Origin of the sequence: Naasia sp. SYSU D00057, assembly GCF_017916505.1 — a bacterium.
Classification (GTDB): domain Bacteria; phylum Actinomycetota; class Actinomycetes; order Actinomycetales; family Microbacteriaceae; genus Naasia.
The window spans coordinates 56,104-112,587 of sequence record NZ_JAFMSZ010000002.1; the positions used below are offsets into that span (position 1 = coordinate 56,104).

The following is a 56,484-nucleotide window of genomic DNA, read 5'->3' on the forward strand; positions in this document are numbered from 1 at the left end:
AGGTGGCGATGCCGGAGATCGGGTGCGGATTGTCGAAGCGGCGATCGCCCATCCGACGTCAGGATGAACCCGTCCGACGAAGGAGGACCCCATGAAGTTCCTGATGCTCGTCCAGAGCGACGCCGAGGCCGAGCCCTACACGCCCGAGGCCGACGACGCCCCCGACTGGGCGGCGGAGGCGGACGCCTCAGGCGCTCGCCTCGACGGCGACCGCCTGCGCCCCGCGGAGGAGGCGAAGGGGGTGCGGGTGCGCGGCGGCCGGCTGCTCGTCACGGACGGTCCGTTCGCCGAGACGAAGGAGGCGATCGTCGGCTACGACGTGCTGCAGTGCGCCGACCTCGACGAGGCGATCGAGCTGGCGTCCCGCCACCCGATGGCCCGCTTCGGCCGCCTCGAGCTGCGAGCCGTCTGGCCGTTCGAGGACTGACGTCCGCGGCTGCATCCGCTGAGCGCGCCCTGAAACGCCGAGCGCACCCCGTGCCCGAGGTGCGCTCGGTGCTGCGGGGTGCGCTCGGTGGAGGAGAGGCGGCTACGCGTTCTGCTTCTTGAGGCGGGAGGCCGCCCGGGCGCGCAACGTCTGGTCCAGCTCCACCTTGCGGATGCGGATCGCGGTCGGCGTGACCTCGACGCACTCGTCCTCGCCGGCGAACTCGAGGCTCTCCTCGAGCGAGAGGCGGCGGGGCGGGGTGAGGCGCTCCAGCTCGTCGGCCGTGGAGGAGCGGATGTTGTTGAGCTGCTTCTCCTTGGTGATGTTCACGTCCATGTCCTCGGAGCGCGAGTTCTCGCCGATGACCATGCCCTCGTAGACCTCCTCGCCGGGGCCGACGAAGAAGGTGCCGCGGGACTGCAGCGTGATCAGCGCGTTGGTCGTGACGACGCCCGCGCGGTCGGAGACGAGGGAGCCGCTGTTGCGGACCGTGATGGCGCCGGCCCAGGGCTCGTAGCCGGAGAAGATGGCGTTCGCGATGCCGGTGCCGCGCGTGACGGTGAGGAAGTCGGTGCGGAAGCCGATGAGGCCGCGCGACGGCACGAGGAACTCCATGCGGACCCAGCCGGTGCCGTGGTTCGACATCGACTCCATGCGGCCTCGGCGGCCGGCGAGGAGCTGGGTGATCGCGCCGAGGTGCTCCTCGGGGGCGTCGATCGTCAGGTGCTCGTAGGGCTCGTGCGTCTTGCCGTCGATGACGCGGGTGACGACCTGCGGCTTGCCGACGGTGAGCTCGTAGCCCTCGCGGCGCATCTGCTCGACGAGGATCGCGAGCGCGAGCTCGCCGCGGCCCTGCACCTCCCACGCGTCCGGTCGTCCGACGTCGACGACGCGGATGGACACGTTGCCGATGAGCTCCCGGTCGAGGCGGTCCTTGACCATGCGGGAGGTGACCTTGCCGCCCTTCACCTTGCCGACGAGCGGCGAGGTGTTGGTGCCGATGAGCATCGAGATCGCGGGCTCGTCGACGGTGATCGCGGGCAGCGGGCGGACGTCCTCGGGGTCGGCGAGGGTCTCGCCGATCGTGATGTCCTCGATTCCCGCGACGGCGACGATGTCACCGGCGGACGCCGAGTCGGCCGGGAAGCGGTCGAGCGCCTTCGTGACCAGCAGCTCGGTGATGCGGACGTTCTGGGTGGAGCCGTCGTGGCGGACCCAGGCGACCGTCTGGCCCTTCTTCACCTCGCCCTGGAAGATGCGCAGCAGCGCGATGCGGCCGAGGAACGGCGACGCGTCGAGGTTGGTAACGTGAGCCTGGAACGGGTGCTCCGGGTCGTAGGTCGGTGCCGGGATGTGGGTGAGGATCGCCTCGAACAGCGGCTCGAGGTCCGCGTTGTCGGGCAGCTCGCCGTTCGCGGGCTCGTTGCGGCTCGCGGCGCCGGCGCGGCCGGAGGCGTAGACCACGGGCACGTCGAGGATCGCGTCGAGGTCGAGGTCGGGGACCTCGTCCGACAGGTCGCTCGCCAGACCGAGGAGCAGGTCGTGGCTCTCCTCGACGACCTCGGGGATGCGCGCGTCGGGGCGGTCCGTCTTGTTGACGACGAGGATGACGGGCAGCTTCGAGGCGAGCGCCTTGCGGAGCACGAACCGGGTCTGCGGCAGCGGGCCCTCGCTCGCGTCGACGAGCAGGACGACACCGTCCACCATCGAGAGACCGCGCTCGACCTCCCCGCCGAAGTCGGCGTGGCCGGGGGTGTCGATCACGTTGATGGTGATCGGGGTGCCGTTCGCGTGGGCGCCGGCATACGAGATCGCGGTGTTCTTCGCGAGGATCGTGATGCCCTTCTCACGCTCGAGCTCGTTCGAGTCCATCGCGCGGTCCTCGAGGTGGGCGTGCTCGGCGAACGAGTTGGTCTGGCGGAGCATGGCGTCGACGAGCGTCGTCTTGCCGTGGTCGACGTGGGCGACGATCGCGACATTGCGCAGGTCGGAGCGCGCGGCTGAAGCCATGGGAAACATCCTTGGGAAGAGGGGCCGTCGTCGGCCGAAGCAGGCTGAAGGGCGCGTGGCGCCCCAGCGATCCTCCAGTCTAACGCCGCGGGGGGTGTCGGCATTCCCCTTCAGCAGGAACGGAGGGGGTTCGGCAGGCGGGATGGATCGGGTTCGGCGGGCACTTCGGGTCTCAGAGGGGGGCTGGCGAGGTTCAGCAGGAACGACCGTCAACTTCAGCAGGAACGGACGGCGTCGGGGGTGGTGCTAGCAAGGTTCAGCAGGAACGGAGAGCGTTCAGGAGGCAGAACTGGTCCTGGTGTGCCTGCTGAAGTGGTTCCGTGCCTGCTGAGGAGGGGGGCCGTTCCTGCTGAAGGAGTCTGTTCCTACGGAGGGACTCCGTTCCTGCTGAGGCGGACGACCACTCCTGCCGGGATCCCGTGCCTGCTGAGCCACCAGAAGCTCACTTCAGCAGGCACCGCGGGGCTTCAGCAGGCAGAACTCGGCCTGTTCTGCCTGCTGAGGCGGTTCCGTTCCTGCTGATGGAACGCCGGTTCCTGCCGAGACAAGACCGTTCCTGCTGAGGGACAAAGGGCGTTCCTGCTGAGGGACAAAGGGCGTTCCTGCTGAGGGACAGAGGGCGTTCCTGCTGAGGGACAGAGGGACAGGGAAAGGGGCGGACCCGAACGGGCCCGCCCCTTCCTCCCGATGCCGTCAGGCGGCGACGGGGACGGCGGCGGAGCGCTCCGCCTCGGCGGTCTCCTGCTCGACGGGGCGGCGGCGCACCCAGCGCTTCAGGGCGACCACCAGCAGGGCCGAGACCACGGCGCCGACGATGACCCAGAGGGCGAAGAGGGCGAAGTTGCCGATCGCGAAGAAGACGAACACCCCTCCGTGCGGGGCCTGCGAGGTGACGCCCGTGCCCATGATCAGCGCGCCGGTGAGGGCGGAGCCGACGATGCCGGCGGGAAGCACGCGCAGGGGGTCTGCGGCCGCGAACGGGATGGCGCCCTCCGAGATGAAGGCCGCGCCGAGCAGCCACGCCGCCTTGCCGTTCTCGTGCTCGACCGCGCTGAAGCTCCTGCGGTCGATCACCGTCGCGAGGGCCATGGCGATCGGCGGCACCATGCCCGCCGCCATCACGGCGGCCATGATCTGCCACGGCGCCTGGTTCTCGAGACTGCCGGCGCCGAGGCCCGCCACCGCGAAGGCGTAAGCGACCTTGTTGACCGGACCGCCCAGGTCGAAGGCCATCATCGTGCCGAGGATCAGGCCGAGCACGACCGCGCCGGCGCCGGTCAGCGAGTTGAGCCAGTCGCTGAGCCCGGTCATGAGGGCGGCGATCGGGCCGCCGAGGAACATGAGCATCAGGCCGGACGCGACGATCGAGGCCCCGAGCGGGATGATCACCACCGGCATGAGGCCGCGGAGCCAGCGCGGGACCGCCGGCCGGCCGATGAGCCACGCAGCCCAGCCGGCGAGCAGACCGCCGACGAGGCCGCCGAGGAAGCCGGCATCCATCAGAGCGGCGACGGCACCGGCGACGAAGCCGGGGGCGATGCCGGGCCGGTCGGCGATCGCGTAGGCGATGTACCCGGCGAGCGCGGCGACCAGGAAGCCCATCGAGGTCTGGCCGATCACCAGCGCGACCGAGCCGAGGTAGGTGCCGAGGCCGCCCTCGGGCAGATTCCAGAGCGAGTTGTTGATGACGACGTCAGAGGCGACATCGGTGACCTGGTAACCGCCGAGCAGGAAGCCGAGGGCGATGAGGAGCCCACCGCCCGCGACGAACGGGATCATGTAGCTCACGCCGGTCAGCAGCCACCGCTTGAGCTTCAGACCGAAGTGCTCGTTCGCCTCCTCGGCCGTCGCGGCGGGGGCGTCGGCGGCCGGCACGCGGCGCGCATTCGGGTCCTTCGCGGCGGCGAGCGCCTCGGCGACCATGTCGTCCGGGTGGTCGACCCCGCGCTTCACGGGCGCCTGCACGACCGGCTTGCCGGCGAAGCGCCCGCGGTCGCGCACGTCGACGTCGACCGCGAAGATGACGGCGTCGGCGCGCGAGATGACGTCGGCGGGCAGCGGCGTCGCACCCGCGGAGCCCTGCGTCTCCACCCGCAGCTCGGCGCCGGCTCGTTTCGCGGCCGCGACCAGGGCGTCGGCGGCCATGTAGGTGTGCGCGATGCCGGTCGGGCAGGCGGTGACCGCCACGAGGAGCGGCGCATCGGACGACGGCGCGGGCGCCGCGGCGGGCGCGGCGGCCGGGGACGGCGCAGCCTCCGCGCCCTCCTCCTCGTCGCTCAGCGCCCTGCCGACGAGGGCGACGATGTCGTCCGGCGTGGCGGCGGCGCGCAGCTCCTCGAGGAACTCGGGGAGCATGAGCGACCGCGCGAGCTTCGCGAGCAGCTGAAGGTGCTCGGAGTGGGCCCCCTCGGGAGCGGCGATCATGAAGACGAGGTCGGCGGGCCCGTCGAACGAGCCGAAGTCGACCGGGGGCTTCAGGCGCGCCATCGCGAGGGACGCCTGGGTCACGGCGGACGAGCGGCAGTGCGGGATGGCGATGCCGCCGGGCACGCCGGTGTCGCCCTTGCTCTCACGCTCCCAGGCGTCGGCGAAGAGGGAGTCGGCCTCGGTGGCGCGGCCGGCGGCGACGACGCGCTCGGCGAGTGCGCGGATCACGTCCCGTCGCTCGGTGCCGAGGTCGGCGTCGAGGAGGACGAGATCACGGGTGATCAGATCGGTCATGGCGGTGTTCCTTTCAGATCCCGGCGACGGTGCGCGGGAGGGTGACGGCGGTGACGGGGATGAGGGGAAGGAGTTCGTGGACGTCGGAGGGGTCGGGCATCTCGCTGCCCGATCGGGCGGCGGCCGCCGCGCCGTGGGCGACCGCACGGCGCAGCCGCTCCTCGGGCTGTGCGCCGCGGACGTCGGCGAGGAGGTAGCCGGCGAGGGAGGAGTCGCCGGCGCCGACGGTGCTGCGGGGGCGGATGGCGGGCGCCGGGGCGTGCCAGACGCCGCCGGGGGTGACGAGCACGGCGCCGTGAGCGCCGAGCGTGCAGAGCACGGCGCCGACGCCGGAGGTGACGAGCCGCCGCGCGAGGTCCGCGACGAGCCGGGGCTCCTCCTCGAGGTCCCGCGGGTCCTCGCGCGCTCCGGTGAGCTCGACGAGCTCCTCCGCGTTGGGCTTGATCAGGTCGACGGCGGACGCGGCGAGGGTGGCGCCCAGGGCGGGCCCCGACGTGTCGAGCGCGACCTGCACGCCCGCGTCGCGCACCGCCCGAGCGATGGCGGCGTAGGCGTCGTCCGGCACACCGGGCGGCAGTGAGCCGCAGAGCGCGACCCAGCCCCCGCGGTGCCGGGCGGAGGCGACGACCGCCTCGGCCAGGCGCTCCCACTCGTCGGCGCTGAGCGTCGGTCCGGGCTCGTTGATCTTGGTGGTGGTGCCGTCCGGCTCGGTCACCGTGATGTTGGAGCGGAGCTCGCCCGCGATCGGCACCGACTTCACGGTGATGCCCTGCTGCGCGAGTGCGGTGACCACGGGCTCGTCGGGGCGGCCGGGCAGGACGGCGAGAGTGCTGCCGGCGAAGCGGTGCAGGGCGATGCTCACGTTCACGCCCTTGCCGGCGGGACTCGCCGTGGACGAGATCGCGCGGAGCACGGCTCCACGCTCGAGCGGGCCGACGAGCCCCACCGTCCGGTCCATGGACGGGTTGGCGGTGAGGGTGACGATCATGCGACGACCACCTCGACCTCGGCGTCCGCGAGGGCGCGGGCGAGCGGCGCGGGCGGGGCGGCGTCGGTGACGAGCACGTCGATGTCGGCCAGGCCCGCGAACAGGACGAGGGCCTCCTCGTCGAACTTGGTGGCGTCGGCGAGCAGGATGACGCGGCGGGCGGCGCGGACGATGGCGGTCTTGACCGCGGCCTCGCCCTCGTCCGGCGTGGTGAGGCCGGCGGCGGAGATCCCGTTCGTGCCGAGGACCGCGACGTCCGGTCGGAGCCGGGAGATCTGCTCGACCGTGCCGGGGCCGACGGCGGCGTCCGTCACGCGGCGGACGCGCCCGCCGAGCAGGTGCAGCTCCACGGCAGGCGCGTGCAGGAGGAGGGTCGCGGCCGTGACCGAGTGGGTGATCACGGAGAGGACGTCGTCGGTCCGCTCCCCCCGCCAGTCGGCGAGGAGCTCGGCGAGGACGCCCGTGCTGGTGCCCGCGTCGAGCAGGACCGCGGAACGGCCGTCGGAGGGGATGTAGCGGAAGGCGGCCTGCGCGATGCGCTGCTTCGCCTGCCGGGCGAGGTCGGTGCGCTGGGCGACCGCCGCCTCCACGGCGCTGGTGCGGTTGGGGGCCACTGCTCCCCCGTGCACGCGGCGGAGGAGACCCGCGCGCTCGAGGAGGTCCAGGTCGCGCCTGATGGTCTCCGTCGTGACGTCGAACCGCTCGGCCAGATCGGTGACTCCTGCTCGGCCCTGGGCCGTGATCACCGCGGAGATCGCGGCCTGTCGCTCTGGTGCGTACATCCTGTCGCCTTCGACTAGGGGGAAAGTTGGCCAACTATACGCAGACAAACCAACACGAAACAACAGAATCCCACGCCCCACTTCTGCGCTGGACGATCGGAGAGGCGCCCCCGTTCCGCTCGGATCACCCCGGCAGCATCGCCGCGGGCTCAGCAGCATCGCCACGGGCTCAGCAGGAACGTCGCGGGCTCAGCAGGCACGTCAAGGGCTCAGCAGGCAGAAGGGGCCGGCCGATGCCTGCCGTGGCCTCGCCGCGCCTGCCGTGGCCTCGCCGCGCCTGCTGAGGCCTCGCCGCGCCTGCTGAACCACGAGCTGTCGATCCTCCGAGCACGAGAAAAGGCCCCGGTCCGGCGGGAGAATCCGCCGGGCCGGGGCCCGAATTCAGCAGTGCGTCAGATGCCCAGCTTGATGCCCGCGCCCGGGATCGCGTCGAGGAGGTCGCGGGTGTACTGCTCCCGCGGTGAGTCGAACACCTCGTCCGTCGTCGCGGCCTCCACGATCCTGCCCTTCTGCATGACCGCGACGTTGTCGGCGATCACGCGCACGACCGCGAGGTCGTGCGTGATGAAGAGGTAGGTGAGCCCGAGCTCACCCTGCAGGTCGGCGAGGAGCCGGAGGATCTGCGCCTGCACGAGCACGTCGAGCGCCGACACCGCCTCGTCGAGCACGACGACGTCCGGCTTCAGCGAGAGGGCGCGCGCGATGGCGACGCGCTGGCGCTGGCCGCCCGACAGCTCGTTCGGGTACCGGCCTGCGATGACGCGCGGCAGGGACACCTGATCGAGCAGCTCGAACACGCGCTCGCGGCGGCTCGTCCGGTCGCCCACGCCGTGCACCTTGAGGGGTTCGGCGATCGTGTTGCCGATGTTGTTGAGCGGGTTGAGCGTGCCGTACGGGTCCTGGAACACGGGCTGCATGGTGCGCCGGAGCGACAGCAGCTGGCGTCCGCGCAGCGAGGCGATGTCGCGCCCCTGCACGCTGATCCGCCCGCTCGTCGGGTCCTCGAGGCGCAGCAGCAGCTTCGCGACCGTCGACTTGCCCGAGCCGGACTCGCCGACGAGGGCCGTCGTGGTGCCCTTCGCGATCGAGAAGGACACGTCGCCGACGGCCTTGAACTCGACCTGCTTGAAGCCGCCCGACCGGATCTTGAACACCTTGGTGAGGTTCTCGACCACGATGCTCGGCTCGCGGCGCACCTGGCCGTCGAGACCGGGCGTCACAGCCTCGACCCGCTCCTCGGCCGCCGCGATCAGGTCGACCGACGCGGCCGAGCCCGTCTCCGCGTGGGAGATGGAGCCGAGGTGCTGCCCGCTGGCCTGGATACGACGCGAGGCGAGGCTCGGTGCGGCGGCGATGAGCCGCTGCGTGTAGGGGTGCAGCGGGTTCTGCAGGATCTCGAGCGAGGGTCCCGCCTCGACGATCTTGCCCTTGTACATGACGATCAGCTTCGACGCTCGCTCCGCGGCGAGGCCGAGGTCGTGGGTGATGAAGAGCACCGCGGTGCCCGACTGCTCGGTCAGCGACTCGAGGTGGTCGAGGATGCGGCGCTGGACCGTCACGTCGAGGGCCGAGGTCGGCTCGTCGGCGATCAGCAGGCGAGGATCCGCCGCGAGGCCGATGCCGATGAGCACGCGCTGGCGCATGCCGCCGGAGAACTGATGCGGGAACTGGTGCAGCCGCTGCTCGGCGTCCGCGAGGCCCGCCTGCTTGAGGACCTCGATCGCCTTGGCGCGCACAGCGCGCTTGCCGGTCGCGAGCCCGTTGGCCTTGACCGTCTCCTCCACCTGGAAGCCGACGCTCCACACCGGGTTGAGGTTCGACATCGGGTCCTGCGGGACGAAGCCGATGAGCTTGCCGCGCACGTCCTCGAGCTCCCGGCGGGAGGCCTTGGCGAGGTCGCGGCCCTCGAAGAGGACCTGACCGCCCGTGATCTGGCCGCTGCCGGGGAGGAGGTTGATGATCGCGGCGGCAGTCGTCGACTTGCCTGAGCCCGACTCGCCGACGATCGCGACGGTCTCGCCGCGCTCGACGGTGAAGCTGACCCCGTTGAGGGCCTTCACCAGGCCGCCCTGGGTGCGGAAGCCGACTTCGAGATCGCGGACCTCGAGGAGCGGCGCGGCACCCGCGGACGTGTACTCGGTGGTGCTCATCGGAGAGCCCTCGCCTTCGGGTCGAGCGCGTCGCGCAGCGCCTCACCGAGCAGGATGAAGCTCAGCACGGTGGTCGTCAGCGCGATGGACGGGATGATCAGCGTCTGCGGATCGGTCCGCAGGTCGCGCTGGGCCTGGCTGATGTCGTTGCCCCACGACATGACGCTGCCGGGAAGGCCGACGCCGAGGAATGACAGGGTCGCCTCCGCCGTGATGGCCGCGCCGAGCGACAGGGTCGTGACGACGATGACGGGCGCGATCGAGTTCGGCAGCACGTGCCGGAACAGGATCCCGAGCTTCGACAGGCCGGTGGCGGTGGCCGCGGCGACGAAGTCGGAGTTCTTGACCCTCAGCACCTCGGAGCGGAGCACGCGGGCCGTGGTCGGCCATGCGAACACCCCGATCGCGAGCGCGATGACGAGGACGTTCCGGTGCGCCGAGAACACGGACATGATCACGACGGCCGCGAGGATGTAGGGGATCGAGAAGAAGATGTCGCCCGCGCGCATCAGCACGGTGTCCACCCAGCCGCCGAAGAAGCCGGCGAGGGCGCCGAAGACGATGCCCGTGATCGTGGTCAGCGCGATCACGATGAAGCCCACCGACAGCGACGTCGAGGCGCCGTGCACGACGCGCGAGTAGATGTCGCAGCCCTGCTTCGTGTAGCCCCACGGGTGGCCGGCGGACGGGCCGGCGTTGCTGTTCGACAGCTCGCAGCCGCTGTCGGGCGGCGTCGAGGTGAACAGGCCCGGGAACATCGCCACGAAGACGATGAACAGGATGAGCGCTCCGGAGATCCAGAAGATGGGGCGGCGGCGCAGGTCGCGCCAGGCGTCCCGCCACAGGTTGCTGGGCTTCTCGTCGAGCTTGACGGCGTCGACGTCGGCGACCGGCGTCTCGTCGACGTCGGCGACGAAGTGGTTCGCCGAGCGGGTGGGCCGCACGGCGGCCGGCGTCTCACTTGACATAGCGGATCCTCGGGTCGAGAAGTGCGTAGATGAGGTCGACGATGATGTTGACGACCAGGTAGAGCAGCACCATCACCGTGACGAACGACACGACCGTCGGCCGCTCCCCGCGGATGATCGCCTGGTAGAGCGTGTTGCCGACGCCGGGCACGTTGAAGATTCCCTCGGTGACGGTCGCGCCGACGATGAGCAGGCCGAAGTCGGCGCCGAACTGCGTCGTCACCGGGATGAGCGAGTTGCGCAGGATGTGCACCGGCACGATGCGGCGGCGCGAGAGGCCCTTGCTGTAGGCGGTGCGCACGAAGTCGGCGCCCGCCGTCTCGATGACGGACGACCGGGTGAGCCGGATGGCCGTCGCGATGACGAACAGCGCGAGCACGATGGCGGGCAGGATCAGCTTCGGCAGCGAGGCGTCGGCGCCCACCGTCGGGCTGAACCAGCCGAGCTGGACCGCGAAGAAGAACTGCGCGATGAAGCACAGCACGAAGATCGGCACGGAGATGAGCAGCAGACTGACGACGAGCGCGCTCGCGTCGAAGATGCCGCCCTTGCGCAGGCCGCTCCAGAGACCGACCGTCAGCGCGACGACCATCTCGATGACGATCGCGATGAACGCGAGCCGGAGCGTGACGGGGAACGTGCGGCCGAGGATCTCGTTGACCGACTGGCCCGAGAACGAGATGCCGAAGTCGCCCTGGAAGATGTTGCCGAGGTAGTTCAGGTACTGGATGAAGAACGGCTCGTTGAGGTGGTACTGCTCCTCGAGCCGCTCCAGCAGTGCGGGGTTCGGAGCCTTGTCGCCGAAGAGGGCGAGCAGCGGGTTCCCCGGCATCGCGAAGACCATGAAGTAGATGAGGAACGTCGTGCCGAGGAGCACGGGGATGGCCTGCAGCAGGCGGCGGACGATGTAGTACGCCATGGGTCAGGCCCGGATTTCGCCGGTGAGCATGGGGGGAAACATTACCTTCTGAAAACTGATCGTCTGGTCAGAAGGATGGGGCGGCAGCTTGCGCTGCCGCCCCATCTCTGTTGGGAGCGAAGTGCTCGGGTACTACTTGGTGATCTCGTGGTACAGCGGGACCGAGTGCCAGTCGAACTCGACGTTCTCGACACCCTCGCCGTAGCCACCGGTCACGTTGGAGTACCACAGCGGGATCGCCGGGAGGTCCTGCAGGAGGATCTCCTGGGCCTGCTGGAACTTGGCGTTGGCCTCGTCCGCGTCCGCGGTCGCCGCACCCTCGGTGAGAAGGGCGTCGACCTCGGGGTTGGAGTAGTCACCGTCGTTCGAGCTCGCGTTGGTCGCGTAGAGCGGTCCGAGGAAGTTGAACAGACCCGGGTAGTCCGCCTGCCAGCCGGTGCGGAACGCGGAGGTCGAGGTCTTCTCGGTGATCTGCGTGCGCGCCTCGGCGAACGTGGGGATGGGGTTGCCCGCCGCGTCGATGCCCAGCGTGTTCTTGATGTTGTTGGCAACCGCGTCGACCCAGCCCTGGTGGCCGCCGTCGGCGTTGTAGGCGATGGTGAACGTGCCGCTCCACGGGGAGATCGCGTCCGCCTCGGCCCACAGCTTCTTGGCCTCGTCCGGGTTGTACTCGAGAACCTCGGCGCCCTCGAGGCTGTCGGTCCAGCCGTCGATGGTCGGCGACGTGAAGTCGCTCGCCGGGGTGCGGGTGCCCTCGAAGATCACCTCGGTGATCTCCTCGCGGTTGATGGCCATCGACAGCGCCTGGCGGCGGAGCTTGCCCTCCTCGCCCTGGAAGTGCGCGAACGCCTCCGGGTTCCACGACCCCTCGCCGACGGCGGACGGGATGGTGAAGGACTGGAAGATCGCAGCCGGGTTGTTGATGGCGCGCTCGCCCAGGTCGTCCTCGAAGGTCGCGAAGTTCGCGTCCGGGATCGCGTCGAGCACGTCGAGGTTGCCGGCGAGCAGGTCGGCGTACGCGGCCTCCTGGGTCGCGTAGAAGACGATGGAGAGGCCGTCGTTCTGCGGGGCACGCGGACCGTCGTAGTCCGGGTTCACCGCGAGGTCGATCTGGACGTCGTGCTGCCACGCGCCCTCGCCGTCGAGCATGTACGGGCCGTTGCCGATCGGGTTCTCGCCGAAGGTGTCGACGACCTTGCCGCTCTCGTCGAACGCCGAGGCGGGCAGCGGGTAGAACGCCGAGTAGCCGAGGCGCAGCGGGAAGTCCGAGCGCGGCTCGTTGAGCGTCACCGTGAAGGTGTAGTCGTCGACCTTCTGGAGGCCCGTGAGCTCGCTGTCGGCGTCGTACGAGAAGCCCTGGATGTCCTCGAAGAAGTACGAGTTGAGCTGCTCGTTGGAGAGCAGGGCGCCGAACTTCCACGCGTTGATGAACGAGTCGGCGTCGACCGGGTCACCGTTCGTGAACTCGTGGCCCTCCTCCACCTTGATGGTGAAGGTCTGGGAGTCCTCGGTCTCGATGGACTCCGCCATGTCGAGCTGCGCGGTTCCGTCGGCCTCGTAGTACTGCAGACCGGCGAAGATCGCGTCGAGGATCTTGCCGCCACCGGTCTCGTTGGTGTTGGTGGGAACCAGCGGGTTCTGCGGCTCCGAGCCGTTCGCGGTGATGACCGCTCCCGAGTCGGACGAGGACGTGTCGCCCCCGCCGTCTCCACTGGCGCAACCGGCGAGCGCGAGGACGCCGGCGGTAGCCAGCGCGGTCGCACCCAGACCGAGTCGTCTGAAATTCACTCTTCCTCCATCGATGCAAGGTTACGCCGTGGCAGGCAGAGCCCCCACGGCGCGGATGTCAGTACCCTAGGTGGGGTACAGGACGGGGCCAAATCGCCGCGCCATATCGTTACCTGCTGGAAACCAACACAGAGATTCCTTGCGCATCACGCAGGAATGTTGTCGAAGGGGCACCGTGAGACCCGACATCGTTCTGATCTTCGACGGCGACTGCAGCTTCTGCTCGTCCTGCGTCGACTGGCTGGAGCGGAACCTCACCGCCATGCCGGAGGCGATCCCCTATCAGTGGGCCGACCTCGAGGGGTACGGCCTGAGCCAGGCCGAGGCGGAGTCGCAGGTCTGGCTCGTCACGCCGGAGAAGCACTACGGCGGTGCGGCGGCGTTCAGCGCGATCCTCCGCCATCAGCCGGACGGCGCGTGGCGCTTCCTCGGCTGGGTCCTGCAGGCGCCTCCCCTGTCCTGGGTGGCCGACGGGGCGTACTGGGTGGTCTCCAAGCTGCGGCACATCCTCCCCGGGGGCACCCCCGCCTGCCGCCGGTGACGGCACCGGAGGCGACGGTCTCCCGCCGCGGACTGCGGCTCGAGATCGCGATCGTCCTCGGCCTCTCGCTCGGCGCCTCCGCCGTGTACTCGATCGTCGCGATCGCGAACCGGCTGACGCAGGACGTGCCGATCTCCCGGCAGACCGCCACGCTCAACCAGTCGCTCAGCGACCGGCCGGTGTTCGACCTCGTCTACCAGCTGCTCGCCATCGGGTTCGACCTGGTCCCGGTGCTGCTCGTGCTCTACCTCCTGGCGCAGGCCGGCGGGTCGCCGTTCCGCCGGATCGGCTTCGACGCGACGCGTCCCGGCCGGGATGCGGGGTCCGGCCTGCTGCTCGCCGCCGTCATCGGCATCCCCGGGCTCGGCCTCTACGCGCTCGGGCGCATCCTCGGCCTGACTCCGACGATCGTCACCTCCGGGCTCTCCGAGTACTGGTGGACGATCCCGGTGCTGATCCTGTCGGCGCTGCGGTCCGCCCTCACCGAGGAGCTGATCGTCGTCGGCTACCTCTTCACCCGGCTGCGCGAGCTCGGCGTCGGCACGTGGCCGATCATCCTCGGCAGCGCCGTGCTGCGCGGGAGCTACCACCTGTACCAGGGGTTCGGCTCGTTCGCGGGGAACGTGGCGATGGGCGTCGTCTTCGGCTGGGTCTACTCCCGCTGGGGCCGGACGGCCCCCCTCGTGGTGGCCCACTTCATCCTCGACGTGGTGAGCTTCGTCGGCTACCCGCTGGCCCTCGCCTGGTTCCCTTCCCTCTTCACGACGTAGGGCGGTCGCCCTCCCGGTGATCGAGGAGGCCGCGCAGCGGCCGTGCCCTCCCGGTGATTGAGGAGGCCGCGCAGCGGCCGTCTCGAAATCAGGCGACCTCGACCTTGGACTGAGCCACGAGATGGTTGCGTCCGAAGACGAGGTCGCGTGATTTCGAGACGCGAGCCTTCGGCTCGCTCCTCACTCAACGGGGGTGGGCTCAGGCGAAGGCGTCCGGGGGCGGGCAGGCGCAGACGAGGTTCCGGTCGCCGTACGCCTGATCGATGCGCCCCACCGGCGGCCAGTACTTCCCCCGGAGGCGGGCGGTCGCGACCGCCGCGTCGACGGTGGCCGTGCCCGCGAAGGGGTACGCGGCCTCCTCGCGGGTGTACGGGTGCGCCCACTCGCCGACGAGGGAGTGCGCGGTGTGCGGGGCGTTCCGCAGCGGGTTGTCCTCCCGCGGCCACTCCCCGGAGCCGACGCGGTCGGCCTCGCGGCGAATGGCCACCATCGCGTCGACGAACCGGTCGAGCTCGGCGAGGTCCTCGCTCTCCGTCGGCTCGACCATGAGCGTGCCCGGGACCGGGAACGACATGGTCGGGGCGTGGAAGCCGTAGTCGATGAGGCGCTTCGCGACGTCGTCGACGGTGACCCCGGTGGCGGCGGTGAGCGGCCGCAGGTCGAGGATGCACTCGTGCGCGACGAGCCCGTTGTCGCCCTTGTAGAGCACGGGGTAGTGCTCGGCCAGCCGGGCCGCGAGGTAGTTGGCGGCGAGCACGGCGGAGTCGGTCGCCTCGCGGAGGCCCTCCTCGCCCATCATCCGCACGTACGCCCAGCTGATCGGCAGGATCGACGGCGACCCGAACGGCGCGGCCGACACGGGCCCGCCCTGGAACTCGGCGGCCCCGCGCTGCGACAGCGGGTGGCCGGGCAGGAAGGGGGCGAGGTGGCTCTTCGCCGCGACGGGCCCGACGCCCGGTCCGCCGCCGCCGTGCGGGATGCAGAAGGTCTTGTGCAGGTTGAGGTGCGAGACGTCGCCGCCGAAGTCGCCGAAACGGCTGCGGCCGAGCAGGGCGTTGAGGTTGGCGCCGTCGACGTAGACCTGACCCCCTGCCTCGTGCACGGCATCCGTGATCGCCCGGACCTCGTGCTCGTAGACGCCGTGGGTCGACGGGTAGGTGATCATCAGGGCCGCGAGCGCGTCCCGGTGGTCGGCGATCTTCGCGCGGAGGTCGTCGAGGTCGACGTTGCCGAGGCTGTCGCAGGCGACCACGACGACGCGCATCCCGGCGAGCACCGCGGAGGCCGCGTTCGTGCCGTGCGCGCTCGACGGGATGAGGCAGACGGTGCGCTCCTCGTCGCCGCGCGACCGGTGGTAGCCGCGGATGGCGAGGAGCCCGGCGAGCTCGCCCTGGCTGCCGGCGTTCGGCTGCAGCGAGACCTCGTCGTACCCGGTGACGTCGGCGAGCCAGGATTCGAGCTGGCCGATCAGTTCCAGGTACCCGGCCACGTCCTCGGCGGGCGCGAAGGGGTGGATGCGGGCGAACTCGGGCCAAGTGACCGCCTCCATCTCGGTCGCCGAGTTGAGCTTCATCGTGCACGAGCCGAGCGGAATCATGCCGCGGTCGAGCGCGTAGTCGAGCCCCGCGAGGTAGGAGAGGTACCGCATCATGGCGGTCTCCGAGTGGTGGGTGTTGAACACCGGATGCGTGAGGAACGGGCTGGTGCGGCGCAGCTCCGCCGGCTCGATGTCGCTCGCGACGGGGCCGTAGTCGGCGAGCCCGAAGCCGTGGTCCCCCTCCTCGGAACAGCCGAGGGCGTGGGCGAGCAGCCCGCCGATGAGGGGCTCACTCGCGCTCGCCTCATCGAGGGCGACGCCGATGGTGCGCTCGTCGACGCGGCGGACGAGGATGCCGTGCCTCCGTGCGCGTGCCAGCGCGGTGTCGGCGTCCGGTACACGGACCGCGAAGGTGTCGAAGAACGCCGGCGTGAGGACCTCGAGACCCGAGGCGCGGAGCGCGTCGGCGGTCGCCAGTGCGGCGCCGTGCACCCGCTGCGCGATCCAGCGGAGACCGTCGGGCCCGTGGTAGACCGCGTACATGCTCGCCATCACGGCGAGCAGCACCTGGGCGGTGCAGATGTTGCTGGTCGCCTTCTCGCGGCGGATGTGCTGCTCGCGCGCCTGCAGGCTGAGACGGTACGCGGGCGCGCCGAACGAGTCCTGGCTGACGCCGACGAGGCGACCCGGCAGCTGCCGCTCGAGTCCGGCGCGGACGGCGAGGTAGCCGGCGTGCGGTCCGCCGAAGCCCATCGGCACGCCGAAGCGCTGCGTAGTGCCGACAGCGACGTCGGCGCCGAGCTCACCGGGCGAAGCGAGCAGGGTGAGGGCGAGCAGATCGGCGGCGACCACCGTCACCGCGCCGGCGGACTTGGCGGCGGCGAGCACAGTGGACGGGTCCCAGATCCGCCCGGACGCTCCCGGGTACTGGACCAGGAGTCCAAACAGATCGCCCTCGGGCAGGCCGGCGGACAGGTCGGCCACGACGAGATCGATGCCGACCGCCTCCGCGCGAACCTCGAGCAGCGCCAGGGTCTGCGGCAGCGCATCCGCGTCCACGACGAAGCGCGCCGAGCGGCTCTTCGACGCGCGACGGGCGAGCAGCATGCCCTCGACGACCGCGGTCGACTCGTCGAGCATCGACGCGTTGGCGGTCGCGAGGCCGGTCAGGTCGGCGACCATCGTCTGGAAGTTGAGCAGGGCTTCGAGTCGGCCCTGGGAGATCTCCGGCTGATAGGGCGTGTACGCGGTGTACCAGCGCGGGTTCTCGAGCACTCCGCGGAGGATGACCGACGGCGTGAGGGTGTCGTAGTAGCCCAGACCGATCATGGAGCGGCGGACCGTGTTGCGGGACGCCAGGGCCCGCAGCTCGTCGAGGGCCTGCTTCTCGGTGGCGGCCGCGGGCAGCACGGACTCCCGGTCGGGGTCGACGCGGATGCCCTCGGGCACCGCGGCGTCGAGCAGGGCGTCGACGGACTCGTACCCGAGCACGTCGAGCATGGTGCGGCGGGCCGCGTCGTCCGTGCCGATGTGACGCCGGGAGAACGCGTCGTGGGCGACGGCGGATCGCGTGTCGAGGGGAGGGGCGATGCTCATGCGCGGGTCAGGGCCTCGTACTCGTCGGCGCCGAGCAGCTCGGGCAGCTCGGCGTAGTCGACGCGCACCAGCCAGCCCTCGCCGAGCGGGTCCGCGTTCACGGTCTCCGGGGCGTCGACGACCGCGGCGTTGACCTCGGTGACCGTGCCGGTGACCGGCGCGTACAGCTCGCCGACCGACTTCGTCGACTCGATCTCGCCGATCACCGTGCCGGCCTGGACCGCGGCGCCCACCTCGGGGAGATCCACGTAGACCACGTCGCCGAGCCGCTCGGCGGCGTATGCGGTGATGCCGATCGTGGCGACGCCGTCGCGGGCATCGACCCACTCGTGCTCGGCGGTGTAGCGGAGGTCCTTGTCGGACATGGTGCTCCTCAGTGCGCGGCGCGCGTGTAGAAGGGAAGGGGAGTGACGGTGGCGGGGATCCTCGTGCCGCGGACGTCGACGGAGAGCGTGGTGCCCGGCTCGCCGCGGTCGGCGTCCACGTAGGCGAGGGCGACGGGGTGGCCGAGCGTCGGCGACAGCGCCCCGCTGGTGATGAACCCGACGCGGCCGCCGCCGTCCTCGTGCACGGCGTAGCCGGCCCGGCCGGCGCGCTTGCCCTCGGACGCGAGGCCGACGAGCACCCGGCCCGCGAAGTCGGAACGCGGGTCGGCGGGCTCGCCGCGCTCGATCGCGGCCCGGCCGACGAAGTCGCCCTTGCCGTCGAGGGACACCGCCCGGCCGATTCCGGCCTGGGCGGGCAGGACGCTGAGGCCGAGCTCGTGCCCGTAGAGGGGCATTCCGGCCTCGAGCCGCAGCGTGTCGCGGGCGGCGAGGCCGGCGGGGACGAGGCCGGCGCCCGCGCCGATCTCGAGGAGGGACTCCCAGAGGGTGCGGAGGATCTCGGGCGACGTGTAGAGCTCGAAGCCGTCCTCGCCGGTGTATCCGGTTCGGGCGACGAGGATGCGCCGCCCCTCGTACTCGCCGGGGATGGCGCGGTAGTACCGGAGCGCCGCGACGGCGTCCGCGGTGCTCGTGCCCGGCTCGATGTCGGCGCGCAGGTCGAGGCCGTCGAGGTTCTGCAGGATCTCGAGCGCCCGCGGCCCCTGCAGGGCGAGGAGGCCGATGTCGCCGCTCTCGTCCTCGACGAGGGCGTCGAAGCCGTCCGCCCGCTCGCGCAGGCGAGCCGCCACCACCTCGCGGTTGGACGCGTTCGCGACGACGAGGTAGCGGTCCTCACCCGTCCGGTAGACGACGAGGTCGTCGATGATCCCGCCGTTCTCGTCGAGCATCAGCGTGTACTTCGCCTGCCGCTCGGCGAGGCGCGACATCGGGCCGGACAGGGCGAAGTCGAGCGCGGCGGCGGACTGCGGACCGACGACGAGGATCTCGCCCATGTGCGACAGGTCGAAGAGCCCGGCGGCGGTGCGGACGGCGGCGTGCTCGGCGAGGTCGCTGCTGTAGCGGACCGGCATCTGCCAGCCGGCGAAGTCGGTGAAGGTGGCCCCGGCCGCCGCGTGCACGTCGTGCAGCGGGGAACGGCGGGAGGCGGGATCGGGCGAGAGGTCGGTCACGAGTTCTTCTCCTCGAGGAGGCGCGGCGAAGCGCCCTGCGGCAAGAACTCCCCCTCTGTCATGGCGCCTGAGAGATTCGCGCGCCGCGCTAGCGGGTCGCTTTCACCGTGGGCGAGGCGCCCGGTGGCGCCTGCTTTCCAGAGCGGCCGGTCGTCGCGGTACGTGCACCTGAGAGATTGGCGGGGAGGCTTGCTCCTTCGGTGTCCGATCTTGCCGGACTCTCCCGCGACGGCCTGTGGCCCGATGTTCGGTTGTGGTCGCGAGCCTACCCCGCGGAGCCGCCCGGGTCACTCCCGGCGCGCGCCCGACCGCCGTCCGAGCAGCACCGCCGCGAGCACGCCGGCGACGGCGAGCAGCACCACGCCGGCGGCGGCGCCCAGCAGGATCGCGTCGTCGCCGCCCTCGGCCGGAGCGGCGGCCGCGCTCCCGCAGGCGGGCTCCGCCGATCCGTCCGCCTCCGCTGCGCCGGCGGCCGGCGTGTAGGCGAAGGTGTAGCTGCCGGAGGTGGGATGGCCGTCCGAGGAGACGACCTGCCAGACGACCTCGTACTCCCCCGCCCCGCCGAGCGCCACGGGCGTCGACACGTTGCGCCCCTCGATCGTCGGGCACTCGGTCTCGTAGTACCGGTCCTCCTGCCGGACCTGGATGGCAGTGGAGCGCTGATCCTCGCCGAGCGCCAGCACGACGTTCGAGAAGGTCAGCGAGACCGCGTCGGCGACCTCGACGGTCGAGTCCGCGGCGGGCGACGACGAGGTGAGCGAGTCATGCGCGGAAGCGGCGAGTGGGGCGGCCACGGCGAGCGCGGCGCCGAGCCCGAGAGCGGCGACGAGCCGGAGAGGGTTCCTGCGCATGCCTCGATCCTTCCAGCCCCCGCCCGATGCGGCGCTGGGAGGAGTTCGGGTCCGGCCGGAGGCGCGGATTGCCGAGGCACCGCGTTCCACGCGGGCCCGGATCTCGCGCGGTGGCTCAGGGCACGAGCTCGACGAGCACCACGAGGTTGCCGTCCGGGTCCCGGATGGCGGCGTGCCACTCGTCCGCCCCGGCCGGCCCGATCGCGTCGTCGGGATGGGTGAAGATCCGCTCCGGCGGGCCCAGCAGCTCGGCCCCGTCGGGCAGCCGGCCGAGGACCTCCTCGAGGTGCGGCACGCGGATGTAGACGAGGGCGGCCGGTGCGCGCTCCTCGAAGAGGAGCCGGGAGTCGCCGAATCGGAAGAAGAGGAGCCCGGGCGGATCGAACCGGCCGGCGGGTGGAACGCCGAGCAGCTGCTCGTAGAAGACCGCCGTCCGGTCGAGGTCGGAGGCGCGCAGCGCCACCTGCAGCAGTTCCATGGGGCAGGAGTACCACCCGCTCCCCCGGCGGGGCAACGGGGTGGCGGACGACCAGGCACGCGAGCGGGGCAGGCGGCCCCGGCGCCAGCCTCGCATGAGCGGCGGCCCGGCAGACGGCGTGCGGCACGGTGACCGGCTTGCAGACCCGTCACCGCCCACACCCGCGAGCGCGACCACCGCCGTGACCGCGTATGCGGTCGGCACCGCCCAGATGCCGGGGATCCACCGAGATCGCCGCCGCGTGACGGTCAGCGTGAAGACGGAGAAGAGGAACGCGGCGCAACGGGCGACCACGCTGATCGGCCGCTGGCGAGTGTCGAGTCACACTCGCCCGCCGCCTGCGAGGAGCACGGCCGCCGCCCGCCCCATGACCGGGGCGCCGTCGGCGGGGGAACCGAGGCGCCCCGGATCAGGGCAGGAGTCTCAGGGGCCGGAATGGTGGCTCCGGCTCCCGAGACTCCTGACAGAGAGGGACAGAAACACCCGGGCTACCCGAATGCCGGGCGCTCCCTCTCCATCGATGCGACCACCCTAGGCACGCCGAATTCCCGGAACGAGGGGGTACCAGTGGGATCGTGTTCTGAGGTAATGGGACTTTTGTCCCTACTGGGTGCCGGACCGTTTCGGCAAGACCCCCGAGCGGGGGTCACGACGGCGACGGCCGGTGGGAGCATCTCGGCGAGGGCGTAGCCTCGCACCGTGCAGACCGACCTGCCCACCTCGCTCGGGCCCGCCCGCCTCACCGTGGCGGCGGCCGCGGAGCCGCGGGCCCTCCTCTGGCTGGGGCATGGCGCGGGCGGCGGCATCGGGTCCGCCGACCTCACCGCGCTCGCGTCCCGCCTGCCGGCGCAGGGCGTCACCGTCGCCCGGCACGAGCAGCCGTGGCGCGTCGCGGGCGGCCGGGTCGCCGCGCGTCCCTCGCTGCTCGACACGGGGTGGCGGGAGTCGTTCCCGGCCGTCGCGGAGCTCGCCGCCGGCGTGCCGCTGATCGTCGGCGGTCGCAGCGCGGGCGCTCGCGTCGCGTGCCGCACGGCCGGCGAGCTCGGCGCCGTGGGCGTCGTGTGCCTGGGCTTCCCGCTGCACCCGCCGGGTCGGCCGCAGGTGTCGAGACTCGAGGAGCTGCTGACCCCCGAGGTGCCGGTGCTCGTCCTGCAGGGTGAGCGGGACACGTTCGGCTCGGCCGCCGACGTCGAGCGGGAGGTGGACGGACGGCGGCGGATCCGGGTGGTCGCGGTGCCGGGCGCCGATCACGGCATGAAGGTCCTGAAGTCCTCGCCGATCTCGGGCGCGGAGGTCTCGGACCTGATCGTCACCGCCGTAGCGGAGTTCGTCGACGAGGTGCTCGGCTAATCGGCCGGAGTCACCCGCCCCACACGATCAGGCAGCCGCTGAGCAGGAGCGAGGTGGCGACCGCGAGTGCTGTGCTTCCGATGATCCTCATACCTCGACGCTAGTTCGGGGCTGCCGACCGGTGCAGGGGCTTGCGCGGACCGGCGCCCTGCTCGCGATCGTCAGGTCCGGCCGTCTCAGGCCCGGAGGCGGAGCCCGCGCAGACGCGGCTCGAGTGGCACGATGGGCGCACCGGCGCCGCCGACGACCGCGGCCGCTCGATTTCTTTGCGGAGGGAGTGCCGATGCCGATCGAGGTGAAGCCCGCGCACGACTTCGACGACATGGCGACGATGTTCGCGCCGAAGAGCCCCGACTCGTCGGTGTGCTGGTGCCTGTCCTGGCGACTGAGCTCGAAGGAGAACCGGTCACTCGTCGGCGTCGCGCGGGCCGAGAAGGTCCGGGAGCTGTGTGCCCGCGAGCTGGCGCCCGGCGTCCTCGCGTACCGGGACGGCGAGGTCGCGGGCTGGGCCGGGATCGCCCCACGAGCCGAGCTGCACCCGTTCGCCAACTCCCGCAAGATCCCGCACCTCGACGACCTCCCCGTCTGGTCGCTCTGGTGCATCCGGGTTCGGCCCGGCTTCCGCAAGCAAGGAGTGACGCCGGCACTCATCGAGGGGGCCGTCGACTACGCCCGGGCGAACGGAGCGCCCGTCGTCGAGAGCTACCCGGCCGAGAACGGCGGCGAGAGGGTCGACCAGACGATGGCGTTCGTCGGCACCCGGAGCATGTTCGAGCGCGCCGGCTTCCGGAAGGCCGCCGACACGACGTCGGTGGTGGGAGGGTTCCCGCGGATCCTGATGCGGCTCGACCTACGCTGATCCCGCTGCCGGTCGAGGCCGCCCACCGGCCGGCCGTGTCCTCCAAATGACGGGCACTCGCAATGGGGGGCGCGGACGGGGCACACGGTCAGGGATGCTGTAACCACGCCGCAAGCGGGGAAACGTATTCGGGTTACGACTTCCCTTCGCGGCTTGGATAACACCTGACACGTCTCTTGGGCGTTATTGGGGCCGCGTTCCTAGGGGTAGGAGCAGCGGCCCCCTTTCTTTTCCCCGGCGAGGGGCCGGGCAGGATCGCAGGCTAGGGCTCGCCGAGCTGGTCGAGCCCGTCGTCGTCCCCGAGCAGCGAGCTCGTCAGCGTCTCCAGTGCCGCCGTCGCCAGTCGCTGCACGTCGGTGAGCAGACCCTCGACCGTCGACGCGCGGAGGAGGGCAACCTGGTCCAGCTCACCGAGCGGCGCGATGCCGGCCAGCTGCCACGCGGCCGCCACGGGGTCGTCGACGAGCTCCACATCCGCGCTCCACCGCTGCTCGGCGAACTCGCTCGCCTGCGCGAGCACCCGGCGCACGACCCGCTCCGTCTCCTCGAGCAGAGGACGGAAGGACTCGTCCCACTCGAGGTCGGGCAGGAGGCGCACCTCCGCTCGCGGGTACGGGTCGTCGGGCAGCCAGCGCTCCACCTCGAACCGCTGCGCGCCCTCGGCGACCAGCCCGACGAAGCCCTCTCCCTGCATCAGCTGGGTGATCCGGGCGAAGGTGCCGACGCGGAACCGGTGGTCGCCGCCGCCGACCTCCATGCCGCGCTCGATGAGCACGACCCCGAACTCGGCGGGCTCCTCCTGCAGCACCGACGCGAGCATCGCGAGGTAGCGCTCCTCGAAGACGCGCAGCACGGCCGGCATCGACGGGAAGAGCACCGTGCCGAGAGGGAACATCGGGCGAGCGGTCATCTGATCAGCCTGCCAGGTGGACGCCGTCGAATCCTCGGAGGTCCGTCAGGCTCCGAAGTTGGGCGAGGGAGCGCGCAGATCCTGGAGGACGTCGGTCGGGTCTTCGTCGAAGAGCCAGACCTGCCACCGGTACTCCGCGTTGTAGTCCGGGCTGTCCTCCGGGATCGGCGGCAGAACGGCCCCGAGGAAGATGTCATAGCGGGAGGTGATCGACTCCCCCTCGGTCCTCTGGCCCGCGTCGGGGTAGCGCTCCAATACCTCGGTCGTGGGATCTCCCACCCGGATCCCGTCGACCGTCTCGACGGAGATACCCCGCGCGGTCGGCGCCGAGGCTCGGACGGTCCAGCGGGCCAGGTAGTCGGGGAGCTCCTCGTCCGGCAGCGTCGCCCACCGGTTCTCGGAGGAGACGGAGAACGCGTCCCACTCGTACCGGGTGCCCTCGCCGAGGTGGCTGGTCGACGGGAACGGCACTTCCGACGGCTCACCGAGAAACGCACTGAGCCCCTTGACCACCTCCGACGTGAGCTGCCGGTAGTCGAACGTCGTCAGCGCGTCGCCATCCTGAGTCAGCACCGACACGGATTGCGCGGTGACGAGGATGCGCGCCGCCGGCGCCGCGGTGACCGTCGGTGTCGGCGTCGGTTCTGCGGGTGCGGACGACGCGGTCGCGGTCGGCGTCGACTCCCCGGCCTGCGGCATGCAGGCGGACAGCCCTGTCGCGGCGAGCGCGGCGAGCGCCGCGGCGAACACGGTGCGGCGGAATCTGACAGCCCCCATGGGGTCACCCTAGAAGATCCGGCCGGGCATCGACCCTGCCCCGGGCCATCGCGACCGGCCGCGTCAGCTCGCCACGACCGCCGCGACAGCGCTCACCTCGATGAGCGCGCCCGGCACGCCGAGTCCGGCGACCACCGCGGCGGTGACGAGCGGAGGGGCGCCGCCCGTGGCGAGCCGCGGCGCGACGGCACCGTACGCGGCACGCAGGTCGGCGTCCGCGGTGATCAGCACCGTCCACTGGACGACGTCGGCGAGTGTCGCCCCCGCCGCTTCGAGCGCGACCGTCGCGTTCTCGACGGCCCGGACCGACTGCTCGGCGACGTCCGGCGAGACGACGGCACCGGTCGCGTCGACGCCGTTCTGGCCGCCGACGTAGATCGTCGTCGCGCCGGGCGGCACGACGGCGACGTGACTGAACGCCGGGCTGACGACGAGTCCGGCCGGCTGGATGCGGGTGATCTCCATGGCGGACACCGTGGCACGCACCGCGGACAGCCGACAGCCCCGCGCGCCGAGTGCAGGCACGGGCACGGCCCGCGAGCCGATGGACCAGGCGCCGGGCCGCTGCGCAGCGCCGCTCCTAGACTCGCGAGCATGACCGTTCCGCGCCCGGGAGCAGCCGAGCGCCTGTCCCGGATGGTGCAGCTCCCCACCGTGTCCGCCGAGCTCGCCGCCCGCGGCCTCGCCGACTTCGACCGCTTCCGGACGCTGATCGCCGAGCTGTATCCGCTTGTGGCGGAGCACCTCGAGTTCGAGCGGGTGGGCGACCTGGGGCTCCTGTACCGGTGGCGCGGGCGCGGCGACGACGACCCTGTCGTCCTGATGGCGCACTTCGACGTCGTTCCCGCCGCCGAGGCCGACCGCTGGCGGATGCCGCCCTTCGAGGGCCGCATCCACGACGGCGCGGTGTGGGGCCGCGGCACGCTCGACGACAAGGGCCCGCTCCTCGTCGTGCTCGAGGCGGTCGAGAACCTGCTCGACGAGGGATACGTGCCCGCCCGCGACGTCTACCTCTCCTTCGGCGGCGACGAGGAGAGCTTCGGCGGCGCCGCCCGCGGGATCGCCGACTTGCTGCACGGGCGCGGCATCACGCCGTGGCTCGTCCTCGACGAGGGCGGCGCAGTCGTGGATGCGCCGCTCCCCTTCGTCCGAGTGCCCTCCGCCATGGTCGGCGTCGGCGAGAAGGGCGTGCTCACCGTCCGGCTGCGGGCCGTGAGCGAGGGCGGCCACGCGTCGGCGCCGCCCCGGCTGACCGCCGCCGGGCGAGTGGGCCGTGCGGTCGCGCGCCTCTTCCCGAACCCGTTCCGGGCGCGGACTCCCCTGTCGACGCGCGCGATGCTCGCGGCCTTCTTGCCGCACACGAGCGGCCCGGCGCGCATCCTGCTCCGGGTGCTGGCCGGCTGGCCGTGGCTCACCGCTCGTCTGTTCTCGCGGATGGGCGGTGAGCCGGCCGCGCTCGTCCGCACGACCGTGGCGCCGACGATGCTGCAGGGCGGCAGCGCGCAGAACGTGCTCCCGGCGGAGGCGTCCGCCATCGTAAACCTGCGCATCGCGGTCGGCGAGACGGTCGAGACCGCGGTGCGTCGGGTGCGCCGCGCGGTCCGGGATCCGCTGGTCACCGTCGAGGTGGTCGAGGGCAGCGACCCCTCCCCCGAGTCCCCCGTCGACGACGCCCGCTTCGCCGCCATCCGGGATGCCGTCGCGGTCGCCTATCCGGACGCCATCACTGCGCCGTACCTGATGATGGCGGCGACCGACTCGCGCTGGTTCGCCCGCTACTGCACGGGCGTGTACCGCTTCGCGCCTCTCGCGATGACCGCCGCCCAGCGCGCGACGATCCACGGCATCGACGAGCACGTCACGCTCGACAGCTTGGAACGCGGCGAGCGCTTCCACCGCGCCCTGCTCACCGGGCTGCCCGGCGGCCAGTAGGGTTTCGACACCCCCAGCCGGGGCCCGTCCTGCGAGGAGCGCCGATGCCCCGTGCCGCCACCCGACCCGACCGCGCCGTGCTCGGCCCGCTGGCCGCGGTCGTCGGCTTCCTCGCCTTCGTCGAGTTCACGAGCGGCATCCTGCAGGGCTACTACACGCCGATGCTCACGGACATCGCGCGGAACCTCGCGATCTCGGACGCCGACGTCAACTGGCTGGAGGGCTCGCAGCTCGCCCTGTCGGCGCTCGTCGTGCCCGCACTCGCGAAGCTCGGCGACATGGTCGGCCACAAGCGGATCCTGCTGTGGTCGACGGCGATCACCGCGGCCGCGTCGCTCGTGCTGCCGTTCACGGACTCCTTCCCGGTGTTCCTCGCGGCGTGGGCACTGCAGGGCTTCTACGTCGTCTGGCTGCCGCTCGAGGTGGCGCTCATCTGGTCGCGGTCGCGGGCGGCCGGCCACTCGGCCGCGGTGACGGCGAAGGCGGCGGGGCTGCTCGTCGCGGCCCTCGAGCTCGGCGCCATCTCGGGCGCCCTGGCGGGAGGCGCCCTCATCGACGTGCTCCCCCTTCCCGTCGTGCTGCTGATCCCGGCCCTCGCCGTGGTCGCCTGCTTCTTCGTCATCCGCCTGGGCGTGCGCGAGTCCCCCGATCTCGCCGGCGGCCGACTCGACCTCCGAGGGCTCGTCCTCATCTCCCTCGCGCTCGTCGCGCTGACGGGCGGCCTCAGCTTCCTGCGCCTGGGCGGCGTCGGCGACCCGCTCTCCTGGGCGCTGGTCGCGCTCGGCGTGCTGCTCGTCGTGCCGTTCGCGCGCTGGGAGCTGCGCTCGCCCGACCCGCTCATCGACGTGCGCCTGTTCCGCTCCCCCGCCCTGTGGCCGGTGTTCCTCACCGCGGGCCTCTTCGGCGTGAGCGTGCTCGGCGCACAGGCGCCCCTCTCCACCTTCGCCCGCACCGACCCCGCCGAGGTCGGCTACGGTCTCGGCACCACGGGCTTCGCGACCTCGCTGATCATCGGGATCTACCTCATCGCGATGATCGCCGGGGCACTCGCCTTCCCCGCGGTGTCCCGGCGTCTCACGCCGCGGGTCACCCTCATGGGCGCGTCCGCGCTGGTCGCGATCGGGTACCTGCTGTTCCTGCCGTTCCACGACACGTACGCGCAGGCGATCACGAACATGGTGGTCGCCGGCCTCGGCTCGGGCGCGCTGGTCGCGGCGCTGCCGGCCGCCGCAGCCGCCGCGGCCCCTGCCCTGCAGACGGGCGTCGCCACCGGGCTCACCAACTCGGTGAAGACCATCGGCGGCGCGATCGCATCCTGCGTGTTCGGGATCGCTCTCGCGAGCCACCTCATCGGGGAGGGCGGTGCCGCCGCAGGGACGACGGCGGGGTCGCTGGCCGGGTACTACACCGTGTGGCTCGTGTGCGGGGTGACGGCGGTGGTCGCGACGGTGCTGCTCGCGTTCGTCCCGCGGGCGGCGTTCACGGATGCGCCGGGGGTGGCGGCTGCGGCGTTGCGTTGAGTCGGGCGCCGCTCAGCCCGTGAGGGTCTTGACGAAGAAGGCTCGGCGGAAGTCGTTCTCGATGGCGCGGTGCGTCTCCACGAAGCCGCAGCGCGGGTAGTACGAGAGGTTCTCCGTCATCACCTCGTTGGTGTAGAGCCGCAGCGAGGAACGGCCCGCCGTTCGGGCGATGTGCTCGGCGACGGTGAGGAGGTGCGATCCGATGCCCAGCCCCTGGGCTCGCGGCGAGACCGCCAGAGTGTCGATGCGCACGGCGTCGTCCTCAATCGCGGTCAGCATCACCCGGAGCAGCACCCCATCGGGTCCCCGAGCCAGCAGCGCCTCGTCGCCTGAGCGGGCGATGGCCCCGAAGTCGCAGGCTGAGGAGATCGAGAGCACGGGGCGCACGTCCGGCTCGAAGGACTGATCAGGCTCGCGGTGGATGAGGCCGGCCCGCCACATCTCCGGGATGAGCGGGGCCCATCACGTCGCGGCCGCCCTTCCCGCACCTCGCGCACGCCTCATAGGTGATCTCGGCATCCCGTTGCAGCACCCAGTGATGCAGCCCCAGCCGGCAACGAAGCGCCTTCGCCATCGAGGGTCCCCTTGTCTGTCGTGGGGTGAGCCTACGCGGGCACAAGCCGAAGCACGTGCTGTCGTGGTCCGTCACGCCGGGGACCATCGACCGGGCCCCTATTCAGACGTTGAAGCGGAACTCGACTACCTCGCCGTCCTGACCCACGGTGCGTGGGAGCGGGTTATCCGTCTGAGGATCATGGCGGGTGAGGTCTTGCCCTTCCGCGCTCTCAACGCGCGTGTTCTTGCTCCTCCTGCTTCAGGGCGATTCCGAGAGCGAAGAACGTGGGTGCCCAGTGACCGATGAAGATTCCCCACCGATCAGCTTGAGCACGATCCGAGTTGGTGCGAAGAGAGATCGCCCATGCAGCCAGACTGAGGCCGATCGAAGCGAAGCCGGCGATGTAGGCCGACCCGCTGCGGAATCCCGCGTCACTGAGCGCTTTGACCGGATCGCCCGTCCCGATCGTGTTCGCGCGCTTCTGAGCCTGCCGACCAAATCCGCCCATGGTGTCGTCCCTTCACGTTGGTAACGACGCTCATCGTCTACCGCTTACCGAACGTGCGGCATCGATTGAGGGAGAACTGGCAGACTCGCGATGCTGTCCCCGGTCAGGAGTCCGCTCGCTCACCGCTGCCGCGCGGGTGCCATTCGTCTCTCGACTGTGCGAACGTCCCAGAGCACCAGAGGCAGTGGGGCGGTTGAGGGGCGGCTACACGTTGAAGCGGAACTCCACGACGTCGCCGTCCTGCATCACGTAGTCCTTGCCCTCGATCCGCGCCTTGCCCTTGGCGCGCGCCTCGGCGACCGAGCCCACCTCGATGAGGTCGTCGAACGAGATGACCTCCGCCTTGATGAAGCCCTTCTGGAAGTCGGTGTGGATGACGCCGGCGGCCTGCGGAGCGGTCCAGCCCTTGCCGATCGTCCAGGCCCGCGACTCCTTCGGGCCCGCCGTCAGGTAGGTCTGCAGGCCGAGGGCGCCGAAGCCGACCCGGGCGAGCTGGTCGAGGCCGCTCTCCTCCTGGCCGGTGCTCGCGAGCAGCTCGGCGGCGTCCGCCGGGTCGAGGTCGACGAGCTCCGACTCGAGCTTCGCGTCGAGGAAGACGGCCTCCGCCGGCGCGACGAGGTCGGCGAGCTGCTGCCGCTTCTCCGGGTGGGTGAGGATCGTCTCGTCGACGTTGAAGACGTAGATGAACGGCTTCGCCGTCAGTAGGCCCAGCTCGCGGATCGGCGAGACGTCGACGCCGGACGACGACAGCGTCTTCCCGGCGTTGAGCACCTCCTGCGCCTTCTGGGCGGCGTCGAGGACGGCCGGCTCCAGCTTCTTGCCCCGCACCTCCTTCTCGTAGCGCGGGATGGCACGCTCGAGGGTCTGCAGGTCGGCGAGGATCAGCTCGGTGTTGATCGTCTCCAGGTCGCTCGCCGGGTTCACCGCGCCTTCGACGTGCACCACGTCCGGGTCGTCGAAGCCGCGGACCACCTCGGCGATGGCGTCCGCCTCGCGGATGTTCGCGAGGAACTGGTTGCCGAGGCCCTCGCCCTCGCTCGCGCCGCGCACGATGCCCGCGATGTCGACGAAGGACACGGTGGCCGGGACGGTCCGCTCGCTCGCGAAGAGCTCGGCGAGCTTGTCGAGGCGCGGGTCGGGCAGGCCGACGACGCCGACGTTCGGCTCGATGGTCGCGAACGGGTAGTTCGCCGCGAGCACCTCGTTGCGGGTGAGGGCGTTGAAGAGGGTGGACTTGCCGACGTTGGGCAGGCCGACGATGCCGATGGTGAGAGCCACGGGGTCCAAGGCTACCGTCGCCGCGACGAGTGCCCGTTCCGGTGCCGAGTGGCGGCTGCGGCGGGCACCTCGCGACGGAACGGGCACCCGGCGTGTCGCGGGGGACGGTTCGGCAGTCGGCGGCGGGGCGTCTCTATGGCGTCGGAGGGCGATGGAAGCATCGCGCTCATGCCAGTGGACTTCACCGCGATCGACTTCGAGACCGCCAACAACTCGAGGGCGTCGGCCTGCTCGGTGGGTCTGGTGAAGGTCCGCGACGGCCGCGTCGTCGACAAGGCCTGGTGGTACATCCGCCCGCCGTTCGGCCACGACTGGTTCTCCGAGTGGAACACGCGCATCCACGGCATCGACGAGTCCCACATCGTCGACGCCCTGCTCTGGAGCGACCAGCTCGACGACCTCATCGCCTTCGCCGAGGACGACGTCTTCGTCGCCCACAACGCCGGTTTCGACATGGGCGTCATCACCGGCGCGTGCGAGGCGAGCGGCCTCCCGGCCCCCGACTACGCCTACCTCTGCAGCCTGCAGGTGGCGCGGAAGACCTATCACCTCGACTCGTACAAGCTCCCGGTCGCCGCCATGGCCGCCGGCTTCGAGGACTTCCGCCACCACGACGCGCTCGCCGACGCCGAGGCCTGCGCGGCCATCATCGTCCACGCCGCCAAGCGGCACGACGCCGAGGACCTCGACGGCCTCTCCGCAGCCACCGGCGCCCGGATCCGCCGGATCGGCGCGGGGGCGATGGACGACCGGCCCGCTGTCCTCGTCGGCTGAGTCCGACGGTTCAGCAGGCAGAACCGGTCCTCAGCAGGCACGGCGGCGGCGATTGTTCCTGCTGAACACCGTCGGCGCCTGCTGAACCAGCTCGGCGCTTATCAGCAGCACACCCGGGACCGCACTCGGCAGGACTTTCTGCATTCGGCAGGAGATTCCGGACCGGAAAGTCCTGCCGAATGCAGAAGATCCTGCTGAGGGACGGCCGCCGACCGGTCAGTGCGTGGTCTGCGGGAACCCGAGGTTGATGCCGCCATGGCTGGGGTCGAGCCAGCGGCTCGTGACCGCTTTCTGCCGGGTGAAGAAGTGGAACGCGTCCGGGCCGTAGGCCTTCGTGTCGCCGAACAGCGAGTTCTTCCAGCCGCCGAACGAGTAGTACGACACCGGGACGGGGATCGGCACGTTGATGCCGATCATTCCGACCTCCACCTCGTTCTGGAAGCGGCGGGCCGCTCCCCCGTCGTTGGTGAAGATCGCCGTGCCGTTGCCGTACGGGGAGGAGTTGATGAGGTCGACGCCGTCCTCGTAGGACGCGACCCGGACCACCGAGAGCACGGGCCCGAAGATCTCGTCCGTGTACACGCGGGAGGTGACGGGCACCTTGTCGACGAGGGTGGGGCCGAGCCAGAAGCCGTCCGCCTCCCCGTCCACCTCGACGCCGCGGCCGTCGACGACGACGTCGGCGCCGTCCTCGACCGCGAGGTCGATGTAGGAGCCCACCTTGTCGCGGTGCTCGCCGGTGATGAGCGGACCCATGTCGCAGGATCGGCGGCCGTCGCCCACCTTGAGCCCGGCCATCCGCTCGGTGATCTTCGCGATCAGGTCGTCGGCGACAGGCTCCACCGCGACGACCACGGAGATCGCCATGCAGCGCTCACCCGCTGAGCCGAAGCCGGCGTTGACGGCCGCGTCCGCGGTGAGGTCGAGGTCGGCGTCGGGCAGCACGAGCATGTGGTTCTTGGCGCCGCCGAGCGCCTGCACGCGCTTGCCGTTGCGGGACGCGGTCTCGTAGATGTACTTCGCGATGGGGGTGGAGCCGACGAACGAGATCGACTTCACGTCCGGGTGGTTCAGCAGGCCGTCGACCGCCACCTTGTCGCCGTGCAGCACGTTGAACGCGCCGTCCGGCAGGCCCGCCTCCTTGAGGAGGGCGGCGATCCAGTTCGCGGCGGACGGGTCCTTCTCGCTCGGCTTCAGCACGACCGTGTTGCCGGCGGCGAGCGCGATCGGGAAGAACCACATCGGCACCATCGCCGGGAAGTTGAACGGCGAGATGATGCCGACGACGCCGAGCGGCTGACGCAGGGAGTAGACGTCGACGCCCGTCGACGCGTTCTCGGTGAACTCGCCCTTCAGCAGGTGCGGGAACCCGGTGGCGAACTCGACGACCTCCAGGCCGCGTGCGATCTCGCCGGCGGCGTCGGAGAGCACCTTGCCGTGCTCGGAGGTGAGGATGGCGGCGAGCTCGTCCTTGCGAGCGTTGAGCAGCTCGCGGAACGCGAAGAGCACCTGCGAGCGCTTCGCGATGGAGGTGTCCCGCCAGGCGGGGAACGCGGCCTTCGCCGCGGCGACGGCGGCCTCGATCTCGGCCTCGCCCGCGAGCACGACCTCGTGCTGCTGCACACCGCGGGCGGGGTCGAACACGGGGCCCGTGCGCTCGGTCCCGTTGGGGTGCGCCTTGCCGCCGATCCAGTGCTCGATGAGGGTCATGGCGACACTCTATTGCGGTCCGGAACGGATGCTTCCGGGCAATTCCGGAGGGCGGATCCGGATCTCCGAGCGGGCTCGTTCGCGCGCTCGGCAAGCGAGGACGGGCGCGTCGCCGAGAGCGATGTCGGACCTCCGCGCAACACTGCCGACATGGACCTCGCGCTGTTCCTCCTCCTCGGCCTCCTCGTCGGCGTCGCCCTCGGCATCCCGGCCGGCGTCGCCCTGGTCAAGCGCCGCGGCAGCGCCGGCGCCGTCGCCGTCGACCCGGCGGTCGTCGAGGCACGGCACCAGGCGGCGCTGCTGCAGGTGCGCGCCGAGGAGGCGACCGCGAAGATGACGCTCGAGCGGGAGCTCGCCTCGATCCAGGCCACCGCGGAGGGGCTGCGCTCGCAGGTGGCCGCCCACGAGCTGCGCTTCCGCGATCTGATGGAGCGGCAGGCGTCCGAGCAGGCCGCGCAGAAGCAGCGGGACGCGGTCGAGAGCCGGGTGCTCCAGGCGCTGACGCCGGTGCAGGAGACGCTCCGCACGATGCAGGGCAAGGTCGCCGAGCTCGAGTCGCAGCGGTCGCAGCAGTACGGTGCCATCGCCGAGCAGCTGAGCCAGACGCGGCAGTCCAACGAGCAGATCCGGGCGACGGCGGAGTCGCTCGCGTCCGCCCTGCGCAACAACAGCACCCGCGGCGTGTGGGGCGAGACGCAGCTGCGCAACGTCGTGGAGGCGGCAGGGCTCACGAACCGAGTCGACTTCTCGCTGCAGACGACGATCGCGGGCGAGGCCGGCGCGGGCCGGCCCGACATGGTGGTGCGGCTGCCGGGCGGCAAGTCCATCGCCGTCGACTCGAAGGTGCCCTACTCGAAGTACCTCGACGCGAGCGCGATCCCGGTCACCGCCACCGGCGACGAGGACGGCCGCCGCCGCGCCCTCCTCGCCGAGCACGCCAAGCAGGTGAAGGCGCACATCGACGCCCTGGCGGGCAAGGCGTACTGGACCGGCCTCGACGCGAGCCCCGAGTTCACCATCGCCTTCATCCCCAGCGAGTCCTTGCTAGCCGCGGCCCTCGAGCAGGACCCCGGTCTGCTGGAGTACGCCTTCAACAAGCGCGTGCCGCTCGCCTCGCCCGTCAGCCTCTGGGCGGTGCTCAAGACGGTGGCGTTCACGTGGCAGCAGGACGTGCTGACCGAGGACGCCAAGCGCCTCTTCGACCTCGGCAAGACGCTCTACCAGCGCCTCGCGACGCTGAGCGAGCACGCGGAGGGTCTGCGCAAGTCGATCGAGCGGACGGTGGACAGCTACAACAGGTTCGCGGGCTCGCTCGAGGGGCGTGTCCTCGTGACGGCCCGCGCCCTCGACAAGCTCGACCCGTCGAAGGTCATCCCGACCCCGCAGCACATCGAGTCGACGCCCAAGAAGCTGACCGCGGGCGAGCTGACGGAGGCCCTCCCCGACGAGGACGACACGGTGGCTGAGGACTCGGGGCCGGCGGTCGCGGAACGGGACGCGGCGATCCTCGCGGTGATCGAGCACGAGCTCGAGGCGATCGCCCCGCACGAGCCGGAGCTCATGGACCCGGTCCCCGCTCCCGAAGCCGGACGGAATCCGGAGGAGCAGTCGGCGTAGCCAGCACCATGATCGCCGAAGGGCTCGAATCGTCACGCCAGCCGTAGGCGAGGCGGGGCGGGGATGCCGGTTTTCTTGCGAGTTTCGGCGGCGCAGCCGCCGATGTCTGAGCTGAAAACCGGCATCCCCGCCCCGCCGCCACCGCCGAATCAGAAGACGAGGAGCCCGCCCCCTAGAGCCAACGCTCGGCGAGGTGATCCGCGATCACGCGGCGGATGGTGCCCGACCGGGATCGGAGCACGATCGACTCGGTGCGGATGATCGGACCCTTGCGACGGACGCCCTCGACGAGGCCGCCGTCGGTGACGCCGGTGGCGACGAAGAAGGTGTTGTCGCTGCGGACCAGCTCGTCGGCCTCGTAGACGTGGTCGAACTTGAGGCCGGCGTCGAGGCCCTTCTGCCGCTCCTCGTCGGTCTTCGGGGCGAGGCGGCCCTGGATGTGGCCGCCGAGAGCCTTGATCGCGCAGGCCGTGGCGACGCCCTCCGGGCTGCCGCCGATCCCGACGCACATGTCGATGCGGGTCTCGTACCGCGCGGCGTTGATGCCGCCCGCGACGTCGCCGTCGAGCAGCAGTCGGGTGCCGGCGCCGGCGGCGCGGATCTCCTCGATGAGCTGCGCGTGACGGGGCCGATCGAGCACCGCGATCTGCATCTCGCCGACCGGCTTGCCCTTCGCCTTCGAGAGGGCGCGGATGTTCTCGCCGATCGGCTGGCGGATGTCCACGACGCCCCTGCCCTCCGGCCCGGTGACCAGCTTCTCCATGTAGAAGACGGTGGAGGCGTCGAGCATCGAGCCGCGGTCGGCGACCGCGATCATCGACAAGGCGTTCATCCGCCCGGCCGCCGTGAGCGACGTGCCGTCGATGGGGTCGACGGCGATGTCGCAGGAGGGCCCGTTGCCGGTGCCGACGTGCTCGCCGTTGTAGAGCATCGGCGCGTTGTCCTTCTCGCCCTCGCCGATGACGACGACGCCGTCGAAGTCGACGGTGCCGAGGAACTTGCGCATGGCGTCGACCGCGGCCTTGTCGGCGGCGTTCTTGTCGCCGCGGCCGATGAAGGGGACGGCCCGGATCGCGGCGGCCTCCGTCGCGCGCACCAGCTCCATGGCGAGGTTGCGGTCGGGGCGCTCGTAGACGATCGCGGATTCCTGGTCGGCCATGGCGTCTCCTTCTGGCGGCGGTGCTCGGGCCGAGCCTATCGGCGGGCCCGCCGCCGCCTCCACGGGAGCCGACTCGGAGCGTCTCGCTAGACTGCGGCGAGGATCCGCCCCCGACCGAGGAGAACTCCCGATGCCGATCGCCACCCCGGACCAGTACGCCGAGATGCTCGACCGCGCGAAGAACGAGGGGTTCGCCTATCCGGCGATCAACGTCTCGTCCTCGCAGACCATCAACGCGGTGCTGCAGGGTCTCACCGAGGCCGGCTCGGACGGCATCATCCAGGTCACGACGGGCGGCGCCGACTACTTCGCCGGTCAGACGGTGAAGAACCGCGCGTCCGGCGCGCTCGCGTTCGCCGCGTTCGCGACCGAGGTGGCCAAGAACTACCCCATCACGGTGGCGCTGCACACCGACCACTGCCCGAAGGATGCGCTCGACGGCTTCGTCCGTCCGCTGCTCGCCGCGTCCGAGGACGAGGTGCGGGCCGGCCGCAACCCGATCTTCCAGTCGCACATGTGGGACGGCTCCGCGGTGCCGCTCGACGAGAACCTCGAGGTGGCGCAGGAGCTGCTCGCCCGCACGAAGTCGATCGGCGCGATCCTCGAGATCGAGATCGGCGTCGTCGGCGGCGAGGAGGACGGCGTCAGCCACGAGATCAACGAGCACCTCTACACGACTCTCGGCGACGCGACGCAGACGGTCGAGGCCCTCGGCCTTGGCGAGAACGGCCGCTACATGGCGGCGCTCACCTTCGGCAACGTACACGGCGTCTACAAGCCGGGCAACGTGCGCCTGCGCCCCGAGCTGCTCGGCGAGATCCAGAAGGGCCTGACCGAGAAGTACGGCCGCGGCCCGAAGCCGCTCGACCTCGTGTTCCACGGCGGCTCCGGCTCCACTCAGGAGGAGATCGCGGAGGCCGTGAGCAACGGCGTCATCAAGATGAACATCGACACGGACACGCAGTACGCGTTCACCCGCTCGATCGCCGACACGATGTTCCGCAACTACGACGGCGTGCTCAAGGTCGACGGTGAGGTCGGCAACAAGAAGGTCTACGACCCGCGCTCGTGGGGCAAGACGGCCGAGACGGCCATGTCGAAGCGCGTCGTGGAGGCGACCCGCGAGCTCGGCTCGTACGGCAAGTCCAAGTCCTGATCCGCGCTGGATCTGGACGGGGTGCGACCTCAGCACGAGGGCGCACCCCGTCGCCGTCTGCGCGCTCGGCAGGACTTCCCGCCGTCAGCAGGACGGATGACCCCCAGAATTCCTGCTGAGTGCAGGAAGTCCTGCTGGCGGCCGCCCCGCGAGTCCGAGCGTCACCGCCGATGCACGCACGGAGGCCCGGCGGGCGTCAGGGCGCGGTGCCGCCCTGCTCGAGGTAGGCGGCGAGCGTCGGGTCGCTGAGCATGGCGACCGCGAGCAGCACGATGGTCGCGATCACCGCGAGCACGCCGGCGACGACGGGCACCCAGAACGCGATCCTCCCGGCGCGCAGCCGCGCCACCGAGAGGGCCACGGCGCCGAGCAGCAGCAGGACGTTCACCACGTTGATCCCGACGCCGACGGCGGACGCGAGCGAGTCGGCCGTGAAGTCGCCGAAGCCCTGCAGCGCGTACGCCTCGTCGAGCGTCTCGGGCAGGCGCAGGAACTGCGGGATGCTGCTCAGCACGTTGAGCACGCCGAGCACGAGCAGACCGATCGTGAGCACGCGGTCCCAGGTCGGCCCGCGGCGGCCGGCGGCAGCCGGCGCGGTGTCGGCCACCGGCTCGGGCTGCGGCTCGGCCGCGGCGGGCACCTCCGGCAGCTCCGGCGGGACGGGGGCGTACTCGCCGTAGCGGGGCGCCGGTCCCGAGGTGGGCCGATCGGTCATCGCGTCAGTCCCGACCGCGCCCGCCGAGGGCGCGCGCATCCTGCTTGCCGCTGACGTCGCGGCGCAGCTCCTTGGGCAGGGAGAAGATGAGGTCCTCCTCGGCGGTCTGCACCTGCTGCACCTCGCCGTAGCCGGCGTCGGCGAGATCGGCGAGCAGCTCCTGAACCAGCTCCTCCGGCACGGATGCGCCGCTCGTGACGCCGACGGTGGCGACGCCGTCGAGCCACTCCTGCTTGACCTCGCTCGCGTAGTCCACGCGGTAGGCGGCCTTCGCGCCGTACTCGAGCGCGACCTCGACGAGGCGCACCGAGTTCGACGAGTTCGCGGAGCCGACGACGATCACGAGGTCCGAGTCCCGCGCGACCTTCTTGATCGCGACCTGACGGTTCTGGGTGGCGTAGCAGATGTCGTCGCTCGGCGGATCCTGCAGGTTCGGGAAGCGCTCACGGAGGCGGCGGACCGTCTCCATCGTCTCGTCGACCGACAGCGTGGTCTGCGACAGCCAGACGACCTTGTCGGGGTTCTTCACCTCGATGTTCGGCACATCGTCCGGCGAGTTCACGAGGGTGATGTGCTCCGGCGCCTCGCCCGCGGTGCCCTCGACCTCCTCGTGGCCGGCGTGGCCGATGAGCAGGATCTCGTGGTCCGTCTTCGCGAACCGAACGGCCTCGCGGTGCACCTTCGTGACGAGCGGGCAGGTCGCGTCGATGGCGTGCAGGCCGCGCTGCGCGGCGGACTGCACGACCGCCGGCGAGACGCCGTGCGCGCTGAAGACGACGTGCGCGCCCTCGGGGACCTCGTCGACCTCCTCGACGAAGATCGCGCCCTTCTTCTCCAGCTCGGAGACGACGTGCACGTTGTGCACGATCTGCTTGCGGACGTAGACGGGTGCGCCATAGTGCTCGAGGGCCTTCTCGACCGCGACGACCGCGCGGTCCACCCCGGCGCAGTAGCCGCGGGGGGAGGCGAGGAGCACACGCTTCGACCCGGTGACGGGGGTATCGGTTAGCCTGTTGCGCGCCCGGGGGATACGAGGCATGCCGAGGCCGATGGTGGCGTTGCTCACCCCGGGATTCTAGTTCGGCGCGCGTGCGCGACTGCTGAGAGCGGCGCCACGGGAAGGAATCGATGACCGACGCCCGTCCCACCGCCGACGCTCCGTGGCCGGTGGGCCTGCTCGCCGCGAAGATCGGCGCCTACATCGACCGGCTCGGCACCGCCTGGGTCGAGGGCGAGATCACGCAGTGGAGCATGTCCGGCGGCACGGTCTACGGCAAGCTCAAGGACCTCGAGCAGGACGCGACGATCAGCTTCAGCGTGTGGTCGTCGGTGCGCGGCCGGATCCCGAAGGACCTCAAGCAGGGCGACCGCGTCGTCGCGCTGATCAAGCCGAACTACTGGATCAAGGGCGGCACCCTCACGATGCAGGTGTACGAGATCCGGCACGTCGGCCTCGGCGACCTGCTGGAACGCCTCGAGCGCCTCCGCGCGACGCTCGGCGCCGAGGGCCTCTTCTCCCCCGAGCGGAAGCGGCGGCTGCCCTTCCTGCCCGCGAAGATCGGCCTCGTCACCGGCAAGGACTCGGACGCCGAGAAGGACGTGCTCCGCAACGCGCAGCTGCGCTGGCCGGCGGTGCAGTTCCGGATCGTCCACGCGGCGGTGCAGGGCGACCGCGCCGCGGCGGAGGTGACGGGCGCGATCCGGGCCCTCGACGCGGACCCGGAGGTCGACGTCATCATCGTCGCGCGCGGCGGCGGCGACTTCCAGAACCTGCTCTGCTTCAGCGACGAGAAGCTGATCCGCGCCGTCGCCGCGATCACGACGCCGCTCGTCAGCGCGATCGGGCACGAGGCGGACCGGCCGCTGCTCGACGACGTCGCCGACCTGCGCGCGTCGACGCCGACCGACGCGGCGAAGCGGGTGGTGCCGGACGTGAGCGAGGAGCTGGCCCGCATCGAGCAGGCGCGGGCCCGGATGCGCAGCCGCGTGACGCACACGGTCGCGATCGAGGTGGACCGCATCGCCGCGCTGCGCAGCCGTCCGTCGCTCGCGACGCCCGTGACGATCGTCGATCGCCGCGAGGACGAGCTCGCGCGGTACCTCGCCCGGGGCGGCGAGCTGCTCGACCGCGAGCTGGAGCGGGCCGACACGACGACGCACCATCTGACCGGACGGCTGCGCGCCCTGTCGCCGAAGAGCACCCTCGCGCGCGGCTACGCGATCGCCCTCCGCGAGGACGGACACGTCCTCCGCACGGTCGACGAGGCGCCCGCGGGCACCCTCCTGCGGCTCCGTCTCGCCGACGGGTCGCTGGGAGCCGTGAGCGACGGCCCTGTCAGCGGCCGCGAATAGACTGGACGGCATGCCGGATCAGGCCCTCCCCGTCTCAGAGCTCAGCTACGAGCAGGCTCGCGACGAGCTCATCCGCGTCGTGAACGAGCTCGAGCACGGCGCGGAGACGCTCGAGCGGTCGCTGCAGCTCTGGGAGCGCGGCGAGGAGCTGGCCCGCCGGTGCGAGGAGTGGCTCCTCGACGCCCGCGCCCGTCTCGACGCCGCCCGCGCGGCGCGCCCCACGCAATGAGCCGGAAGCGCCCGCCGGCCATCGTCGCGGAGCTCGGCAGGCCGGAGACCCCCGAGGAGTACGCGGCGCGCAAGGCCGAGGCGAGCCGCCTCCGCCGCTCCCGCCAGACCACGAAGAACCTGTGGCTCTCGATCCTCGCCACGCTGGTCGTCGTGCTCGGCCTCGTGCTCGTCGTCCCCCGCGGCGACATGCGATTCACCCCCGACGTCGACTACGCCGCCGTCGCCGCCGACGCGCAGGGCACGATCGACGTCCCCCTCGCCGTCCCGGAGCTCGGCGACGGCTGGCGCTCGAACTCGGCGGGCACCCGGACCGGCGCCGACAAGGTCCGCTCCTGGTACATCGGCCTGCTGACCCCGGAGAACGACTACCTCGGCTTCAGCCAGGGAATCGACGCGAACGAGACCTGGCTCTCAGCGCTGCTCAACGAGAGCCGCGCCGACGGAACCCAGCGCATCGGCGGATTGGAGTGGACCGTGTACGACAACCGCGAGAGCGGGGCGAAGGGCAACGTGGAGTACGCCCTCGCCGCGACGGCCGACGACAGCATCTACGCGGTGTACGGCACCGCGTCGCCGGCGGAGGCCGAGACGCTCGCCGCCGCGGTCGCCGCCTCGATCGGGTCCGCCTCGTGAGCACGCGCCTCAGTCCCGCGCAGGCGTGGGAGGAGATGGTGCGCGGCAACGAGCGCTTCGTCCGCGGCGTGCCCTCGCATCCCCGTCAGGACGTGGAGCGCCGCACCGAGCTCGCGCACGTGCAGAACCCGTCCGCCGCCCTCCTCGGCTGCAGCGACTCCCGCCTCGCGGCGGAGATCATCTTCGACACGGGGCTCGGCGACCTGTTCGTGGTGCGCAACGCGGGTCAGGTCGTCACCGACTCGTCCGTCGCGTCCCTCGAGTACGCGGTCGCGGTGCTCGGAGTGCCGCTCATCGTGGTGCTCGCCCACGACGAGTGCGGCGCCGTGCGCGCGGCGATCGACTCGCAGGGCGGGGAGGCGCCTCCCCTGCCGCCGCTCATCCGCCGCCTCGTCGAGGGCATCGTGCCCGCGGTGCGCGAGGTCGGCGTCGTCGCCGAGGACGGCACCATCGACCCGAAGGCCGTCGACCCGGCGGAGGTGGGCCGCCGCCATCTCCGCAACACCGTGGCCGAGCTCATGACCCGGTCGGAGCTGATCGCCCAGGCGATCGCCGACGGTAGCCTTGCTGTGGTCGGAGCCCACTACCGCCTCGCGGAGGGCCGCGCCGGCCTCGACCTCGTGATCGGCGAGATCGCACCGACCGTCGCCTGAGTTCTTTTTCCACGCCTACAGAGGGAGCCACACAGTGGTGGACGCCGACTACCGCATCGAGCACGACACGATGGGCGAGGTGCGGGTCCCCGCCCGCGCCCTCTATGCCGCGCAGACCCAGCGGGCGGTCGAGAACTTCCCCATTTCCGGCGATCGCCTCGAGGACGCGCAGATCATCGCGCTCGCCCGCATCAAGCGAGCCGCCGCCCTCGTCAACGGCGAGCTCGGCGTCGTCAAGCCGGACGTCGCTCAGGCCATCGTCAACGCCGCGGACCAGATCATCGCGGGTGAGCACCTCGACCAGTTCCCGATCGACGTCTACCAGACCGGCAGCGGCACCTCGTCGAACATGAACATGAACGAGGTCCTCGCCTCCCTCGCGAGCACGGACCTCGGGTCGAGCGTGCACCCCAACGACCACGTGAACGCGTCCCAGTCGAGCAACGACGTGTTCCCCACCTCGGTGCACGTCGCCGTGACGGAGGCGCTCCTCCGCGAGCTCGTCCCCGCCCTGTCGCACCTCGCCTCCTCCCTCGAGGTGAAGGCGCAGCTGTGGAAGGACGTCGTCAAGTCGGGCCGCACGCACCTGATGGATGCGACGCCGGTCACCTTCGGGCAGGAGTTCGGCGGCTACGCGCGCCAGATCCGCCTGGGCATCGAGCGCGTCAACGCCGCGATCCCCCGTGTGGCCGAGGTTCCGCTCGGCGGCACCGCGACCGGCACGGGCATCAACACGCCGCCCGGGTTCCCGCAGAAGGTCATCGCGATCCTCGCCGAGGACACCGGCCTTCCCATCACCGAGGCTCAGGACCACTTCGAGGCCCAGGGCGCGCGCGACTCGCTCGTGGAGGCATCGGGCGCGCTGCGAGTGCTCGCTGTCAGCCTCACCAAGATCTGCAACGACATCCGCTGGATGGGGTCCGGCCCGAACACCGGGCTCGGCGAGCTGCACATCCCCGACCTGCAGCCCGGGTCGTCGATCATGCCCGGCAAGGTCAACCCGGTCATCCCGGAGGCCGTGCTCATGGTCACCTCGCGCGTCGTCGGCAACGACGCGAGCATCGCGTGGTCGGGCGCCTCCGGCTTCTTCGAGCTCAACGTCGCCATCCCGGTGATGGGCACCGCGCTGCTGGAGTCCATCCGGCTGCTCTCCAGCGCGAGCCGGCTCCTCGCCGACAAGACGATCGACGGCCTCGAGGTGAACGTCGAGCGCGCCCGGGCCCTCGCGGAGTCGTCGCCCTCGATCGTGACGCCGCTCAACCGGGTCATCGGCTACGAGGCGGCGGCGAAGGTCGCCAAGCACGCGGTCGCGAAGGGCCTCACCATCCGCGAGGCGGTCGTCGACCTCGGCTTCGTGGAGCGCGGCGAGGTGACCGAGCAGCAGCTCGACACCGCGCTCGACGTGCTCTCGATGACGCACCCGGGCTAGGCCCGAGTCATGACGGAAGGGGCGGGGATTGCGGTCCCCGCCCCTTCCTCATCGTTCCGCTAGGACTGCGCCTCGTGCTGCGCGACCGGCTGCGCCTGCTGCTCCCCCGACGAGGAGCGGCTCGCCTCGACGCTGCGCTGCCCGGAACCGCCCGCGGCGATCTGGATCTTGCGCGGCTTCACCCGCTCGGCCATCGGGATCACGACGCTCAGCACGCCGTTCTCGTAGTTGGCGCTGATGTGCTCGACGTCGATGCCGTCGCCGAGCGTGAACTGGCGCACGAAGGAGGCGTCCGGCCGCTCGCGGAGCAGCCACTGCACCCCTTCGGCGGCGCCGACCGTGCGCTCCGCGCGCAGCGTCAGCGTCTGCCCGTCCACCGAGATGTCGACCGACCCCGGGTCCACCCCGGGCAGGTCGGCGGTGAGCACGAAGTGGTCCCCCTCGCGGTAGAGGTCGACCGGCATCACAGCGGTGCTCGCACGACGGAGCAGGGAGCCCGTGATGCGGTCCAGCTCCTGGAAGGGATCGAAGAACATCGTCATCGTCATTCTCCTTTCGCATCCAGATGACGGATCCTCAGGTCGATGGGGATGACGCGGGAGCGCGCGCGGTTATTCCCGATTCAGCGATTCTCAGCGAACTCGAAGAAAGCGGCTCAGCCGGCCCCGGTGTGCATCGGCTCGTCCGCCGGAGTGCCGTGCTCGACGGCGACGGACATCGGCACCTCGCGGGCGATGGCGTCGCGCACGGTGGAGTGCATGATCGCCCAGTCGATGACCTCGCGGGTCGCGGCATCGTCCCGGTTCGAGGATGCGTAGCGCACGATGATCGTCATCTCGAGCGGTCCGGCGGGGATCTCCGGGCTCATGCCCAGAGCTCCCCGATCGTCGGACTCGGCCTCGACGAGCACCTCGAGCCCCTCGAGCGACAGCTCCATCTCAGCGGACCGCATCGCGATGAACATGGCGACGCTCGAGGCGAGCGCCGCGCGCAGGTACCACCCGGGCGACGGCACCGAGGCACTGTCGCCGATGCCCGCCACCATGTCCTTCGGGATGCCGCCCGGCCCGGACACGCGGACGAGGAGGTCGCGCTCGATCGTCGCCCGAGCGGGAGTGTCGTGATAGCGGGCGAGCGCCGGGAGGTTGTGAAGGTACTCCCTGGCGCGCTCGACCCCCGCCTTGATGTCCTGCTGGTCCACGGCTGCTCCTTCGCTGCCCCGCAACCAGGGTGATCCTGCGGGGTCGGCACCGCAAGCCCCTCGACGGTCATGCCGACGCGAGCAGGGCGACCCAGAATCCGGCGAGCAGGAACGGGCCGAACGGCAGGCGGGCGCGGCGTCCGGAGCGGGCCAGCACGAGCAGGGCGCCGACCCCGCCCGCGAGGAACGCGACGACGAGGAAGAGGATCACCGAGGCGGCACCGAGGAGGCCCAGCACCACTCCGAGGGCGCCGGCCAGCTTGACGTCCCCGAGCCCCATCCCGCCCGCGACGGCGAGCACGAGGAACAGCGCGAGCACCCCCGCGCCGGCGAGGAGGGCCGGCAGCATCGGCTGTCCTGCGGCTCCGGCGAGCGCGACACCCACGAGGCCCGCAGCGCAAGCGGGCAGGGTGAGCGCGTCCGGCAGGCGATGCTCCGCGACGTCGACGCGGACGAGCTCCGGGGTGACCGCGGCCAGGCAGGCCACGCCGACGAGGGCTGGAACCGGCCCGTGCACGGCGGCGGCGAGCGCGACCAGGGCTGCAGCGGCGGGCGCCTGCCAGACCAGCATCGCCGGCCGCCAGGGCGCTCGGGTGCGCAGTGCGACCGCCCCTGTCCGCAGTCCCGTCATCGACATGCGGGAACCCTAGGGATGGGGAGGCCATCCGACTCCGTCGCTGTCCACAGCGGTGGGGCCCCGGTCCCCTTGCCCGGCCTGCCGCCGCAGGCGCTCCGTCTGCGTTCAGCAGGCACTCCTGGGCTTCAGCAGGCAGAACAAGACCGGTCATGCCTGCTGAAGGGCCTCGGTGCCTGCTGAAGGAGATTCGCGTACCTGCTGAAGGGCCTCGGTCGCTGCTGAAGAGGACCCCGCACCTCCTGACGGATCGCAGCTCCTGCTGGCGCAATCGCCCGCCTGCCGAGGACGCCGACGTTCCTGCCGAAGAGGCATGGCGCCGGGCGGACGACCGCCCGGCGCCATACTCCGGTCAGCGCTCAGGCGAGCTCGTTGGACTCCAGCATCTCGGTGACGAGGGCGGCGATGGCGCTGCGCTCGGATCGGGTGAGCGTCATGTGCCCGAAGAGCGGGTGGCCCTTGAGGGTCTCGATGACACTCGCGACCCCGTCGTGGCGGCCGACGCGCAGGTTGTCGCGCTGGGCGACGTCGTGGGTGAGCACGACACGCGAGTTCTGTCCGACGCGGCTGAGCACCGTGAGCAGGACGTTCCGCTCGAGGGACTGCGCCTCGTCGACGATCACGAAAGCGTCGTGCAGCGAGCGTCCGCGGATGTGGGTGAGCGGCAGCACCTCGAGGATGCCGCGCTCCATCACCTCGTCGAGCACGTTCTGCGAGACGAGCGCGCCGAGGGTGTCGAAGACCGCCTGACCCCAGGGCGACATCTTCTCGCCCTGGTCGCCGGGCAGGAAGCCGAGCTCCTGGCCGCCGACCGCGTACAGCGGCCGGAACACCATGATCTTCTTGTGCTGCTGCTTCTCGAGCACGGCCTCGAGCCCGGCGCACAGCGCGAGCGCCGACTTGCCGGTGCCGGCGCGGCCGCCGAGGGAGACGATGCCGATCGACGGGTCGAGGAGCATGTCGATCGCGAGCCGCTGCTCCGCCGAGCGGCCGTGCAGGCCGAACACCTCGCGGTCGCCGCGGACGAGCCGGAACTCCCCCTTGCCCGTGACCCGGCCGAGGGCGGATCCGCGCTCGGACGAGAGGACGAGCCCGGTGTTGATCGGCAGGTCGCGCACGAGGTCGCTGCGCATCCGCTCGCCGTCGTAGAGGTCGGCCATCTCGCTGCCGCTCAGCGCGACCTCCGCGAGGCCCGTGTAGCTCGGGTCGTGGGCCAGCTCGGCGCGGTACTCCTCCGCCGCGATGCCGATCGACGACGCCTTCACGCGCATCGGCAGGTCCTTCGAGACGACGACGACGTCGAGCCCGTCGTTCTTGAGGTTCAACGCGACCGCGAGGATGCGCGAGTCGTTGTCGCCGAGCTGCAGGCCGGACGGGAGGACCGCCAGGTTCGAGTGGTTGAGCTCCACGCGGAGGCTGCCGCCCTCGTCGCCGATCGGGATGGGGAAGTCGAGGCGCTCGTGCTGCACGCGCAGGTCGTCGAGGTTGCGCAGCGCCTGGCGGGCGAAGTAGCCGATCTCGGGGTCGTTCCGCTTCGCCTCCAGCTCGGTGACGACGATCACCGGGAGGACGACGGCGTGCTCCGCGAAGCGGAACACGGCCTTGGGATCCGAGAGCAGAACCGACGTGTCCAGCACGTAGGTGCGTTCGGCCTGGGCCGCCCGCTCCTCGCTCGACGCGTTCACCGCGGACTGGGGACGGGCGGCTGTGGCCACAGTAACTCCCACCTCGAGCGCGAGCTTCGCGCTCGAATCAGCGACGCGGCCACGGTGGGACGTTAGCGAAACGTACTTATGTGGCCGTTTCGATCAGGTGCCGTACCTGATGCCGTGAACGCTACGCATTGCGCCCGACACGCGCGCGATCGACACACCCCGGGTTCGTTACGGCTGCGTGAACGCGTTCATCGGATGCGCGACGCCGCGGCCCAGCTGGTGAGGGCCCCGCGGAGCATCGAGAGGGTCTCGTCCCCGGTGCCGGCGTGGGCGGCCAGCCGGACCGCACCCTGACGCACGGTGACGGCGACTCCGGCGTTGTGCAGCGACGCGGTCAGCGGGGTGAGGTGCTCGGGGGCGGGCTGGACGACGACGATCCCGGCGCGCTCCCGCTCGTCACGCGGGGACACGACGGGCAGAGCGAACTCGTCGGCGAGCTCGATGATGCGACCGGCCCGCTCGGCGACGGCGGACGCGACGGCCGGGATGCCGGCGGCGGTCAGGTCCTCGACGGCGGCGGAGAGGCGCGCCGCGGCCATCGGATCAGCGCCCGTCATGCGGAAGGCGACCGCGCCGCGCGCGGGCGCCGGCACCTCGTCCCAGGGGATGAGGTCGTCGTCGGCGGTGCCGAGGTAGCCCGAGAAGACGGGGGTGAGGCGGTCGGCGGCGCGGTCGCTCACCGCGAGGTATCCCGTGCTCCAGCCGGCCCGGAGCCACTTCTGCCCGGCGCCGGCGACGATGTCCGCGAGCTCGAGCGGGGCGTCGACCACGCCGAAGCCCTGGATGGCGTCGACGATGAGCAGGCGGTCGCCGATGACCTGGCGGATGCCCTCGAGGTCGGCGACGTAGCCGGTGCGCGAGTCGACGAGGCTCACCGCGACCGCCGCGGTGGTCGAGGTGAGCTGGTCGCGAATCTGCCCCGGCGTCACGCGCCCGTGGTCGGTCTCGAGCCAGAGCGGCGCCGTCACGCTGAGGGTCTGCTCCGCCCGCACGGCCGCGAAGGTCAGACTGGGGAACTCGGCGCGGGACAGCAGGACTCCCCCGGTGACCCCGAACATCGCGTGCATGAGGCCGGTGCTCGTGTTCGGCTGAAGGACGACCTGGTCCGCGCGGAACCCGAGCGCCTCGGCGAGCGCCCCCCGAGCGCGCCCCTCCTGCTCCTGCAGAGCCGACGTCGAGCCGAACCGGGAGCGGGAGACGAGCTCGCGCTGCCAGTCCATCTCGGCGACCACGGCGGCCGACAGCGGCCCGTAGGACGCGTAGTTCAGGTAGCCGGGCTCCTCGACGAAGCCCGCGGTGAAGGAGTCGATCGCGCTCATCCTCGCCACTCTAAGCGGCAGGGCGAGCCGCCCCCGCGGGGTTGCGGCGCCTCCGGAGCGCGCCGCTCAGCTGCCGAAGCGGCGGTGGCGCTGGCCGTAGTCGCGGAGGGCGCGCAGGAAGTCGACCTCGCGCAGGTCGGGCCCGAGCGCCTCCACGAAGTAGAGCTCGCTGTGCGCGCTCTGCCACAGCATGAAGTCGGACAGGCGCTGCTCGCCGGACGTGCGGATGACGAGGTCGGGATCGGGCTGACCGCCGGTGTAGAGGTGCTCGGCGATCAGCTCCGGCGTCAGCAGCGCCGCGAGCTCCTCGATCGCCCCGCCCTGCAGGTGGTGCGACTCGACGATGCTCCGCATGGCGTGGGCGATCTCGGTGCGGCCGCCGTAGCCGACCGCGAGGTTGACGTGCAGCCCGGACCGGCCGGCTCCCCGCTCCTCCGCCTCGGCCAGGGTGCGCACGAGGGACTCCGGCAGCCCGGCCGTGGTCCCGACGTGCTTCACCCGCCAGTCGCGGTAGCGGGAGAGGTCGTCGGCGAGCTCGCCGATGATCTCGATGAGGGCCTGCAGCTCGTCGGTGTCCCGGGCGGACAGGTTGTCCGTCGAGAGCAGGTACAGCGTGACGACCTCGATGCCGATGTCGTCGCACCAGACGAGGAACTCGCGGATCTTGTCGGCGCCGGCCCGGTGCCCGTGGGCTGCGCTCTCGAGCCCCACCTGGCGCGCCCAGCGCCGGTTGCCGTCGAGGATCATCGCGAGGTGGTGCGGCAGCTCCGCCGAGTCGAGGGAGCGCCGGATCCGCCGCTGATACAGGGCGTACACCGGGTTGCGAGACGCACTCTTCTGCCCACCGAGCACGCTCTCACGTTAGTCCTCCCGGACGCGTCGACCCGACCACCGGGGGCGTGCGGCGGGGGCGCGGCCGGGCCCGATAGCCTGAGGCCGTGGCGGACGACACTGCTTCGGCTCGGAACGACGAGGAGTCGCGGAAGGAGCTCGCCGACGAGGCGCAGGCGGCGCGCGCTGACCAGGAGGCGGGCGCGGACCTGCCCAACATCCCGCTGCTCGCGGACGAGCTCGACCAGCCGGCCGAGGCGCGTCCCACCTGGCGCGGCTGGATCCACGCGGGCACGTTCCCGCTCGCCCTCGTGCTCGGGATCGTGCTCATCCTGCTCGCGGACGGCGGCGTCGCGAAGACCGCGAGCGCCGTGTTCACGGCGTCATCGCTGCTGCTGTTCGGCAACTCCGCGCTGTACCACCGGTTCGACTGGAAGCCGAAGACGAAGCGGCTGCTCAAGCGCATCGACCACGCGAACATCTTCCTGCTGATCGCGGGCACCTACACGCCGCTGTCGCTGCTCGCGCTGCCCCCCGAGAAGGGCCTCGTGCTGCTCGCGGCGGTGTGGGGCGGCGCGCTGCTCGGGATCGGCTTCCGCGTGTTCTGGATCACCGCCCCTCGCTGGCTGTACGTCCCCATCTACCTCGGGCTGGGCTGGGCCGCGGTCGTGTTCTTCGGCGACCTGTTCACGGTGGACCCGGCGATGATGACGCTCGTCCTCGTCGGCGGCCTGCTCTACACGGCGGGTGCGCTCGTCTACGGCTTCAAGCGGCCCAACCCGGTGCCCGGCCACTTCGGCTTCCACGAGATCTTCCACACCTGCACGGTGCTGGCGTTCGTCTGCCACTGGACGGCCACGCTGCTCATCGCGATGGAGCCCGCCTACAACGGCTGAGGCCGGCCGGCCATCCGGCAGCCGGATCGGACTCGCGTCACTCGGGGCGGTTCTTCCCCTCGGTGCCGGAGTCCCGCTGCTCCTGCTCGAGGCGCTCCCGCACCTCCTCGCGGTAGCGCGTGCGGCGGATCCGGCGCGTCATGTCGAGGATCAGCAGGATCGTGATGACCGAGATCCCGAAGAAGATGATGAAGCCCCACGGCCCGGGGGTGACGATGTTCGGGTCCACCTCGGCGGGCGAGGGAGTGGAGGTCGCGGCCAGCGCGATCAGATCGACGATGCTCAGCGCGATCGGTCCTTCCGGCCCTTTCGCTCAGCAGGGCCTTGTAGCGTTGAACCCACACTAATCCGCGCAGCAGGGAGCATCGTGACGCGAACGGCCGGACCGGTCGCCCCTCCGGAGGACCCGGACCTCGCGGCCCGCTACGGCCGCACGCCCGGAGCACGCCGCCGGACGCTCGCGCTCGGCATCAGCGCCGCCGTCGCGGTCGCCGTCGTGATGATCCTGTGGGTCGTGTGGGCCGGCTTCGACGGCGACTCCCCCACCATGGATGTGCAGGACATCGGCTACGAGCGGATCAGCGACGACGAGGTGCGGGTGCGCTGGCAGCTGACCCTCGAGCCGGGCAACGAGGCGCAGTGCACGGTGAAGGCGCTCGACGAGAACTACGAGATCGTCGGCTGGAAGACGGTGACCATCCCCGCCTCGGACGAGGAGGTGCGGGTGTTCGCCGAGACGGTGCGGACCGTCTCGCCCTTCAACGCCGGCTTGATCTCGCAGTGCTGGCTCCCGTAACGTAAGGGCCTCGCCTTCTCACACGGGTGCCCCCTGCCCCGTGGAGGCCGAAGCGGCTCCGCCATTCCGCCCGCGGGCCCCCGATTCGTCTCGTTCCCCTCAGGAGTACCCATGTCGCAGGAAACGCCCGTCACCTGGCTGACGCAGGACGCGTTCGACCGCCTCTCGGCCGAGCTCGAGCAGCTGTCCGGCCCGGGGCGCCTCGAGATCGCCAAGCGGATCGAGCAGGCCCGCGAGGAGGGCGACCTCAAGGAGAACGGCGGCTACCACGCCGCCAAGGAGGAGCAGGGCAAGATCGAGGCGCGCATCCGCCAGCTCACCCAGCTCCTGCGCCACGCCGAGGTGGGCCAGGCGCCCGCCTCCACCGGCACCGTCGCCCTCGGCACGGTCGTGACCGCGACGATCGCGGGCGAGGACAGCGTCTTCCTCATCGGCAACCGGGAGATCGCGGGCGACAGCGACCTCGACGTCTACAGCGAGCAGAGCCCGCTCGGCCAGGCCATCCTCGGGCTCGCCGTCGGCGCGTCGACCACCTACACGGCCCCGAACGGGCGCGACATCACGGTCAAGGTGCTGAAGGTCGAGGCCTACTCCGGGCAGTGAGCCCGGCGCCCGTTCGCATGGGCGCTCGCCCCCTCGCAACCGGATGCGGGCGCTCAGGCCCCCTCGATACTGTGGGGGCGTGGCACCGAAGAAGGTGAGGCGCGCTCCGCTGTGGGCGACGATCCTCCTGTCCGTACTCGGCTCCGCCGTGCTCGCAGGGCCCGCGGCGCCGGCGTTCGCGGTCTCCCCCGTCGAGTTCGGCGGCTCGGACGTCGTCGACCAGGCGGAGGTGCTGAGCGCGGCCCAGGAGTCCGAGGTGCAGGCCGCGCTCGACGATCTGCAGCAGAGCACCGGGGTCACCCTCCTCGTCGCGTACATCGACACCCCGACGCAGCCGTCCGATCTCGACGCGTGGCTCAACGAGGTCGCGGAACTCAACGGGCTCGGCGCCGACAACGCGCTCCTCGTCGTTGCGGTAGACGACCGTCAGTACCAGTTCACGCCCGGTTCGTCGGTACCCGGGACCGCGGAGCAGTTCGCCACCATTCGACAGGAGGACATCGTCCCCGCCCTCAGTCAGAGCGACTGGGCGGGCGGCGCGATCGGCGCCGCCGAGGGCCTTGCACGCGAGATCTCCGGCGAGGATCCCGCAGCCGGCGGGGCGGGCGGCTCGTCCGCGCCATCCTTCAACTTCCTGCCGACGCTGCTCATCCTCGGCGGCTTCGTGCTCGCCCTGATCCTCATCGTCCGCATCGCCCGGGCGCGCAAGAACCGGGAGGTGCGGAAGGGGCAGGAGCAGGACCAGAAGCAGCTCGACCTGCGCGCCGGGGCCCTGCTCGTCGAGCTCGACGACTCGCTCAAGACCAGCGAGCAGGAGCTCGGCTTCGCCGAGGCCGAGTTCGGAGCGGAGCAGACGGCCCCGTTCCACGCGACGCTCGACTCCGCTCGCAGCAAGGTGCGCGAGGCGTTCCGCATCAAGCAGCGGCTCGACGACGCCGAGCCGGAGACGCCTGAGCAGCGGCGCGAGCTGACCGGGCAGATCATCGCCCTGTGCGAGCAGGCGGATCAGGAGCTCGACGCCCAGTCCGACGCGTTCGACGAGCTGCGGCAGCTGGGCCGCAATGCGCCGCAGGCGCTGCAGGCCATGACCACCGACGCCGAGCGGCTCGACGCCCGCGTCGCGGCGGCGGAGGCGACCCTCGCGTCGCTGCAGTCCCGCTACGACGAGGGCGCCCTCGCGAGCATCCGCGGCAACCCCGACCAGGCCCGCAAGCTGCTGGCGTTCGCAGCGGCGGAGGGCGGGCGCGCCGCGGAGAGCATCCGCGCCGGGAAGCCCGGTGCCGCCGCGGTGTCCGTGCGCACCGCGCAGCAGTCGCTCGGCCAGGCGGCCCAGCTGCTCGACGCCGTCGACCGTGCCGGCAGCGAGCTGGAGCAGGCGCAGCGCCAGATCGCGGCGGCCGCCGCGGCCCTGCAGGAGGACCTCGACGAGGCCTCGCGGATGCGCCCCGAGGCGCGCGCCTCCGTCCCGGAGCTCGACGGCGTGGTGGCGGAGGCGCGGCGGACCCTGTCCATCACGAGCGGAGCGGGGCGCGACCCGGTGGCAGCGCTCACGGCGATCACGGCGGCCGAGCAGCGCATCGACACCGCCCTCGCTCCCGCGCGGGAGCGGGCCCAGCGGGAGCAGCGCGCCCGTGCCGCACTGCAGCGGGCGCTTCCGTCCGCGGAGGCGCAGGTGAGCGCGGCCCGCGACTTCATCACCACCCGGCGCGGCGGAGTCGGCGCGGAGGCACGGACCCGCCTCGCGGAGGCCGAGCGCTACCTCGCCCAGGCCCACGGGAACGCGGCCGTCGATCCGGAGGCGGCGGTCGCCGCGGCGCAGTCCGCGTCCTCCCTCGCGGCCAGCGCGCTGAGCGTCGCCCAGACCGACGTCACCGACTTCTGGGGTACCGGCGGCGGCGGACCCACGACGACCGTCTACCGGGGCGGCGGGGGCGGCGACCTGACGAGCGCCATCCTCGGCGGCATCATCGGCAGCGCGCTCGGCGGCGGCCGGGGCGGTGGCTTCGGCGGGGGGTTCGGCGGCGGCGGCTTCCGCAGCGGCGGGGGCGGCTTCGGCGGTTCCCGCGGGTTCGGCGGCTCCGGTGGCCGCCGCAGCGGGGGCGGGCGCTTCTAGCCCGGGAACCTCCGAGAAGGACCGAGTACATCAACTGAAAGAGAGGAAGACATGGCGAAGCAGACCATCTTCGGCCGGATCGCGAACCTCGCGCGGGCCAACATCAACGCTCTGATCGACCAGGCGGAGGACCCGCAGCTGATGCTCGACCAGCTGGTCCGCGACTACACGGGCAGCATCGCGGAGGCGGAGAACGCGATCGCGCAGACGATCGGAAACCTCCGTCTGCTCGAGGACGACTACCGCGAGGATGTCGAGAGCGCCCAGGAGTGGGGTCGCAAGGCGCTCGCCGCCAGCCAGAAGGCCGACGAGATGCGCGCCTCCGGCGACACCGCGTCCGCGGACAAGTTCGACGCTCTGGCCCGGGTCGCGCTGACCCGGCAGATGCAGTCCGAGAACGAGGCGAAGAGCGCCGAGCCGAGCATCGCGTCGCAGACCGAGGTCGTCGAGAAGCTGAAGGCCGGCCTCGAGAAGATGCGGCAGAAGCTCGGCGAGCTCACCGCGAAGCGGAACGAGCTGGTCGCCCGGCAGAAGACCGTCGAGGCGCAGGCCACCGTGCACGACGCCATCAAGTCGATCGACATCATGGACTCGACGAGCGAGGTGAGCCGCTTCGAGGAGAAGATCCGCCGCGAGGAGGCCCGCGTCCGCGGTCAGCAGGAGCTCGCCGCGTCGAGCCTCGACGCTCAGTTCGAGCAGCTCGAGGACGTCGGCGAGCTGACCGAGGTCGAGGCGCGCCTCGCCGCCCTCAAGGCCGGCGGCGGTGCACCGAAGGCGGTCACGTCCGGCAGCTGAGCCGTCAGCAGCACAGAGGGGGCGGGGCTTCGGCTCCGCCCTTTCTGGGTGTCCCCACCCTCGGGTGAGGCGCGGCCGGCCCTACGAGGCGACGACGCGCGGGTCGTAGCCCTCCCGGCGGAGGGTCTCGACGACGAGGGCCGCGTGGTCGCGGCCGCGGGTCTCGACGCTCACCTCGAGCTCCACCTCGCTGATCTGCAGGCCCTTGCCGTGGCGCGTGTGCAGCACCTCGACGACGTTCGCGTTCGCGTCCGCGATGAGCCGGGAGATCACGGCGAGCTGGCCCGGCCGGTCGGGCAGCCCGATGCGCAGCGTCAGGTAGCGGTCGGACGCTGCGAGGCCGCGGCTGATCACGCGCTCCATCATGAGCGGGTCGATGTTGCCGCCCGAGAGGATCACGACCGTCTTGCCGAGGCCCGGTCCGAGCTTGCCGGCGAGGATCGCGGCGACGCCGACGGCCCCGGCCGGCTCCACGACCAGCTTCGCTCGCTCGAGCAGCACGACGAGCGCCTGGGCCATCTCGTCGTCGGAGACGGTGACGACGTCGTCGACGGCGGTCCGGATGATCTCGAAGTTGAGGGCACCGGGACGCGACACCGCGATGCCGTCGGCGATCGTGGCCGCGATCTCGATCGACACGGGCTCCCCCGCCTGGATCGACGCGGGATAGGGCGCGGCGTTCTCGGCCTGCACCCCGATGATGCGCACCGGCCGTCCGGCCTTCTGCTTGATGGCGCTGGCGACGCCGGCGATCAGGCCGCCGCCGCCGATCGGCACGAGGACGGTCTCGACGTCCGGCACCTCGTCGAGGATCTCGAGCCCGAGGGTCCCCTGACCGGTGACCACGTCGTGGTGGTCGAACGGCGGGATCAGCACCGCGCCGGTCTTCTGCGAGTACTCGGCGGCGGCGCGCAGCGGCTCGTCCACGGTGTGACCCTGCAGGATCACCTCCGCGCCGTAGGAGCGGGTCGCCTGCAGCTTCGGCAGGGGGACGCCGATCGGCATGAAGATCGTGGCGCGGATGCCGAGCTCGCGGGCGGCGAGGGCGACTCCCTGGGCGTGGTTGCCGGCGGACGCCGCGACGACGCCCTGCTTCCGCTCCTCCGGCGTGAGGCGGGACAGGCGGTAGTACGCGCCGCGGATCTTGTACGAACCGGTGCGCTGCAGGTTCTCGCACTTCAGGTGCACCTCGGTGCCGAGCACCCCGGACAGGAAGTGGGAGTCCTGCATCGGCGTGCGCTCGGCGACGGCGGCGACCGCCTCCCGGGCACGCTCGAAGTCGGCGAGAGAGGGCCCGGCGAAGGCGGTGGCGACGGGCGTGGTGTCAGGCATCCGGTACGACGTCCTCCAGTTGCGGCTTCGGGTTCACCCGCCAGGTTCCCTGGGCGATGTACTTGGCCATCACGTTCAGCGTGGCCACGACGGGCACGGCGAACAGCGTTCCCGGCAGACCGCCGAGGATACCGCCGGCGACGACCGCGAGGACGACGGCGAGCGGGTGGACCTTCACCGCGGTGCCCATGATGAGCGGCTGCAGCACGTGCCCCTCGATCTGCTGCACGAGCAGGACGATGCCGAGCATGATCAGCGCGGGCACGGCGCCGTTGTAGACGAGCACGATGAACACGGCCAGGGCGCCCGTGACGACCGCGCCGACGACCGGGATGAACGAGCCGAGGAAGACGAGCACCGCGATCGGGATGGCGAGGGGCGCCTGCAGGAAGAAGGCGCCGAGCCCGATGCCGACGGCGTCGATGAACGCGACGAGGATCTGGACGCGCACGAAGTTGCCGAGCGTGTGCCAGCCGGCCCGGCCGGCCCCGTCGATCGCCGGGCGGGCCCGCCGCGGGAACAGCCGGACGATCCAGTGCCAGATGCCGCGGCCGTCGATCAGCAGGAACAGGGTGCTGAAGAGCACGAGCAGGAAGCCGGCCAGCACGTGGCCGAGGGTGGTGCCGACCGAGAGCGCGCCGGTCAGCAGGACGCCGTTGTCCTGCTGCAGGCTCTGCACGCCCTGGTCGATCCACTCGTTGAGCTGCGCCTCGCTGATCTGGAAGGGCGAGTCGCGGAGGAAGCCCTGGAACTGCTCGTAGGACTCGAGGCTCTGCCTCCGGAGGTCGTCGAATCCGCGGATCACCTGGGTGACGACGAGGTAGATGAGTCCGCCGACGGCGACCAGCGTGCCGATCTCGGCGAGCGCGATCGCGAGCCAGCGCGGCCAGCGGTGGCGGACGAGGAAGTGCACGAGAGGCACGAGCAGGGCGGCGACGAGCACCGAGATCAGCAGCGGGATGATGATCTCGCGCAGCTGGATGACGAGGAAGATGACCACGGCGACCATCGCCGCGATCACGAGGAAGCGCCACGACCACGCCGCCGCGATGCGGAGCCCCGGGGGCACCGAGTCGTCGCGGTCCGCCCGGTTGCCCGCGACGAGGTGACTCTCGGGCCGGGCCGCTCGCGCCGCTGGGGCCTGCTGCTCGATCGTGCTCTTCTGCTTGCCGTCCTGCAGCGCGACCGTCGGCTCGCCCGAGGACGGCTGCCGCTTGCGTCCGAGTGCCATTGCGCCAGTCTAGGGATGCCGGGGCGGGCCGCTCAGGGCTTGCCCGCGCCGCTGCGCTGTCGGAGGCCGGCGCTAGGGTCGGACCGTGGAGACGATGAGCGCCGCTCAGGCCCGGCGTGTGGCTCTCGCCGCCCAGGGCTTCGGCCGCCCCCAGCCGGGCTCAGTCGGCACGCGGCAGCTCAACGGGCTGATCGCGCGGCTCGGCCTGCTGCAGATCGACTCCGTCAACGTGTTCGAGCGCAGCCACTACCTGCCGGTGTTCGCCCGGCTCGGCGGCTACGACCGCACCCTGCTCGACCGGCTGCTGTTCACGCCCGGCAGGGGCTACATCGAGTACCTCGCGCACGTCGCGTGCTTCATCCCCGTCGACGCATGGCCGCTGTTCCGCTGGCGCATGCAGGCATACCGCGAGAAGCATGCGACCGCGCCATGGGTGCAGGCCAACGGGGAGATGCTCGACTGGCTGCGCGCCGAGCTCGCCGAGAAGGGCCCGATGGCCGCGAGCGAGATCGAGCACGACGCGAACGTGCGGCGGGGGCCCTGGTGGGGCTGGTCGGACGTGAAGGAGGGCCTCGAGTACCTCTTCTGGTGGGGTGAGGTGGTCAGCGCGGGCCGGTCCCGCTTCGAGCGGCGATACGCGCTCGCGGAGCACGTTCTTCCCGCCGCCGTCCTCGACCGCGAGGTGCCGCGCGAGGAGGCCCACCGGGAGCTGCTGCGCCGCGCGTCCGTCGCGCTCGGGGTCGGCACCGCCCGCGACCTCGCCGACTACTACCGGCTCAAGGGTCCGGAGGTGCGGTCCGCCCTGCGCGACCTGGAGG

General features: G+C 71.4%; 53 protein-coding genes and 2 riboswitches (1 of these 55 only partly in view). Of the genes, 21 read left to right on the forward strand and 32 right to left on the reverse strand.

All coding sequences use genetic code 11. The features are described from left to right. The first annotated feature begins 91 nt into the window (after positions 1–91). Positions 92–427: a YciI family protein gene (locus tag J3P36_RS07495; protein WP_210506815.1), complete on the forward strand. Its 336-nt coding sequence runs from the start codon at positions 92–94 to the stop codon at positions 425–427. 102 nt (positions 428–529) lie between these two features. Here the strand turns inward: J3P36_RS07495 and typA are convergent, their stop codons facing one another. From typA to J3P36_RS07535, 8 genes are all read right to left on the reverse strand, one after another. Further along, on the reverse strand, positions 530–2,437 hold the full coding sequence (typA, locus tag J3P36_RS07500; protein WP_210506816.1) for a translational GTPase TypA: 1,908 nt from the start codon (positions 2,435–2,437) through the stop codon (positions 530–532). Positions 2,438–3,130: 693 nt separating this feature from the next. Then, complete coding sequence (locus J3P36_RS07505; RefSeq protein ID WP_210506817.1) at positions 3,131–5,158, reverse strand: fructose-specific PTS transporter subunit EIIC; 2,028 nt, start codon at positions 5,156–5,158, stop codon at positions 3,131–3,133. A gap of 13 nt (positions 5,159–5,171) precedes the next feature. Next, positions 5,172–6,146, reverse strand: a complete 975-nt coding sequence (gene pfkB, locus J3P36_RS07510; RefSeq protein ID WP_210506818.1) for a 1-phosphofructokinase — start codon at positions 6,144–6,146, stop codon at positions 5,172–5,174. Beyond that, positions 6,143–6,928, reverse strand: coding sequence for a DeoR/GlpR family DNA-binding transcription regulator (locus J3P36_RS07515; RefSeq protein ID WP_210506820.1), 786 nt, complete (start codon positions 6,926–6,928; stop codon positions 6,143–6,145). The genes pfkB and J3P36_RS07515 overlap by 4 nt, the downstream gene beginning before the upstream one ends. 392 nt (positions 6,929–7,320) lie before the next feature. After that, positions 7,321–9,078 (reverse strand): ABC transporter ATP-binding protein, encoded by a 1,758-nt coding sequence (locus J3P36_RS07520; RefSeq protein WP_210506822.1) that lies wholly within the window; start codon positions 9,076–9,078, stop codon positions 7,321–7,323. Continuing rightward, positions 9,075–10,046 carry an ABC transporter permease gene (locus tag J3P36_RS07525; RefSeq protein ID WP_210506824.1) on the reverse strand — a complete coding sequence of 324 codons (972 nt, stop codon included), beginning with the start codon at positions 10,044–10,046 and terminating at the stop codon, positions 9,075–9,077. The genes J3P36_RS07520 and J3P36_RS07525 overlap by 4 nt, the downstream gene beginning before the upstream one ends. Further along, positions 10,036–10,965, reverse strand: coding sequence for an ABC transporter permease (locus J3P36_RS07530; RefSeq protein WP_210506826.1), 930 nt, complete (start codon positions 10,963–10,965; stop codon positions 10,036–10,038). The genes J3P36_RS07525 and J3P36_RS07530 overlap by 11 nt, the downstream gene beginning before the upstream one ends. 132 nt (positions 10,966–11,097) lie before the next feature. Continuing rightward, positions 11,098–12,753 (reverse strand): ABC transporter substrate-binding protein, encoded by a 1,656-nt coding sequence (locus J3P36_RS07535; protein WP_210506828.1) that lies wholly within the window; start codon positions 12,751–12,753, stop codon positions 11,098–11,100. Between the two features lie 175 nt (positions 12,754–12,928). Between J3P36_RS07535 and J3P36_RS07540 the strand changes: the two genes are divergently transcribed. After that, positions 12,929–13,294, forward strand: coding sequence for a thiol-disulfide oxidoreductase DCC family protein (locus J3P36_RS07540; RefSeq protein ID WP_210506830.1), 366 nt, complete (start codon positions 12,929–12,931; stop codon positions 13,292–13,294). Then, complete coding sequence (locus J3P36_RS07545; RefSeq protein ID WP_307806993.1) at positions 13,291–14,064, forward strand: CPBP family intramembrane glutamic endopeptidase; 774 nt, start codon at positions 13,291–13,293, stop codon at positions 14,062–14,064. Before J3P36_RS07540 ends, J3P36_RS07545 begins: the two co-directional genes overlap by 4 nt. Before the next feature lie 199 nt (positions 14,065–14,263). Here the strand turns inward: J3P36_RS07545 and gcvP are convergent, their stop codons facing one another. The 5 genes from gcvP to J3P36_RS07570 all read right to left on the reverse strand — a co-directional run bounded on the left by gcvP (position 14,264) and on the right by J3P36_RS07570 (position 20,081). Beyond that, a complete protein-coding gene (gene gcvP, locus J3P36_RS07550; protein WP_210506832.1) occupies positions 14,264–17,197 on the reverse strand; it encodes an aminomethyl-transferring glycine dehydrogenase in 2,934 nt (977 codons plus the stop codon). After that, entirely contained in the window at positions 17,194–17,562 is a 369-nt protein-coding gene (gene gcvH / locus J3P36_RS07555) for a glycine cleavage system protein GcvH (protein ID WP_210506834.1), read from the reverse strand. The genes gcvP and gcvH overlap by 4 nt, the downstream gene beginning before the upstream one ends. A gap of 8 nt (positions 17,563–17,570) precedes the next feature. Further along, positions 17,571–18,752, reverse strand: coding sequence for a glycine cleavage system aminomethyltransferase GcvT (gcvT, locus tag J3P36_RS07560; RefSeq protein ID WP_210506836.1), 1,182 nt, complete (start codon positions 18,750–18,752; stop codon positions 17,571–17,573). Positions 18,753–18,797: 45 nt separating this feature from the next. Then, a riboswitch (glycine riboswitch) is annotated at positions 18,798–18,898 on the reverse strand. After that, positions 18,899–18,988, reverse strand: a riboswitch (glycine riboswitch). Positions 18,989–19,039: 51 nt separating this feature from the next. After that, on the reverse strand, positions 19,040–19,603 hold the full coding sequence (locus J3P36_RS07565) for a copper resistance CopC family protein (protein ID WP_210506838.1): 564 nt from the start codon (positions 19,601–19,603) through the stop codon (positions 19,040–19,042). A 115-nt stretch (positions 19,604–19,718) separates the two neighbouring features. Next, a complete protein-coding gene (locus J3P36_RS07570; RefSeq protein ID WP_210506840.1) occupies positions 19,719–20,081 on the reverse strand; it encodes a VOC family protein in 363 nt (120 codons plus the stop codon). 699 nt (positions 20,082–20,780) lie between these two features. Between J3P36_RS07570 and J3P36_RS07575 the strand changes: the two genes are divergently transcribed. Continuing rightward, on the forward strand, positions 20,781–21,431 hold the full coding sequence (locus J3P36_RS07575; RefSeq protein WP_210506842.1) for an alpha/beta family hydrolase: 651 nt from the start codon (positions 20,781–20,783) through the stop codon (positions 21,429–21,431). Between the two features lie 283 nt (positions 21,432–21,714). Beyond that, on the forward strand, positions 21,715–22,290 hold the full coding sequence (locus J3P36_RS07580; RefSeq protein WP_210506844.1) for a GNAT family N-acetyltransferase: 576 nt from the start codon (positions 21,715–21,717) through the stop codon (positions 22,288–22,290). A gap of 262 nt (positions 22,291–22,552) precedes the next feature. Here the strand turns inward: J3P36_RS07580 and J3P36_RS07585 are convergent, their stop codons facing one another. From J3P36_RS07585 to J3P36_RS07595, 3 genes are all read right to left on the reverse strand, one after another. After that, positions 22,553–23,200: an LON peptidase substrate-binding domain-containing protein gene (locus J3P36_RS07585; protein ID WP_210506846.1), complete on the reverse strand. Its 648-nt coding sequence runs from the start codon at positions 23,198–23,200 to the stop codon at positions 22,553–22,555. Between the two features lie 45 nt (positions 23,201–23,245). After that, positions 23,246–23,977: a hypothetical protein gene (locus J3P36_RS07590; RefSeq protein ID WP_210506848.1), complete on the reverse strand. Its 732-nt coding sequence runs from the start codon at positions 23,975–23,977 to the stop codon at positions 23,246–23,248. Positions 23,978–24,040: 63 nt separating this feature from the next. Next, entirely contained in the window at positions 24,041–24,442 is a 402-nt protein-coding gene (locus J3P36_RS07595; protein ID WP_210506850.1) for a RidA family protein, read from the reverse strand. Positions 24,443–24,571: 129 nt separating this feature from the next. On the opposite strand from J3P36_RS07595, the gene J3P36_RS07600 reads away from it, so the two are divergent. Then, positions 24,572–25,909, forward strand: coding sequence for a M20/M25/M40 family metallo-hydrolase (locus tag J3P36_RS07600; RefSeq protein ID WP_210506852.1), 1,338 nt, complete (start codon positions 24,572–24,574; stop codon positions 25,907–25,909). A 44-nt stretch (positions 25,910–25,953) separates the two neighbouring features. After that, positions 25,954–27,429 (forward strand): MFS transporter, encoded by a 1,476-nt coding sequence (locus J3P36_RS07605; protein WP_210506854.1) that lies wholly within the window; start codon positions 25,954–25,956, stop codon positions 27,427–27,429. 12 nt (positions 27,430–27,441) lie between these two features. Here the strand turns inward: J3P36_RS07605 and J3P36_RS07610 are convergent, their stop codons facing one another. From J3P36_RS07610 to ychF, 3 genes are all read right to left on the reverse strand, one after another. Continuing rightward, a complete protein-coding gene (locus J3P36_RS07610) occupies positions 27,442–27,870 on the reverse strand; it encodes an N-acetyltransferase (RefSeq protein WP_210506856.1) in 429 nt (142 codons plus the stop codon). A 344-nt stretch (positions 27,871–28,214) separates the two neighbouring features. After that, positions 28,215–28,493 (reverse strand): hypothetical protein, encoded by a 279-nt coding sequence (locus tag J3P36_RS07615; protein ID WP_210506858.1) that lies wholly within the window; start codon positions 28,491–28,493, stop codon positions 28,215–28,217. Between the two features lie 204 nt (positions 28,494–28,697). Next, the gene (ychF, locus tag J3P36_RS07620) at positions 28,698–29,771 is read right to left on the reverse strand and encodes a redox-regulated ATPase YchF (RefSeq protein ID WP_210506860.1); all 1,074 of its coding nucleotides are present in this window, start codon (positions 29,769–29,771) and stop codon (positions 28,698–28,700) included. 168 nt (positions 29,772–29,939) lie between these two features. Here ychF and J3P36_RS07625 point away from each other — a divergent pair, with 168 nt between their 5' ends. Continuing rightward, on the forward strand, positions 29,940–30,545 hold the full coding sequence (locus J3P36_RS07625) for a 3'-5' exonuclease (protein ID WP_210506862.1): 606 nt from the start codon (positions 29,940–29,942) through the stop codon (positions 30,543–30,545). 216 nt (positions 30,546–30,761) lie between these two features. Here J3P36_RS07625 and J3P36_RS07630 read toward each other — a convergent pair whose 3' ends face one another. Next, complete coding sequence (locus tag J3P36_RS07630) at positions 30,762–32,255, reverse strand: CoA-acylating methylmalonate-semialdehyde dehydrogenase (protein WP_210506864.1); 1,494 nt, start codon at positions 32,253–32,255, stop codon at positions 30,762–30,764. 150 nt (positions 32,256–32,405) lie between these two features. Here J3P36_RS07630 and rmuC point away from each other — a divergent pair, with 150 nt between their 5' ends. After that, positions 32,406–33,872 (forward strand): DNA recombination protein RmuC, encoded by a 1,467-nt coding sequence (gene rmuC / locus J3P36_RS07635; protein ID WP_210506866.1) that lies wholly within the window; start codon positions 32,406–32,408, stop codon positions 33,870–33,872. A gap of 172 nt (positions 33,873–34,044) precedes the next feature. Here the strand turns inward: rmuC and glpX are convergent, their stop codons facing one another. Continuing rightward, a complete protein-coding gene (gene glpX / locus J3P36_RS07640; RefSeq protein WP_210506868.1) occupies positions 34,045–35,031 on the reverse strand; it encodes a class II fructose-bisphosphatase in 987 nt (328 codons plus the stop codon). A gap of 130 nt (positions 35,032–35,161) precedes the next feature. Here glpX and fbaA point away from each other — a divergent pair, with 130 nt between their 5' ends. Continuing rightward, positions 35,162–36,187 (forward strand): class II fructose-bisphosphate aldolase, encoded by a 1,026-nt coding sequence (gene fbaA / locus J3P36_RS07645; RefSeq protein ID WP_210506870.1) that lies wholly within the window; start codon positions 35,162–35,164, stop codon positions 36,185–36,187. A gap of 196 nt (positions 36,188–36,383) precedes the next feature. Here fbaA and J3P36_RS07650 read toward each other — a convergent pair whose 3' ends face one another. Together J3P36_RS07650 and J3P36_RS07655 are read right to left on the reverse strand one after the other, a co-directional pair. Then, positions 36,384–36,902, reverse strand: coding sequence for a DUF6264 family protein (locus J3P36_RS07650; RefSeq protein WP_210506872.1), 519 nt, complete (start codon positions 36,900–36,902; stop codon positions 36,384–36,386). Between the two features lie 4 nt (positions 36,903–36,906). Further along, positions 36,907–37,941, reverse strand: coding sequence for a 4-hydroxy-3-methylbut-2-enyl diphosphate reductase (locus J3P36_RS07655; RefSeq protein WP_210507795.1), 1,035 nt, complete (start codon positions 37,939–37,941; stop codon positions 36,907–36,909). Between the two features lie 89 nt (positions 37,942–38,030). On the opposite strand from J3P36_RS07655, the gene xseA reads away from it, so the two are divergent. Genes xseA through J3P36_RS07680 form a run of 5 tightly spaced genes read left to right on the forward strand, consistent with a single transcriptional unit; the run spans position 38,031 to position 42,200 of the window. After that, positions 38,031–39,254 carry an exodeoxyribonuclease VII large subunit gene (gene xseA / locus J3P36_RS07660; RefSeq protein ID WP_210506874.1) on the forward strand — a complete coding sequence of 408 codons (1,224 nt, stop codon included), beginning with the start codon at positions 38,031–38,033 and terminating at the stop codon, positions 39,252–39,254. A 10-nt stretch (positions 39,255–39,264) separates the two neighbouring features. After that, on the forward strand, positions 39,265–39,483 hold the full coding sequence (locus tag J3P36_RS07665; RefSeq protein ID WP_210506876.1) for an exodeoxyribonuclease VII small subunit: 219 nt from the start codon (positions 39,265–39,267) through the stop codon (positions 39,481–39,483). Further along, positions 39,480–40,118 (forward strand): DUF4245 domain-containing protein, encoded by a 639-nt coding sequence (locus J3P36_RS07670; protein ID WP_210506878.1) that lies wholly within the window; start codon positions 39,480–39,482, stop codon positions 40,116–40,118. Before J3P36_RS07665 ends, J3P36_RS07670 begins: the two co-directional genes overlap by 4 nt. A gap of 35 nt (positions 40,119–40,153) precedes the next feature. Continuing rightward, positions 40,154–40,771, forward strand: a complete 618-nt coding sequence (locus J3P36_RS07675) for a carbonic anhydrase (protein ID WP_210507797.1) — start codon at positions 40,154–40,156, stop codon at positions 40,769–40,771. A 34-nt stretch (positions 40,772–40,805) separates the two neighbouring features. Further along, a complete protein-coding gene (locus tag J3P36_RS07680) occupies positions 40,806–42,200 on the forward strand; it encodes an aspartate ammonia-lyase (RefSeq protein WP_210506880.1) in 1,395 nt (464 codons plus the stop codon). A gap of 59 nt (positions 42,201–42,259) precedes the next feature. Here J3P36_RS07680 and J3P36_RS07685 read toward each other — a convergent pair whose 3' ends face one another. From J3P36_RS07685 to J3P36_RS07710, 6 genes are all read right to left on the reverse strand, one after another. Continuing rightward, entirely contained in the window at positions 42,260–42,742 is a 483-nt protein-coding gene (locus J3P36_RS07685; RefSeq protein ID WP_210506881.1) for an Hsp20/alpha crystallin family protein, read from the reverse strand. 113 nt (positions 42,743–42,855) lie between these two features. Further along, a complete protein-coding gene (locus J3P36_RS16295; protein WP_210506883.1) occupies positions 42,856–43,401 on the reverse strand; it encodes an OsmC family protein in 546 nt (181 codons plus the stop codon). Between the two features lie 67 nt (positions 43,402–43,468). Continuing rightward, on the reverse strand, positions 43,469–44,038 hold the full coding sequence (locus J3P36_RS07695; protein ID WP_210506885.1) for an A24 family peptidase: 570 nt from the start codon (positions 44,036–44,038) through the stop codon (positions 43,469–43,471). A 356-nt stretch (positions 44,039–44,394) separates the two neighbouring features. Further along, positions 44,395–45,720: a PhoH family protein gene (locus tag J3P36_RS07700; RefSeq protein ID WP_307807041.1), complete on the reverse strand. Its 1,326-nt coding sequence runs from the start codon at positions 45,718–45,720 to the stop codon at positions 44,395–44,397. Positions 45,721–45,938: 218 nt separating this feature from the next. Continuing rightward, positions 45,939–47,069, reverse strand: coding sequence for an aminotransferase class V-fold PLP-dependent enzyme (locus tag J3P36_RS07705; RefSeq protein WP_210506887.1), 1,131 nt, complete (start codon positions 47,067–47,069; stop codon positions 45,939–45,941). Positions 47,070–47,135: 66 nt separating this feature from the next. After that, a complete protein-coding gene (locus J3P36_RS07710) occupies positions 47,136–47,921 on the reverse strand; it encodes an isoprenyl transferase (protein WP_210506889.1) in 786 nt (261 codons plus the stop codon). A gap of 188 nt (positions 47,922–48,109) precedes the next feature. On the opposite strand from J3P36_RS07710, the gene J3P36_RS07715 reads away from it, so the two are divergent. Further along, on the forward strand, positions 48,110–48,796 hold the full coding sequence (locus tag J3P36_RS07715) for a hemolysin III family protein (protein WP_210507801.1): 687 nt from the start codon (positions 48,110–48,112) through the stop codon (positions 48,794–48,796). 37 nt (positions 48,797–48,833) lie between these two features. Here J3P36_RS07715 and J3P36_RS16760 read toward each other — a convergent pair whose 3' ends face one another. Beyond that, entirely contained in the window at positions 48,834–49,025 is a 192-nt protein-coding gene (locus tag J3P36_RS16760) for a hypothetical protein (RefSeq protein ID WP_246854467.1), read from the reverse strand. 138 nt (positions 49,026–49,163) lie between these two features. Here J3P36_RS16760 and J3P36_RS16765 point away from each other — a divergent pair, with 138 nt between their 5' ends. The 4 genes from J3P36_RS16765 to J3P36_RS07740 all read left to right on the forward strand — a co-directional run bounded on the left by J3P36_RS16765 (position 49,164) and on the right by J3P36_RS07740 (position 53,103). Next, positions 49,164–49,592 carry a DUF4307 domain-containing protein gene (locus tag J3P36_RS16765; protein ID WP_210506891.1) on the forward strand — a complete coding sequence of 143 codons (429 nt, stop codon included), beginning with the start codon at positions 49,164–49,166 and terminating at the stop codon, positions 49,590–49,592. 111 nt (positions 49,593–49,703) lie between these two features. Beyond that, entirely contained in the window at positions 49,704–50,195 is a 492-nt protein-coding gene (gene greA / locus J3P36_RS07730; protein WP_210506893.1) for a transcription elongation factor GreA, read from the forward strand. Between the two features lie 79 nt (positions 50,196–50,274). Beyond that, positions 50,275–52,308 (forward strand): TPM domain-containing protein, encoded by a 2,034-nt coding sequence (locus J3P36_RS07735; RefSeq protein WP_210506895.1) that lies wholly within the window; start codon positions 50,275–50,277, stop codon positions 52,306–52,308. 51 nt (positions 52,309–52,359) lie between these two features. Further along, positions 52,360–53,103 carry a PspA/IM30 family protein gene (locus J3P36_RS07740; RefSeq protein ID WP_210506897.1) on the forward strand — a complete coding sequence of 248 codons (744 nt, stop codon included), beginning with the start codon at positions 52,360–52,362 and terminating at the stop codon, positions 53,101–53,103. A gap of 81 nt (positions 53,104–53,184) precedes the next feature. On the opposite strand, the gene ilvA is transcribed toward J3P36_RS07740, so the two are convergent. Beyond that, a complete protein-coding gene (gene ilvA, locus J3P36_RS07745) occupies positions 53,185–54,435 on the reverse strand; it encodes a threonine ammonia-lyase (protein WP_210506899.1) in 1,251 nt (416 codons plus the stop codon). Then, positions 54,428–55,666 (reverse strand): AI-2E family transporter, encoded by a 1,239-nt coding sequence (locus J3P36_RS07750; RefSeq protein ID WP_210506901.1) that lies wholly within the window; start codon positions 55,664–55,666, stop codon positions 54,428–54,430. The genes ilvA and J3P36_RS07750 overlap by 8 nt, the downstream gene beginning before the upstream one ends. A 94-nt stretch (positions 55,667–55,760) precedes the next feature. On the opposite strand from J3P36_RS07750, the gene J3P36_RS07755 reads away from it, so the two are divergent. After that, a protein-coding gene (locus J3P36_RS07755; protein WP_210507805.1) for a winged helix-turn-helix domain-containing protein crosses the window boundary here: on the forward strand, positions 55,761–56,484 show its 5' portion. It continues 473 nt past the right edge of the window; 724 of the gene's 1,197 nt are visible here — the first part of the coding sequence; its start codon is at positions 55,761–55,763; the stop codon falls past the right edge of the window.

Coding starts and splice junctions, on each gene's coding strand:
- J3P36_RS07515 (WP_210506820.1), bottom strand. CDS start 6,928: ATGTACGCACCAGAGCGACAGGCCGCGATCTCCGCGGTGATCACGGCC.
- J3P36_RS07520 (WP_210506822.1), bottom strand. CDS start 9,078: ATGAGCACCACCGAGTACACGTCCGCGGGTGCCGCGCCGCTCCTCGAG.
- fbaA (WP_210506870.1), top strand. CDS start 35,162: ATGCCGATCGCCACCCCGGACCAGTACGCCGAGATGCTCGACCGCGCG.
- J3P36_RS07705 (WP_210506887.1), bottom strand. CDS start 47,069: ATGAGCGCGATCGACTCCTTCACCGCGGGCTTCGTCGAGGAGCCCGGC.
- J3P36_RS07580 (WP_210506844.1), top strand. CDS start 21,715: ATGCCGATCGAGGTGAAGCCCGCGCACGACTTCGACGACATGGCGACG.
- J3P36_RS07605 (WP_210506854.1), top strand. CDS start 25,954: ATGCCCCGTGCCGCCACCCGACCCGACCGCGCCGTGCTCGGCCCGCTG.
- J3P36_RS07740 (WP_210506897.1), top strand. CDS start 52,360: ATGGCGAAGCAGACCATCTTCGGCCGGATCGCGAACCTCGCGCGGGCC.
- J3P36_RS07630 (WP_210506864.1), bottom strand. CDS start 32,255: ATGACCCTCATCGAGCACTGGATCGGCGGCAAGGCGCACCCCAACGGG.
- rmuC (WP_210506866.1), top strand. CDS start 32,406: ATGGACCTCGCGCTGTTCCTCCTCCTCGGCCTCCTCGTCGGCGTCGCC.
- J3P36_RS07600 (WP_210506852.1), top strand. CDS start 24,572: ATGACCGTTCCGCGCCCGGGAGCAGCCGAGCGCCTGTCCCGGATGGTG.
- pfkB (WP_210506818.1), bottom strand. CDS start 6,146: ATGATCGTCACCCTCACCGCCAACCCGTCCATGGACCGGACGGTGGGG.
- gcvP (WP_210506832.1), bottom strand. CDS start 17,197: ATGAGCATCGCCCCTCCCCTCGACACGCGATCCGCCGTCGCCCACGAC.
- J3P36_RS07570 (WP_210506840.1), bottom strand. CDS start 20,081: ATGGAACTGCTGCAGGTGGCGCTGCGCGCCTCCGACCTCGACCGGACG.
- J3P36_RS07585 (WP_210506846.1), bottom strand. CDS start 23,200: ATGACCGCTCGCCCGATGTTCCCTCTCGGCACGGTGCTCTTCCCGTCG.
- J3P36_RS07505 (WP_210506817.1), bottom strand. CDS start 5,158: ATGACCGATCTGATCACCCGTGATCTCGTCCTCCTCGACGCCGACCTC.
- J3P36_RS07625 (WP_210506862.1), top strand. CDS start 29,940: ATGCCAGTGGACTTCACCGCGATCGACTTCGAGACCGCCAACAACTCG.
- J3P36_RS07675 (WP_210507797.1), top strand. CDS start 40,154: ATGGTGCGCGGCAACGAGCGCTTCGTCCGCGGCGTGCCCTCGCATCCC.
- J3P36_RS07655 (WP_210507795.1), bottom strand. CDS start 37,941: ATGCCTCGTATCCCCCGGGCGCGCAACAGGCTAACCGATACCCCCGTC.
- J3P36_RS07665 (WP_210506876.1), top strand. CDS start 39,265: ATGCCGGATCAGGCCCTCCCCGTCTCAGAGCTCAGCTACGAGCAGGCT.
- J3P36_RS07525 (WP_210506824.1), bottom strand. CDS start 10,046: ATGTCAAGTGAGACGCCGGCCGCCGTGCGGCCCACCCGCTCGGCGAAC.
- J3P36_RS07495 (WP_210506815.1), top strand. CDS start 92: ATGAAGTTCCTGATGCTCGTCCAGAGCGACGCCGAGGCCGAGCCCTAC.
- J3P36_RS07695 (WP_210506885.1), bottom strand. CDS start 44,038: ATGTCGATGACGGGACTGCGGACAGGGGCGGTCGCACTGCGCACCCGA.
- ilvA (WP_210506899.1), bottom strand. CDS start 54,435: ATGCCTGACACCACGCCCGTCGCCACCGCCTTCGCCGGGCCCTCTCTC.
- glpX (WP_210506868.1), bottom strand. CDS start 35,031: ATGGCCGACCAGGAATCCGCGATCGTCTACGAGCGCCCCGACCGCAAC.
- J3P36_RS07610 (WP_210506856.1), bottom strand. CDS start 27,870: ATGTGGCGGGCCGGCCTCATCCACCGCGAGCCTGATCAGTCCTTCGAG.
- J3P36_RS07530 (WP_210506826.1), bottom strand. CDS start 10,965: ATGGCGTACTACATCGTCCGCCGCCTGCTGCAGGCCATCCCCGTGCTC.
- J3P36_RS07685 (WP_210506881.1), bottom strand. CDS start 42,742: ATGACGATGTTCTTCGATCCCTTCCAGGAGCTGGACCGCATCACGGGC.
- gcvH (WP_210506834.1), bottom strand. CDS start 17,562: ATGTCCGACAAGGACCTCCGCTACACCGCCGAGCACGAGTGGGTCGAT.
- xseA (WP_210506874.1), top strand. CDS start 38,031: ATGACCGACGCCCGTCCCACCGCCGACGCTCCGTGGCCGGTGGGCCTG.
- greA (WP_210506893.1), top strand. CDS start 49,704: ATGTCGCAGGAAACGCCCGTCACCTGGCTGACGCAGGACGCGTTCGAC.
- J3P36_RS07565 (WP_210506838.1), bottom strand. CDS start 19,603: ATGCGCAGGAACCCTCTCCGGCTCGTCGCCGCTCTCGGGCTCGGCGCC.
- typA (WP_210506816.1), bottom strand. CDS start 2,437: ATGGCTTCAGCCGCGCGCTCCGACCTGCGCAATGTCGCGATCGTCGCC.
- J3P36_RS07590 (WP_210506848.1), bottom strand. CDS start 23,977: ATGGGGGCTGTCAGATTCCGCCGCACCGTGTTCGCCGCGGCGCTCGCC.
- J3P36_RS07595 (WP_210506850.1), bottom strand. CDS start 24,442: ATGGAGATCACCCGCATCCAGCCGGCCGGACTCGTCGTCAGCCCGGCG.
- J3P36_RS07750 (WP_210506901.1), bottom strand. CDS start 55,666: ATGGCACTCGGACGCAAGCGGCAGCCGTCCTCGGGCGAGCCGACGGTC.
- J3P36_RS07650 (WP_210506872.1), bottom strand. CDS start 36,902: ATGACCGATCGGCCCACCTCGGGACCGGCGCCCCGCTACGGCGAGTAC.
- J3P36_RS07615 (WP_210506858.1), bottom strand. CDS start 28,493: ATGGGCGGATTTGGTCGGCAGGCTCAGAAGCGCGCGAACACGATCGGG.
- J3P36_RS07670 (WP_210506878.1), top strand. CDS start 39,480: ATGAGCCGGAAGCGCCCGCCGGCCATCGTCGCGGAGCTCGGCAGGCCG.